The sequence below is a fragment of the Synechococcus sp. JA-3-3Ab genome (assembly GCF_000013205.1).
Lineage (GTDB): Bacteria > Cyanobacteriota > Cyanobacteriia > Thermostichales > Thermostichaceae > Thermostichus.
In genome coordinates, this window is record NC_007775.1 from 2,427,430 (window position 1) to 2,483,315 (window position 55,886).

Genomic DNA, 55,886 nt, shown 5'->3' on the forward strand with positions numbered 1-55,886 from the left:
GTTGCTTGTTTGCAGTTGCACGTTGCCCGACAACGCAAAGCGTTCCACTACCAAGTGGCGCACTGGCTGGTGGGGCAATACGACCTGTTGGTGGTGGAGGATCTCAACGTCCGAGGGCTGGCACGGACTCGGTTGGCTAAATCGATTTTGGATGCGGCTTGGGGACGATTTCTTGACATTCTGACAGCAGTGGCGGTCAAACGCGGCAAACAGGTGTTGAGAGTAGAACCCCGTGGTACGTCCCAAAATTGTTGTGTTTGTGAGGAGCGTGTTCCCAAGACCTTGTCGGAACGGGTGCATGATTGCCCTCGTTGCGGGTCGTGGGACAGAGACTTGAACGCTGCTATCGAGATTTTGAAGCGTGGACTCAGGTCCCCCCGTATACGGGGGGATATAGGGGGGCGGTGGGACTGCCGCTCTCTGGCTGTGGAGGATCCTGGTTTACCAGTCCGTTGAAGCAGCAACTCCGGGAAGTGATTCTCGGAAGCTCCCGTCTACAGCCCGTCAGGGCTTAGCGGGAGAGGATGTCACTCAAGCGAGCAACTGTAAGTGGGGAGGGGGAGTTTTCAGCCAGTCTTGGCAGCTCAGCAGCCCCTCGCGAAAGCGGGTGGCCGCCTGCGATTGATAGCGCTCCGGGTTAAACGCCAGCCAAAGGGTGCGCCGTATCTGCAGCCCTTCCACCGCCAGCTTTTTCAGCCGCCCTTGCTCCAAGTCGGAGCCCACCGCCACCATCGACAAAAAAGCCACCCCCAAGCCAGCCTGGACGGCATTCTTGATTGCCTCAATCGAGCTGAGTTCCAGCCGTACATTTAGCTGGCCCGGGTTGATGCCGTGGCGATTCAGCACCCGGTCGATGGTCTGCCGCGTGGAAGACTGGGGATCCAGGGTAATGAAGGGCAAAGTCAACAGATCCACAAGGGCGGGAGCATCGAGGGCACAGCTGGGGGCGCCGACCAACACGTATTCGTCTTCCGCCAGAGCAATCACCTTCAAATGCCGCTGTAAGTCAAAGGGGATCTCCCCGCCGACAATGGCCAGATCCAGCCGACCCTCCACCAGCTTCTGGGCAATTCGCCGTGTGGATTGCACCAAGAGCTGCACCGAAATCTGGGGATAGCTGCGGTGATACTGCGCGATCAAAGAGGGCATGACGTAGGTGCCCACCGTTTGGCTGGCCCCCAAAACCAAGTGCCCCCCTCCCATCTCTTGCAAATTGGCCAGAGCTTGAACCGCTTCCCGGCAGAGCTTGAGGATGCGCTCGCTGTAGTGCAGCAACACCTGCCCCGCATCCGTCAGCTCCACCTTGCGCCCGCCGCGGTCAAACAACACCACTCCCAACTGTCGCTCCAGGTTCTGCACCTGCAAGCTGACCGCTGGCTGGGAGACAAACAGGCTCTCCGCAGCCCGCCGAAAACTCCCCTGCTGCGCAATCGCCTGAACGATGAGGAGCTGATCCAGGGTAAACGGCAGTTCATCCGCCATAGGGAACTCCAAATCACCCAGCGGGATCCCTTTCAACCCAGCGAACTCGGCAGCCCAGGATCGAAAGCCCGCCTGAGATCATCATATATAAGCAGGCTAAATACTAAGAAAATACAAAAGGTGAGCAATCTCGAGAGAACGGCTCGCTCCCGCCTTTTGGACGGGATCTGGGGTGGAGCGCCTCTCCCGAAGAGCCGTTGAAACTGTTTGTTGAAGTTGAGAGCCATCCCCAAGGGCCAGGCGGCTCTGGACCTGTCTTTGGCTTCCCTCTAGCGAGGGCCATAGGGCGTCCAATAGCCGCGCCCCTGTTGCCTTGCCGCATTGGCTGCCTCTTTGAGAATGACGCCGTACTTGAGGCCATTGGTTTGCGGCGACAGTAGGCCATGCCCCAAAAACAGCATTTCCTGGTTGATGAGGGTATTGGCCCGCCAAACGTAGGCAGGCAGGGTGGGGGTGGGGGCCAGAGCGGGATCCAACTCCAAGAAAACCTCGCGCCCCAGCAAAGCCGTCTGCAGGTATTGACCAGCATTGGAGATGGGCAGAGGGGTTTGCCCGCGCAGCTTCGTCCACGTAGGATTGAGCTCTGCCGGCAGAGGAGCAATCCCGATCAGTTGCACCAGCCGCAAATTCAAGTCCCCTTCGAGCTGGACAACCAGGGTGTTGTAATCGACCACCCGAATGACTTGTGCCCGTTTGAGGCTGCGTAGATCCGGACGGGCCACCAAGGTCAAGGCCCAAGCGGGCCATGCCGAGACCAGCAAGGGCAAGGCCAGCAGGCTGCTCAGCTTAATTAAACTCCGTCCCTGAGATATCAACAGAGACTTGGGACGGTGAGAGATGGGAACAGACCGCAGCGATTTCTGCATCATGGACTTCACCCGTTGCATGGCGGACTTGACGACAGGGATGGTTTGCATGCTTAACCTTTGAATTTGACGCTGCCTTTACACCGCCACCCGGCGGGCCCAATGCCGGAGCCGGCTCACTGCCGTCACTCTACAAAAAACTTGGGCAGATGGGTCAGTTCTGCAAGCTGTCTCTCGATTTCAACTTGCGGATGCGCCACCCCCTGACAACCTATAGAGTCATTTCAAAAATGAAACGGCTCGTTACGTTATTTCCTAGCTCCCCTCTCCCTCTGGGAGAGGGGACGGGGGTGAGGTTGTCCAAAGAATCTCTCAAACGCGGGGATCCAGGATGGCCGCAGGGCTCTTCTCCAGAGTCTTGGGCAGGAGGGAGTTGACCAATACGGTAACCAAGCCCAGCCGATTGCCCGCCAGGATATCCGTCCACAGGCGATCGCCCACGATGGCCACCGCCTCCACCGGCAGGTTCATTTGCGCCACAGCCCGCCGCAGAGCGCGCCGCGAGGGTTTGCCGGCGCCGTGAATGGAAGGCAGGTTCAAGCTCTCGCCGATTTGGCGAATGCGGTTGCGGTTGAGGTTGTTGCTCACCAGCCAAATCTGAAAGTGGGGGCGCAATTGCTCCAGCCAGGCGGCCACAGCCGGATCCACCTCAGCCTGGCGGATCGGCACCAGCGTGTCGTCCACGTCGAAGATGACGCCCCTCACCTGCCAGGCCAACAGATCTTCTGCCCGCAGCCGCAAGACAGTGCCGGCCACCACCACATCCGGTTGCAGGAGCTTGAACCAAGGTTTGCGTACCATCGAGAACCTTTTCAGCCACCAACTGCCAATGCTCCTGACCTTCTCATTGCGAAGTGGGCGGGGATCCCTGCCGCTCGCGGAGGATTTGCCGTTGAGCTGCCTCGTGCTCGGCTAGGGTCTTGCTGAAAACATGGGTGCCGTCGTAGCGGGCCACAAAGTAGAGGTAATCGGTCTCCTCAGGCTCCAAAACGGCTTTGAGGCTGGCTAAGCCCGGACTGGCGATGGGGCCAGGGGGCAAGCCGGGGGTGAGGTAGGTGTTGTAGGGGGAGGGGGTACGCACCTCGGCAAGGGTGAGGCGGCGATCTGGCGTCTGCTGGATGTTCAGGGCATATTCCACCGTCGGATCGGCTCCCAAGGGCATTCCCTTTTTGAGCCGGTTCAAAAAGACGCCCGCGATTAAGGCACGCTCCTCCGGCACGGCGGCCTCCCGCTCCACAATGCTGGCCAAGGTAACCCACTCATGCAAGGAGAGGGAAGTAGTGTGCTGGCGAAACAGGGGTAGGGCCACGGCGGCAAACCGCTGCAGCATGGCGTTGATGACAATCTCGGCTTTTTGCTGATCCGGCAGGGATCCCTCCACCTGTTCGACAGGAAAAAGATAGGTGTCGGGGAAGAGATAGCCTTCCAGGGAGTTCAAGCTGGGGGGCAGCCAATCGAGGGGAGGGATCACGCGGGCCGTGGCGATGAAAACATCGGCTGCCAACCAGTTGCGCTCCGCCAAGGCCGCCGCCATCTGCTCGATCCGCCAGCCCTCCGGGATGGTCAGCCGCCGCTGCAGAATCCGGCCCTGCCGCAGTTGTCGGGCTACGGATAGCATGTCTTGGTTGGGATCCAAAGCGTAGGTACCTGCCTGAAACAGCCAGTCGCGTCCAAAGGTGCGGCTCCACAGCTCCCAGGCCAAGGCAGAGCGGATCACCCCCGCTTGGTGCAGTTGTTTCCCGATTAAACGGCTGCTGCTGCCCGGCTGGATCACCACCTGGATTGGCTCTGGGCCACCCAGCGGCTGAAGCCAGGTCTGCCAGCGCCAGTAGCCAAATCCAACGGCCAAGGCCACCAGGAAAGCTAAGCCTTGCACTAGACGGCGACCCCAGCGTTGGCGGCAGCGGGGCGGAGCACTTTGGGCGATCAGGCCTTCGGGCGAGGCGGGATCGCGGTGATCGGTCATCGCCTTCCCCTCCACATCGCGACAGCACATGCTCTGGCCAGGTTAGCGTGGCCAGAAGAGATCTTCAGGCCGTCACCGGTCAGTTAGGGCCACCCCCAGTGTAGCCTCGGCCTATCCCACTTAGGATCCGCTCTCCTGGGCCAGGCGGGCAGGGATCCCATTGCTCTTGGGAGTTGTTTGTCCAATCCAAGTGCCGATGGGCTCCCCTTGCACCACCCGGTAGATGTTGCCGGGAGTGGTCAAGTCGAAAACCACGATGGGTAGTTGATTTTCTTTGCAGAGGGCGATGGCAGTGCTGTCCATCACCCGCAGATCGCGGGTAAGCACATCCTGGTAGCTGAGGACATCGTAGCGGCGGGCCTGAGGATGGGTCTTGGGATCCGCGTCATAAACCCCGTCCACCTTGGTGGCTTTGAAGATCACCTCGGCATCGATCTCCGCCGCCCGCAAGGCCGCAGTCGTGTCGGTGGTGAAGAAGGGATTTCCAGAGCCTGCCCCAAAGATCACCACCCGCCCTTTTTCCAGGTGACGAATGGCGCGGCGACGAATGTAAGGCTCTGCCACCTCCTGCATGGCAATGGCCGTCTGCACCCGCGTCGGGATCCCGGCCCGCTCGATGGCATCTTGCAAGGTTAAGGCGTTGATGACGGTGGCCAACATCCCCACGTAGTCAGCAGAAGCTTGATCCATCCCCTGGGCAGCCGCTTCCTTGCGCCCGCGCCAGATATTGCCCCCTCCCACCACGATCGCCACCTGCACGCCCGCCCGCACCACCGAGGCTACTTCACTGGCAATGGACTGCAAGACCTCGGGGTCAATCCCGTAGGGACGTTCCCCCATCAGGGCTTCACCGCTCAGCTTCAGCAGAATACGTCGGTACTTCATGGCTATCCGCTCCAGCCCACCCCTGCCTACAATAGCAGCTTTGCTGGGCTAGCTCCGGTCAGGGTGTTGGTCAACAGAGCCTCTCGACGAACTTGCCATCACGGCTGCTGTTCTTCGCCAGCGCTGGCCTCCTGATCCCGAGGAACAGAACGGAAGCGGCGGCTATTGCGAGCACGACTTTTCTGAAACTGCTTGGCATACTCGCGGTTGCGCTCGGCTTTTTCCCGCTTCAGGTTGCGTTTTTTGGCCATGCTGGTCTTCCTGACCGGTTGTCCGGCATAAAGTGAGGCACTCAGGTGGAGTGCGAGGCGTCCTTAATCGTAACATGCTTTGCCGGAGCCATCCTGAAGGCCTCTGCTCAGCCAGCTATGGGCAGGGATCCCCAGAGCAGAGATAGGCCGATCAGGAGGAACCCCACGCCTGCCGAGGTTTTGATCCAGCGGGGGGGGATGACTCGCGCTACCCAAGCCCCCGCCCATACCCCAATGAAGCTGGTGCTGATTAGGGCAGCAGCAGCTCCGCAGAAGATCACCCCAAGATTTTGCGAGTGGGCGCTGAGGAGCAGGGTGGCCAACTGGGTTTTATCGCCCATTTCGGCCAGCAAAATTGAGCCGAAGCTGACCAGAGCAGCTCGCGCCGCTGTCTGTTTCAAGAAAGAGAACATCTGACTGCTGTGCTGGCTCAACACGTTTCTCTGTAGCCACGTTGCTGATACATTTACGCTGAACACTGCTGAGCATTACTGCTCAGCGGTGAAGCGATAGCATTCTGTCCGTTTCCGTTGTCACTACGCGATGCTGACGCGACCGCGCTACTCGGACGGAGTCCAAACAGAAAGGCGGTATCCCGCAAAGCTCTGAGCATAACACCCAGAGCGCCTTGCCAATCTCGTGGTAGCCTATGGTTGCACTTTGGGCATCTAAACACCTTTGCGCCACCCAACTTGGTGTGGATGTGCCCGCACTTGGTACAGGTTTTGCTGGTGTACGCTTCCGATACTTCCACGACAACCACGTTTTTCTTCTTGGCTTGAAACTTCAGGAGCTGCTTGAACCGGTAGTGCGCCCAGGTGAGCATCGCCCTTGCTGTCTTGCTACCAAACTTCCTCCCTGCCTTGGCAACCATCTTGGCTGACTCGAAAGTGGGGAGGAATATCAATCGGTAGTTATCCGTTAGGAACGCCGCTACCTTGCGATGGCACTCGTCCACCAAGTTCCTGATTCTCTCCCGCAGACGAAACGCCGCTTGCCGCATTCGCCTACGCTTGGGTCTCGGTGCTTTACTCAGCCTGGACTGCAGATCGTCTAGGTGGTAGCACAGCCGAACGATCCTGCCAAAGTCTCCCTTGGCAATATCTACAAAGCCCGCCCCATCAAACCCTGTAAGGAAGCTTCTTACTCCAGGGTCAAGCGCAACAACCCCCTTTGCTAACGAACACTGCTCGTTCACGGGCTCAGGAAAGATGGCATACCATCTGTCTTTCACCCGCATTAGCTCAGTTCCACGTGCCCATTCTCTGGGCATCTCCTCGGATGCGCGGAACGCCAAGCCTCGGGTGAGTTTCGGATACCACGTCCCATTGCGAAAGTTGCCGGCGTTGAATTGCAGCGTATGCGACCTGTCTCGCACACTGCGAAACCTCGCGTCTTTGCTTCGGCGAAACGCCAACCACGCCTCGACGACCGCGTTCTGCTTGATGTGGCAAGGGACGTCCTTCACCCACTCGGGTAGGTCGGAGCGCAGGATGATGTCCCGCAGCTTTCTGGCCGTTCTTGGAGCACCATGCTGACGCTGATAGGCAATCGCTTGGTTGTAGCAGTACCGGCACGCCGCTTGCCACCGCTTCCAAACTTTAGCCAGCGCTGGCTCCGGATAAATCCGTATCTTTCTCGATTGCAGCCCGGTATTTTCTGAGTCCGTAGAGCCGACTGCTGAAGCAGTGCAGGATGGTGAGGATATCCTCAACCAGTTCCTGTTGGGGAGAAAGGTGATCGTCATCGAGAACCAAGATTTCGCACCCGTATTGACGGCAGTACCACTCAACGAGCTCAAATCCAAACCGGCAGAGTCGATCCCGGTGAGCGACCACAATTGTTCCGATATCTCCTGCACGGACTCGTTCCAATAAGGCAAGGAACTTTGGTCTTTTGAAGTCGAGACCGCCGCCAACCTCTCCGACCACTTCGGCTCCAGGATAGAGGTTAACCAGTCTTGCAATCTGTCTCTCCAAGTCTGACTTTTGCCCTCGACTGCTGACTCGGGCGTACAAAACGACTCGTTTGGCTTTCTTTGGCGTTCTGATGTAGCTGTCGAGGTCATACCTTCTTGCCCTACCAGATGGAGTACGTATTGCTTTGATCCAGCCCTTCTGTTCCCATCGCCTCAAGGTGTGGAGACACACCCCAAAATAATCCGCCGCTTCTCTCGGTTTTACATACCTAGCCATACCAAGCAGCCATACTGAACATATTGTACATTATTTTCAGTATAGTCCAGCATATCATTGACTAGAGTCATGCTCTTACACAAGAGGATAGCTTGGTAGCCCTGTACTTGAGTACGCGGCGGAAAAGCCCTTGAGCCACTTTAGTTGCTTCTTTGTTATTAGTACAGAGCTTCTCCAGGAAAACAACCTACTGCGGTGCAAAACCCGCGTGGCAATAACTAACCTGGCGGAACTTAAGTCCGAAGTAAGCAGAACTTTGAGGTTATGCCTCAAAGGACTGTCTAGAGGCGTCTTGACAGCGCCTTCGCGAGTCCACTTTGGGCTGCGTAAGAATCCCCTGGGTGGGAGTGTCAAAGCCACCCTTCCCCTTCACGGGAGATGTGTAAACTACCGGGCTCCGACCGCTCCCCAACCCCCGTATACGGGGGGAGGTAGGGGGGCTGGTTTACAGCAGCCCCCAATAATGCAATCACGTTGGCACCGTTAAAATCTGCATCCCCTTTCCAGCCACAGACCGAGTTCACACAACGAAAATGCTTCCCTTCCCGTTGCCCAATCCACAGGCACGGGTGGCAGGTCTGCGAGCTGTAGGCAGGCGGCACCACCCCAACCTGGATCCCGGCCCGCAGCGCCTTGTACTGCACAAACTGCTTCAGTTGATAGAACGCCCAACTATTCGACCGCCGCCGCTCTATCTTAACTGCGCGGCTGTCGGTTGGTGCGCTCCCTAATGCCACTCAGGTCTTCCAGGGCAATAAAACTGTGGGTGGCCTGCGCCCTCGACACAATCGCTTTGGAGATGCAGGGATTGACCCAGGTTTGCAAGCGTCTCTCCTGACCAGACAGCCGTTGCAAGAGTTGGCGGCATCTGCGCCGACTAGATCTTGTGCCCTGACTGGCTTTGCGTTGAAGTGACGCCCGCAGCCGGGAGGAGTGGTCTCTGACCTGGTTCAACGGCTGTCCATTCCAGTTGTCCTCCTCTGAGGTATGGGCAATATCTCTCCTCCCCAAGTCCACCCCCATCGCCTTGGGGGTGTCTGGCTCGACGCCAATCTGGATGTAGTGAGAACCCTCTTTGCGTTTGACCAACGTGGCCGATTTGGGATTGGTGCCGGCCAGCATCCCTCGTTGATAGTTGCCAATGGCCAACTCAAAGCGTTCCCGACCCTCTACGGTGGTCAGCGACACCGTCCAGTCGTTCTCGCGGAAGGAAAAGATGCGGGCATCGTAGGTCACGAAGCCTGCCTTGAAGGCCTTGACCGGACAGTTCTGTTGCCGGGCAACCTTACGCGACCCTGCCACCCGTCTGCATACCTGTTGTGCCAGGATAGCCCAAAGCAGGTACGAATCTCGCGCTAGCAGAGAGATTGGAGCTTGACGGCGTTGACTATCTTCTCTGGTGTGTTCTCATTCACCCAGTTCAAGGCCTGCACAAAGGCGTCCAGAGTCGCATCCAGCTTGACGGCTTGTGACTCCGATACCTAAGGACTCCGTCCCGCTAGCGCGAACAGTTTGATAGTCAAGACTTGGGGCATGCTGTAACTATACATCAACAGACCGCATTCCTCCCGTCACTGACCGGCCCGGCCCCCGGCCCCCCAGTCCCCCCGTATACGGGGGGATACAGGGGGGCTGGGCGGGGGGATATAGGGGGGTACAGGGGAGCTCCCGCGGTTTCTAGCTGACCCGCATACCCCGAAACGAAACAGAGCGAGGGGTCTGTCTAGATTACTGCCCCTCGCCCTCCTCTACTTGTCTAAACTACACGGGCGCTCCAAGACCGGTATAGGAGCCATAGAAGAAAAGCCCAACCACCGTGACCACACCCAAACCGACAACCACAGCCACTATCCACAGAGGGATCCTTGCCTGACTAGTCATAGCAACTGGCCTCCAGAAGAAAAAGATAGGTCTAAAAAGTTGCACCCGTAGTCTGCAAAGAGAACCAAGGGCTGGCTAAGGTAAGCCTACATTGATCCCTACAGCTTTTTCTCAACTTAAGACCAGAGACAAGTGAAGTCTCAGTTGAGAAAGTAGCTGGAAAACAACAGCCCCACCACAAACACCAGCAGCAAGCCCAAGTATAGGGAGGTGCGGTTTAGCTCTACCGGCTGGGTGTTGGGATTCTTCTCAGGTTGATCAGCCATGGGGTTCACCGTTGAATAAACTGCATTGCGGCAATAGCTCCCAAAAAGAAAACGGTTGGAATCGCCAAAGTATGCACCGCCAACCAACGGACAGTAAAAACGGGGTAGAAAACAGGCTCGTCAGGTTTGTTAACAGATTTGGTCGCCATAGTCCAGATCCTGCATCTTGGAACGCAAAATAGATTTACAAATCGCAACAACTAAAGAGTTGCCAGCCTGGCCCTGCTCTTTCCTAGCGAGTTAACTTTTCCAGTTGCTCAAGAGCGTTGAAGCGGTCGCTGACAATCGGTAACTCCTGCCGCTCTGCGGTGAAATACTCATTGGGGCGCGGGGTGCCAAAGATATCATAAGCCAAGCCGGTGCTGACAAAAAGCCAACCCGCCAAAAACAAAGCGGGAATGGTCAGGGCATGAATAACCCAGTAGCGGACGCTGGTAATAATATCGACAAAAGGTCGCTCTCCAGTGTTGCCAGCCATGAAACTCCTCCCTGCACTAGGGGCAAAAGGGCTCTTTGAGTCTATAACACAATGATAAGGAGTTGCATGCACAGCTACAAGTTACAAGACAATTGCTCAAGCTGTTTGCCGCCAAGCGAGGCCCCATCCTTGCATAGGTAAGATCTCCTAACAGCCTCTGAGTTCAACTCTAGGGCAGCGTGAGCCGGAACGCCTGGGGTAGGGGATCCCACTGCCAAAGGGCGCAATCGCGACTGACATCGAGGGCTTGAGGACACGGCGGAACTTTGAGATAAGCTGACTCTGAGGGGATGTCAACGGAACAGGAGTAACAGCTATGCGGTGCTCGTGGCCCCTAGCCCTGGGCCTATGTTGGACGCTAGGCTGGTCAAGCCTCAGCTTGCCGGCCTGGTCGCAAGGGGTCGAGCAGCAAGCCTCGCTGGCCTGGGCCGATGCCTACGTGGCAGCGCTGGAGCGCCAGACGGACCTGGTGCTCACCCAGGAGCCGCTGTCGGCGACCTTGACTCGTCTGGAATTGGCCCAGTGGCTAACGGAGTTTTTCGGCTACGTCCCCAACCCCAACCAGGTACAAGAGATTCGGGATCTCGAGCCCAATACCCCCGACTATTGGACGGCCCAAGCGGTGCTGCAGGCGGGAGCGATGCGCCTGTACGAGGGCAACGAGTTTCGCCCGCAAGGAGATCTCACCCACCTGGAAGCCCTGGCTATTTTGGTGCGGGCCCTGCAATTGCCTGCTCCCAACCAGGACGATATTGAGCGCTGGATGGCTCTGTACACCGATGCTGCCGAGGTGCCGGAGGTGGGGCGGGCTTTTGTGGCGATGGCAGGGGAAGCAGGGCTATTGGTGAATGTGCCGGATCCGGCCCGGCTGCGGCCCAATCGGGTGCTCAGCCGAGCCGAGGGGGCGGTGCTGTTGCACCAGGCGCTGGTGTATCGCGGTCAGCTTCCGCCTTTGCCAGCTCCGGTGGCGCAGTTGCGTCCCTCTCCTGCTCCGGTGGCCAAGACTGTCCAACCCGAAATCTTGCAAACGCGGATTACCCCTGAGTCGGGAGTGGTGCCGCCAGGGGGAACTCTGACTGTTGAGGCCCAGGCCACTCCCAACGGCAGGGCCACCGTGGATATCGGCAGCTTGGTGCAGGGCTTGCCCATGCAGGAGGTGCAGCCCGGCTATTACCGCGCCGTTTACATCCTTGGCCCTCAGGACAGCGCCCTCAGTCCCGATATTCGTATCCAACTGAGCCTCAACGGACGGGAGACCCGCGTTCAGCGGCGGCTCCCTCAACTGGCCCTGGGCAATGTCGCTCCCCCGCCGGTGGAATCGGTGTTTCCGCCCCCATCCCCTCTGCCACAACCGGCCACCCCTGAGCCTGCTCCTCTGGCTCCAGTCGGCAACCGCTATCCGCGTATTGAGGCGATTCGCTTGGATCCCCAGCGCGACCTGGTGGAAGGGGATATTCTCACCATTGCCATCTGGGGGGACTCGGGGGGGATCGCCCAGTTTGATTTGGGGAATTTGGCCCTGAACCAGCCGATGCGGGAGGTGCGACCCCACCACTACGAGGGCACCTACGTGGTGGCCCCCACCCACCAAGCCAGCAACCCCGTTTTGCGAATTGTGCTCACTAAGGATGGCCTCAGCCAGGAACACCGGGAGATCTTCCCTTTTGCAATCGATGGATCTAAGGGAACCCGCTCCACCATCCAGCCGGTCTCCGCACCTGTCGCTGCTGGGCTGCCCCGGATTTTCAATGTCACCACCAACAGCACCAACCTGCGCATGGGCGAGATCCTCAAAGTTACGATGCGAGGGGATCCGGGGGGGCGGGCAGCTTTTCGCATCGTCGGGGTGACGCCGGAGGTGGAGATGCGGGAGGTGGCGCCCGGCCTCTACGAAACCCAGCAGCAACTGCCCTTCAACATGCAGCCGGTCAACAACGGCCTCGTTGAGGTGATCCTGGAGCGGGGCGGCCAAAGAGCCACCCAAACCAGCCCCTCGCCCATTACCATCGCTCCCTGAGCAAAACTTGCCGTGCAGCCTCGCGAGAACTTTATCCCGCTGGTGCAAACGGTAGCTCAAGGAATACGATCCGCTTGCCCAGCTATTGGCGTTCACCGGCAGCTTGGTAGTTACAGCCATCTCAAATGGCAATGAAACGTTTCTCTGCGTCGTTATTGCTACGCAACGCTGTCGCGGACGCGCCGGCCGTGCGGAGCACTATCCCCAACTCCCCTCTCCCTTTGGGAGAGGGGCCGGGGGTGAGGGTAGAGGGGGTCGGCGGCAAAGTGTCTTCGTCTTGTTTGAAACGACTATACGCCCCTTGGCTAGACGGCTGCCTCAAAGGGATCCGCGCTGCGCTGGATCTGGGTGGATAATTTGGGAATCACCTGCAGCTTGAACTGTTGCTCGAAGACCTTTTTCTTCTCGTTCAAGCTCCACAGCTCCAGGGCACAGTCGTCGTTAGGGTGCTTGGGATCCAAAATCAGCTCCATGCAGCGGGGGCCTTCTCCCAGAAGCTGAAAACGGCAGTGGAGAGCTTGGATGGCCTGCAGGCGGCGGCGATCCAGAGCACAGGCTATGCGCAGCAGGGGGCTGAGCTCGAGGACAACTTGGCGATCCCGCTCGTTGCTGAGGCGTTGAAAGTTCTCGTGCTTCTTCTTGGGGGGCGACTTGCGGTGGTAGCGGGCCAGGTTGGCGATCACCTCTATCTCTTCCTCGTTGAAGCCCAACAGCTCCCCGTGGCGGATCAGGTAGTAGGAGTGCTTGTGGTGGGCGGCATGGCTGATGAAGTGGCCGCAGTTGTGCAGCATGGCCGCCGCCCAGAGGAGAGCTCGCTCGCGGGAGCCCCAGGAGTGCAGGATGCCGCGGGTCTGATCGAAAAGACTGAGGGCAAACTCCGCTACCCGCTCGGCATAGGGGAGCTCCACCTGGTATTTTTCCGCCAGCTTGAGGATGCTGCGCCGCCGCACCGAGCTGTGGTAGCGCAGCCGATCTTCAATGAGCCCCTGGCCGATCATCCAATCCACGATCAGCCCTTCCCGCAGGGCCCGTTCGCAAAACTGGATCCGCTCCACCCCCAGCAGGGTCATCACCTCCTCCAAGATGACGGCCCCAGCCAGGATGATCTCCCCGCGTCTTTCCCCAAAGCCGGGCAGTTTTTGCCGTTCGGCCACGGTGAGGGAGCGCAGCTCTTTGACATAGGCCCGCAGGGCTTCCAGGCTGAACTCATACCCCTGCAGGCGAGTGGGGGCAGCGCCCAGCCGACGGCGGGCATCCAACTGGGCCAAGCACTCGATGGTGCCGGAGGTGCCCACCAAGGTCAGGGATCCCGGCTGTTGGGAGGCTTCGACGATGCGCCGCATCTGCTCAATGGGAGCTTCCAGCATGCCGCGGACATGTTGCCGCAGCGCCTGCAGCTCGGCGGAGGTGGGCGGATCGTGGTGCAAAAAAGCTTGGGTCAGGCGCACCGCCCCCACCTTGATGCTGCGTAGAAACTCCGGCTCTTGGCCGTTGCCCAGAATCAGCTCGGTCGAGCCGCCGCCGATATCCACCACCGCGTGCAGCCGATTGTGGAACTCCATGGCCGAGAGCACCCCCAGGTAGATGCGGCGGGCCTCCTCCTGGCCGGAGATCAGCTCGATGCGCAGGCCCAGCTCCTGCTCGATCCGCTTCAAGAACTCCGGCCCATTGGGGGCCTCGCGCACAGCGCTGGTGGCCACGGCAACGATATCCTGCACCTGAAAGCTCTCGGCAATGCGGCAAAACCGCTCCAGAGCCGTCCGGGCCCGTTCCATGGCAGCAGGGGTAAGGGCGCCCGTCTGGCTGCAGAATTCCCCCAGCCGCACGGTGGCTTTTTCGCGGGAGATGATGGTGAAGCTGGGGATATTGGGGTTAATGCGCACCACCACCATGTGCAGGGAGTTGCTGCCCACATCGATGGCGGCTATGACCGGAGCAACTCCAGACTCAGAAAGGGGGGCCGGTTTCGGTTCAGAGGCGGCGGCAGAGCGTTCGGCAAGGTTGGCGAGCGAAGAGACCATGAATGAATTCAGAGGTTGCGACACTTTGCGACACTTCTAGAATACTGTGTGCTTTCCCCCCTTTTTCTTGGCCGAGCTGTGGGTTTAAAGGCGACGGTCTTTCTTAAACAGAGAGTTGTCCCCGTTGGGGATCCCGGCTGTTCTGGCCTCAGACTAAGATAAAAGCACTGCAGAGTCATTTTTGTCGCCAAGCGGGTTCCGATGTCTCAACCAGCCGCATCCCCTCAACAGGCCAACAGCCCCCTCAAGCTGCTGCGTACCCACGAATCTCCCAAGCTGGAGCGCATCCGCCACACCACCTCTCACGTCCTGGCGATGGCGGTGCAAAGGCTGTTTCCCAAGGCCCAGGTAACCATCGGCCCGACGACCGACTATGGCTTTTACTACGACTTTGACCATCCCGAGCCCTTCACGCCGGAAGATCTGGAGCGCATCAAAAAAGAGATGCAGGCGATCATCAAGAAAGGCTTGCCGGTGATCCGCGAGGAGGTGAGCCGGGAGGAGGCCAGGCGCCGCATCGAGGCCCTCGGCGAACCTTACAAGCTGGAGATTTTAGATAGCATTCCCGAAGGCGAGCCGATCACCATCTACCATCTGGGGGATGAGTGGTGGGATCTCTGTGCCGGCCCCCACGTGGAAAACACGAAGGAGATCAACCCCAAAGCTTTTGACCTGCTCAGCGTGGCCGGCGCCTATTGGCGGGGGGACGAGACCAAGCCGCAGCTCCAGCGCATCTACGGCACCGCCTGGGAGACGCCGGAGGAGCTCAAGGAATACAAGCGGCGGCTGGAAGAGGCCAAGCGGCGGGATCACCGTAAGCTGGGCAAGGAGCTGGGCCTATTTATATTTGCCGATGAAGTGGGGCCGGGCCTGCCCCTTTGGACCCCCAAAGGAACTACTCTGCGCTGGGTGCTAGAGGATTTTCTCAAGCAGGAGCAGCTCAAGCGGGGCTATCTGCCGGTGGTGACGCCCCACATTGCCCGCGTGGATCTGTTCAAGATCTCCGGCCACTGGCAAAAGTACCGGGAAGACATGTTTCCCATGATGGCCGAGAGCGAGGAGGCGCGCGCCGCTGAACAGGGCTTTGTCATGAAGCCGATGAACTGTCCTTTTCACATCCAAATCTATAAATCAGAGCTGAGATCCTACCGCGATTTGCCGCTGCGCTATGCCGAGTTCGGCACCGTCTATCGCTACGAACAATCGGGGGAATTGGGGGGCTTGACCCGCGTTCGCGGCTTTACGGTGGACGATGCCCACCTGTTTGTCCGGCCCGATCAGCTGGAGGAGGAGTTTCTTAAGGTTGTCGATCTCATTTTGGTGGTCTTCGACAAGCTCAAACTCAAAGATTTTCGCGCCCGCCTCAGCTTCCGCGATCCCAAATCCGATAAATATCTGGGATCCCCGGAAGAGTGGGATATGGCCGAGAATGCCATTCGCCGCGCGGTGGAGAAGCTTTCAATGCCGCATTTTGAAGGGATCGGAGAGGCGGCTTTCTACGGGCCGAAGCTGGACTTTATCTTCCGCGACGCGCTGGATCGGGAGTGGCAGTTGGGCACGGTGCAGGTAGACTACCAAAACCCGCAGCGCTTTGACTTGTACTATGTGGCCGAGGACGGATCCCGGCAGCGGCCGGTAATGATCCACCGCGCTCCCTTTGGTTCGCTGGAGCGGCTCATCGGCATCCTCATCGAGGAATACGCGGGGGATTTTCCCTTCTGGCTGGCGCCGGAACAGGTGCGCATCTTGCCCGTTTCCGACCAATACCTGGGCTATGCCACCCAGGTGCGGGATCAGTTGCGAGAACAGGGGATCCGCGTCCACATCGATGCCGACAGCGACCGCCTGCCCAAAAAGATCCGCAACGCCGAGAAGGCCAAGGTTCCCTTCATGCTGATTGTGGGGGAAAAAGAGCAGGCAACTGGCACAGTGAGCGTGCGGCAGCGCCACGGAAAAGACCTGGGATCCCTGACGGTGGCAGACTTCCTGGATCAGGTGCAGGCGCTCAACTAGCCGGTTGCGGCAATGGAGGGCAGTGGAGTTTTCAGAACTTGAGGATCCCAGATGCCGGGGAGCTCAAGAAAGGGCCTGAATGTCCCTTTCTAAAGAAAAGCCAGCCGACGGCCGTGTTGACGGCCCGCCGCTATTCTGGCGGCAATGCCCAGAAGATCGTTGTGGGGCGGGAGCTTTCCTGTGGATCCAAGGTGCTGGTGGCTGCCCAACCGACGCGGGGGGTGGATGTGGGGGCCATCGAGGCCATTCATCCTAAGCTCCTCATCTCCCGCTCTGCGATTGTAGATAACAGCACTATGAATTGTAGCTCTTACTACAGTATTAGCTTCTCTATTGGAGATAGGCTTTTGTGCATTCAAAGTCTGACCGCAGAGTGATGACTCAAGGATAGGATCCCATGCCCAAAACGCTGTTTAAAGTTGACCTGACTAAGCCAATGGATCAACAGGATCTACCGGGTCACAACCGCTGGCATCCTGATATTCCCGCTGTGGTTTCTGTAAACCCTGGCGAGGTATTCCGAATTGAGTGTAAAGACTGGACGGATGGGCAAATCAAAAACAACGATGATCCTTCCGACATTGAGCAGGTTGACCTAAGCGTTGTCCATGTTTTGAGTGGGCCTATTTGGGTTAACGGCGCCCAGCCTGGAGATATCCTGGTTGTCGATCTGTTAGACATTGGGCCACTGCCGGGAGACGAGTGGGGGTTTACAGGTATTTTTGCCAAAGAAAATGGAGGGGGATTCCTCACCGATCATTTTCCCAACGCGGCCAAAGCCATCTGGGATTTTCAAGGCATTTACACCACTTCCAGACACATTCCCCATGTGCGCTTTGCCGGCATCATTCACCCCGGCCTCATTGGCTGTGCCCCATCTCACGAGTTGCTGGCGGCTTGGAATAAGCGGGAAGCTGAGCTGGTCGCTTCGGCTCCCGATTTGCGCACTTACGGCGCGGGGCTATCCGGCAATCAGCCTGTGCTGGCCGCCTTGCCCAATCCCAAGAACGCAATTTTGGGAACTTTGCCCAAGTCAGAGTATGAGCGGGTTGCTGCTGAAGCGGCTCGGACGGTGCCCCCGCGAGAGCACGGTGGTAATTGCGATATTAAAAACCTGTCTAAAGGAACACGGATCTACTTCCCGGTTTACGTGGAGGGTGCCAAGCTGTCGATGGGAGATATTCACTTCTCGCAAGGGGATGGGGAGATCTCTTTTTGTGGCGCTATTGAGATGTCGGGCTACATCGATCTCCACGTCGATCTAATCAAGGGTGGTGTTGAGAAGTACGGATTGGTTAACCCCATTTTTAAGCCCGGCCCTGTTGAGCCACGTTACTCGGAATACCTTGTGTTTGAGGGCATTTCTGTGGACGAGCTTACAGGTAAGCAGTATTATATGGATGTTCACATTGCCTATCGACGCGCCTGCTTAAATGCCATCGAATATCTGAAAAAATTCGGCTTTACGGGAGAACAAGCTTATCTGCTGCTCAGTGCTGCACCGGTGGAGGGCAGAGTGAGTGGGATCGTCGATATTCCCAATGCTTGCTGTACGGTGGCTATTCCTACGCAAATCTTCGACATAGATATTCTCCCTAGGTGAATGTTATCCGATGCCTCGTTCAAGGGGGTGGAATAGGAAGATGCCGCTGTATGAGTTTAAGTGTCAAACCTGTGGGGAGTTTGAGGTATGGCGGCCCTTATCTCAATATCGAGATCCGGCCTATTGTCCTTCTTGCAATCAGGAAGGGAAACGTCTCATTTCAGTTCCCATGGTTCAGCTTTCCAGCTCTTTGCCTATTTCAAAGGGGGGAAGAGAACCCAAACTGATCAAGCGTGAACAGCACTCAAATTCTGATCCAAACTCGCCAAAATATCGCTCCCAATCCTGTGGGCGACCTTGGATGTTGCACCATTAGTTATTAGACATAGTTGTTTCAGGCTAGGGTAAGACGCCTGGGCTATTGAAAAAAGCCTTCTGGCCCCGTGCATTATTGCTCCGCAGCGCTATTGCTATGCCTACGGCACCCTGACGGGAACCGCAACGCTGACGCGACGATGCGACGACGTAACGACGTGACCAACGTTTTAGGTGTGGGTGCAGTGTCCCAGTTTGAATCGAAATGACCATAGTGCTTAGAAAAAGAGAGACTCTCACAATACCCCCAGAAATGCTTTCCTCTGGCATGGCAGTTCACAACCTATGCTGGAAGAGGCGTTCAAGAAGCACCTCATGAGTGGGCCTGATCCTTCCTTGGCAGAGGGATCCCATCGCAGCGATATTGCCCTTCGCTTGCAGGGGATCACCAAGCGTTATCCTCTGGTGCTGGCCAACGACCACATCGATCTGGAGGTGCGTTGGGGAGAGATTCTGGCGCTGATGGGGGAGAACGGGGCGGGCAAGTCTACCCTGATGAAGATCGTCTATGGGTTGGTCAGCCCGGACGAGGGATCCATTCAAGTGGATGGGCAACCGGCCAAAATTCACAGTCCCGCCGATGCCATTCGGTTGGGAATTGGGATGGTGCATCAACACTTTATGTTGGTGGATCCCTTGACGGTTACGGAAAACGTGGTTCTTGGGGCCGAACCCGGCCATCTTTTTCAGGTCGATTTCCGTCGGGCCAGGGCTGAGGTGGCTCAGTTGATTGCCGAGATGGGCTTCCATCTGGATCCCGACGCCAGAGTGGAGGATCTGCCGGTAGGCCTACAGCAGCGGGTGGAGATCTTGAAAATGCTCTACCGCAAGGCCCGCATCTTGATTTTGGATGAGCCGACGGCAGTGTTGACTCCGCAGGAGGCAGGCGAGCTGTTTGCGTTTTTGCGCCGCTTTGCCCGGCGGGGGGGAGCTGTCATTTTCATCAGCCACAAGCTGAAGGAGGTAATGCAACTGGCCGACCGCGTCACCGTCATTCGGGATGGCAAGGTGGTGGCGACGTTGCCCACTGCCCAAACCGATGCCCAGGAACTGGCGCGGCTGATGGTGGGGCGGGAAGTCAGTCTGACCGTTGAAAAAAAGGCCGCTACCCCTGGGGAGGTGTTGCTGGATGTGCGAGATCTGTGGGTGGATATACCGGGGCGGAAGCCGGCGGTGGCGGGGGCGAGCTTCCAGGTACGTGCCGGCGAGATTGTGGGCCTTGCCGGTGTGGAGGGAAACGGCCAAACGGAATTGGTGGAGGCGATCACCGGCTTGAGAAGCTACCGCGGCCAAATTCGCTATGGAGCCGGATCCCTGTCTGCTTCGGCCCGACAGGTGCGTTGCTGGGGTCTGAGTCATATCCCCGAAGATCGCAATGTGAGAGGTTTGGTGCTGGATTTCCCCACCCGCGACAACCTGATCCTGGGGGATCACCATCAAAAGCCGTATACCGGCTGGTTGGGATTTTTTCAGGAAGAGGCCATTGACCAACATGCCCGCCAGGTGGTGGAGAGCTTCGACGTTCGCCCCCGCAGCATTTCCCTGACGGCCCGCCGCTATTCTGGCGGCAATGCCCAGAAGATCGTTGTGGGGCGGGAGCTTTCCTGTGGATCCAAGGTGCTGGTGGCTGCCCAACCGACGCGGGGGGTGGATGTGGGGGCCATCGAGGCCATTCATCGGCGCATCCTGCAGGCGCGGGATCAGGGCATGGGGGTGCTGCTGGTGTCGGCGGATTTGAATGAGGTGATCAGCTTGTCGGATCGCATTTTGGTGATCCATGAGGGCCACCTGGTGGGAGAACTCACGCCTGAAGAGGCCACCGAAGATCAGCTAGGGCTGCTGATGGGCGGGATCCAGCATTAGACGAGGCCGGGGGCAGCTTGAGAAGATCCTGCCGCTCGTTCTTGGGCCAGGGCTGCCCGCCGTTGCTCCAACTCTTGCGGAGAGATGCGCCCGTAGGTGACGCTCAGCTCCGCCAGCCGCTGGGCCAGCTCCGGCCGCAGCATCTCCTCGCGGTAGCGCCAGGCCCAGTTGTTCTCGGCCCTGCCGGGGAAGTTCATGCGCGCCTCTGCCCCCAGGCCCATCACATCTTGCAGGGGAATGATGGCCAGGTCGGCCACGGAAGCCAGGGCCAGGCGAATCAGATCCCAGTGGATGCCGTCGGATCCCTGGCAGCCCAGGTAGCGCAACAGGTTTTGCTTTTCCCACTCCGGGCGTTCTGGGTCATGAAACCAGCCCACCACGGTGTTGTTGTCGTGGGTGCCGGTGTAGACGACGAAGTTGCGCTCGTAGCTGTGAGGCAGATAGGGGTTATCGGGCCCCGAGCCAAAGGCAAAGAGCAGCACCTTCATGCCGGGCAGGCCAAATTGATCCCGCAGTTGCAACACCTCCGGCGTAATGTCTCCCAGATCTTCGGCGATCACCGGGATTTTCCCCAGCTTGTCGGCCAGCGCCTGAAAGAAGTCGGCCCCCGGCCCTTTTTGCCACTCGCCTTCTACCGCTGTTTCCGCAGCGCCGGGGATGGCCCAGTAGCTCTCGAAGCCGCGGAAGTGGTCGATGCGGACGCAATCCACCTGCTTGAGAATGGCCTGGATGCGCCGGATCCACCAGTCGTAGCCGCGGGCCTTGAGCACCTCCCAGTTGTAGAGGGGGTTGCCCCAGCGCTGCCCGGTGGGGCTGAAATAGTCGGGGGGCACGCCGGCTACCTGCAAGGGCCGTCCTTGTTCATCCAGGTGAAACAGCTCCCGGTTGGCCCACACATCGGCGCTGTTGGGGGCGACATAGATGGGTATGTCCCCGATGAGCTGCACTTGATGCCGGTGGGCGTACTCTCTTAGGGATCCCCACTGTTGGGCAAATAGATACTGCCAAAACATCTGCCGGGTGATGGCATCGGCATGGCGGTCACGGGCCTCTTGCAAAGCCAGGGGATCCCGTTGTGCCAAGGCTGGATCCCATTGGGTCCATTCCTGGTCGCCATACACCTCTTTGAGGGCCATGAACAGGGCGTAGTCCGGCAGCCAATCGGCCTCGGCAGCACAGTAGGCTTGGAAAGCTTCCCAGTCGGCGGCGGACGCTTTTTCTTTGAAGGTAGCCCAGGCGCGGTGCAGCAGGCCCAGCTTGAAGGGGATCACGGTTTCGTAGTCCACCCGCTCAGCATTCCCCGCCTGGATGGCTGGCCATTGGGGCAGATCCTGCCAGCCGTTGGGTTCCAGCCAGCCGGCTTTCACCAGCAGCTCCGGGCTAATCAGCAGTGGGTTGCCGGCAATGGCAGAAAAGCTCATGTAGGGGGAGTTGCCCCAGCCGGTGGGGCCAAGGGGCAGCACCTGCCAGAGGCGCTGGCCGCTTTCCACCAGAAAATCCACAAACCGGTAGGCAGCCGGCCCCAGATCGCCGATGCCAAATGGCCCCGGTAGCGAGGTGGGGTGCAAGAGGATGCCACTGAGTCTGCCCATGCGCATGGCTAAACCCTTTTCGCCCTATTTCACCGCCTATCCTGTCACTTCTACAGCCCAATGACAGCTACCAATCGACAAAACCAAGACCAAAGGTCAAAAGCGCCAACGGCCTTTTTGGCTTGGCCAGCTCTTGCAGCGGAGGAGAGATGGGGAGCCTCTCAAGAGCAGGCTTGGGAACCCCCCTCACCTCCCAAAACCGGCCAGCCCACCAAGCCCTGGCGGAGACTCTGATGGCAGGCACGCACCTCTTCAAGGGTAAACAGGCGGCGAAAGGGGATCCCCATTTCGCGGTAACGGGCCTCTGCCCCTTCCAGTCGATCCACCAAAGCCAGGATCCCTTCTGCCCGATAGCCCGCTGCCCGCACCCGCTCGACAGCCTTGAGAGCCGAGCCGCCGGTGGTCACCACATCCTCCAAGATCCAAACCCGGCTGCCCGCCGGCAACTCCGGCCCCTCGATCCAGGCCTGGGTGCCATGTCCCTTAGGCTCTTTGCGGACAATCAGGGCCGCCAGGTTGGCCGGCTCAGCCTGCAGAGAGGCCAAACTCACCGCTGTGACCAAGGGATCCGCCCCCAAGGTCATGCCGGCAACTGCCTCGGTCTCAGGGGGCAGTAGCCGATGCAGCAGGGATCCCACCAGGTAGGCTCCCTGGGGGTGGAGGGTAACCGGCTTGCAGTTGATGTAGTAAGTGCTTTGCTGCCCAGACGTGAGGGTAAAGGATCCCTCGCGGTAGGCCAGTTGGGCCAGCAAATACAGCAATTTCTCCCGCGCCTCAGCCGAGGAAAGACCTAAGGGAGAACAGTCTAGGAGCAACACAGCAGGGATCCCCATCAGCTCAACCGTCAACCCATAGATGCGGCAATAACTAACCTGGAGGAACTTCAGTCCGAAGTAAGCAGAACTTTGAGGTTATGCCTCAAAGGACTGTCTAGGGGCGTCTTGACAGCGCCTTTACGAGTCCATTTTGGGCTGCGTAAGAATCCCCTGGGTGGGAGCATGACTCTAGTCAATGATACGCTGGACTATACTGAAAATAATGTACAGTATGTTCAGTATGGCTGCCTGGCATGGCTAGGTATGTAAAACCGAGAGAAGCAGCAGCTTATTTTGGGGTGTGTCTCCACACCCTCAGACGGTGGGAACAGAAAGGCTGGATTAAGGCAATACGCACACCATCTGGTAGAGCGAGAAGGTATGACCTCGACAGTTACGTCAGAACACCCAGAAAGGATAAACGAGTTGTTTTGTACGCCCGAGTCAGCAGTCGAGGGCAGAAACCAGACTTGGAGAGACAGATTGCAAGACTGGTTAACCTCTATCCTGGAGCCGAAGTGGTCGGAGAGGTTGGCGGCGGTCTCGACTTCAAAAGACCAAAGTTCCTTGCCTTATTGGAACGAGTCCGTGCAGGAGATATCGGAACAATTGTGGTCGCTCACCGGGATCGACTCTGCCGGTTTGGATTTGAGTTCGTTGAGTGGTACTGCCGTCAATACGGGTGCGAAGTCTTGGTTCTCGATGACGATCACCTTTCTCCCCAACAGGAACTGGTTGAGGATATCCTCACCATCCTGCACTGCTTCAGTAGTCGGCTCTACGGACTCAGGAAATATCGGGCTGCAATCGAGAAAGATACGGATTTATCCGGAGCCAGCGCTGGCTAAGGTTTGGAAGCAGTGGCAAGCGGCGTGCCGGTACTGCTACAATCAAGCGATTGCCTATCAGCGTCAGCATGGTGCCCCAAAAACGGCCAGAAAGCTGCGGGACATCATCCTGCGCTCCGACCTGCCCGGGTGGGTGAAGGACGCCCCCTGCCACATCAAGCAGAACGCGGTCGTCGAGGCGTGGTTGGCGTTTCGCCGAAGCAAAGACGCGAGGTTTCGCAGTGTGCGGGACAGGTCGCATACGCTGCAATTCAACGCCGGCAACTTTCGCAATGGGACGTGGTATCCGAAACTCACCCGAGGTTTGGCGTTCCGTGCATCCGAGGAGATGCCCAGAGAATGGGCACGTGGAACTGAGCTAATGCGGGTGAAAGACAGATGGTATGCCATCTTTCCTGAGCCCGTGAACGAGCAGTGTTCGTTAGCAAAGGGGGTGATCGCACTTGATCCTGGAGTAAGAAGCTTCCTTACAGGGTTTGATGGGGCGGGCTTTGTAGATATCGCCAAGGGGGACTTTGGCAGGATCGTTCGGCTGTGCTACCACCTAGACGATCTGCAATCTAGGCTGAGTAAAGCACCGCGACCCAAGCGTAGGCGAATGCGGCAAGCGGCGTTTCGTCTGCGGGAGAGAATCAGGAACTTGGTGGACGAGTGCCATCGCAAGGTAGCGGCGTTCCTAACGGATAACTACCGATTGATATTCCTCCCCACTTTCGAGTCAGCCAAGATGGTTGCCAAGGCAGGGAGGAAGTTTGGTAGCAAGACAGCAAGGGCGATGCTCACCTGGGCGCACTACCGGTTCAAGCAGCTCCTGAAGTTTCAAGCCAAGAAGAAAAACGTGGTTGTCGTGGAAGTATCGGAAGCGTACACCAGCAAAACCTGTACCAAGTGCGGGCACATCCACACCAAGTTGGGTGGCGCAAAGGTGTTTAGATGCCCAAAGTGCAACCACAGACTACCACGAGATTGGCAAGGCGCCCTGGGTGTTATGCTCAGGGCTTTGCGGGATACCGCCTTTCTGTTTGGACTCCGTCCGAGTAGCGCGGTCGCGTCAGCATCGCGTAGTGACAACGGAAACGGACAGAATGCTATCGCTTCACCGCTGAGCAGTAATGCTCAGCAGTGTTCAGCGTAAATGTATCAGTGTCAATAGGACAAGCGATGGTGCGGCTCTGCCACCACCGCGGCCTCCGACTCCTCCGACAAGTGGGCAATCAGCCGATCCACCAGCTGCGACAGGGTTGCCCGTTCTTCTAAGCTGAGACAGCCGTAGGTCTGCTCCCGCAACTCCCAAATGAGAGGGGGCAAAATTTCTTTCAACTTCTCTCCGGCAGGGGTGAGGTAAACCCGCCAGATCCGCCGATCCTTGGGATCCCGCTGCCGCCGGATCAGCTCCCGTTTCTCCATGCCGTCCAAGACACCGGTCATGGTACCCCCCAACTGCTGCAGGCGCTCGCAGATAGTGGAGGTGGGGATCCCGTCTTCTTCCCAGAGGCAGCAAAGCACCACCCAGTGGGAAGCGGTCAGGCCGAAGGGCTCCAGGTAGGCCTGAAATTTCCGCCGCACCAATTGCGACAACAGCCGAAGGCGATAGCCTAGGGAATAAGGGGCCAGAATCTCGCGCCATCGCTCCAGGAAGGCTTGTTTCTCCAACTGAGCCATCGCTGAGGGTTCCCCATGGGTGGCTGAGAATGCTTAGAGCTTAAATTTTTCCATTCTAACCTTCTATAAAGAGCGGCCAAAAGCAGCTCATCATCCGTTACAAAAGCGTTACAGGCTTTACAACAAAAGTTACAGTGGAGGGTTGGGCGAGGGGCGAATCTCCCGCCAATTAGCATCAGCTAGGAACCAAATTAAGCTTGGCGTGACAGGGATCCCGCTCTTCTGTGTGAAGGAAGAAAATGCCGATTTGCCCATCTGGGGTCGCCTCGGCAAAAGAGGGGCAGTGGGCAAGGGGAAAATTTGCCAGAGCCATTGAGATGGCACTAGAGTAGCTTCAAGTTTTGCCAGCTCGTTCTCTTTGCCAATGTCTTTTGGGAGGTGAGCATGTTGTCTATCCTACAGGGGTTGAGCTCCCAGCGCCGTTTCCTCTGGGCAGGGATCCCGTTGGTTTGTTCTCTGGCCCTGGGGGCCTGCTGGAACAACCGCAGCAGTGCCGAAACCCCCTCTCAGGGTGTCCAGGCTGAGGTTACAGCAGCGGCGCAAAACCCCTTCCCCCCCATCCCCACCCCGCCGCCGCCGCTGCCTTCCCCCAGTGGCACGCCCGGCCTTCCCCCCTGGTGGCCCCGTGGGCAATCGTCGCAGTGGCAGGATTCCCCCTACGCCGTGGCCTTGTCCGGTTTTTTGCAGGGATTGGCGGCCCAAGGGGGAGCGCTCTCTCAACAGGGGATCCTGCTTTGGACAGCCGAAGGCGAGCTCTTGGCGGAGCACCTGCTGGATCGGCCTTTGCCGGTGGGGGCTTTGGATCAATTGGCCCTCAGCCTGATGGCGCTGGAAAAGTGGGGCTATGAGTATCGCTTCCAAACTCGCTTCTACACCACCAGCCACCGCTCCGGCCAGCGCTTGACGGGAGACTTGGTCGTGGTGGGCGGCGGGGATCCCTATTTCCGGGAGGCCAATGTGGCCGAGCTGGCCCGCCACCTGCACAACCTCGGCATTCGCCAGATCGACGGCGAGGTGAAGGTGGTGCCCCCCTTCCGCTTGCTGGGTCAGCCTGACTCTCTGGCCAGCGCCCGCCGGCTTGCCGAGCTCCTCCGAGATCCCCAGGGGCCCTATCCTGTGACCCTCGGCGGCTCCGGGTCAACGTTAAGGGAGCTGCCGGAGGAGATCCATTGCCTGGCCGGCTACACCTCGCTGCGCCTGGGATCCCTGCTACAAATCCTCAACGGCGGCAACGATCGGGCCATGGCAGAAGCCCTGTTGGCGGAGCTGGCAGGCAGAACAGCCCTGCTGGAGTACCTGCAGCAGCGGTTGGTAGCTCAGCCGGTTGCCCATCTGGATCCCAAACTGGCCCCTGCCCAGTTGGAAATTCGCCTTGGCCCAGGCGGGCAAGAGCTGTACCTCTCCCCCCGCGCCCTGGCCCATCTGTGGGAACATCTGCTTGAGGCCACAGACGGGGATCCCAGGCGTGTCCTGCCAGTGGCCGGGGTCGGCCACAGCCCTTTGCAGCTCCGCGCTCTGCCCCCGGGCACGATCGCCCAGGTGGGCTCTGCCGCCAACCGACTGATGATGGTGGGGCAGCTTCCGGATGGCACCCGTTTCGTCTTACTCAACCACGGCCCGGATCTGGGCGTCTTGCGCCAGCACCAGGATCAGTTCCTGCAGCAGGTGCTGGCCGTTGGGGAGCCTCTCCGCCGCTGAAGAATAGAGCCCTCTCCCTTCTCTTTTCTTCGAGGCCCTCTTGGTCGGGGAGCCACGGTGCAAGCGGCTCCCCAACATCTAGTTGGCCGATCCCTGACTTTCCCCTCTCCCTTGTGGGAGAGGGGCTGGGGGTGAGGGCAGCTTTTACGATTGGAAGAAGGCGGGAATTAAAGAGGAGGGCAAAGCTGCCTAGGGCTGGCCAAGCCAAGGATCGGTCTCGCCTCGCAACTGGCAGGATCTCCTGCTGCATCACCATCTCAAGCAGCTCATCCACCTGATCCAGCAGGCGCTGCCCCTGAGACCTAAGGCAAACAAGAAAGCCCGCAGGGTCTCCTCTAGGGATGGGGGCGGATCAGCCCGTAGCCGCCGTGCTTGCGGACATAGATGACGTTGATCTCGCCGTTTTCGATGTTGCGGAACACGTAAAAATCATGATCCACCAGCTCCAACTGGTGCAGCGCCTCCTGAACTGTCATGGGAGGCATGGCGAAATACTTGGTGCGCACCACCTCAGGGGGCAGCTCTGCTTGCCGTTCTGTATTCAGAGGATCGGTGAGGGGCTGCTGGGCCACTGCCACCGAGGTTTTGGGAGAATGGCGGATGCGGTGAACGCCGTTGCGTTCTTTATATTTGCGCAGCTTGCGGGCCAGCTTGTCGGCAACGCGGTCAATGCTGGCGTAGAGGTTCTCGCTGCTTTCCTCCGCCCGGATGACGGTGCCGTTGGCGTAGACGGTAACTTCGGCAGATTGGTTGGCACTGATGCGGGGGTTACGGGCTACCGATAGATTGACATCCACTTCACTGGTGATCTGGGCAAAATGTTTGACAGCCCGCTCGATTTTTTCTTGAACGTAGCTGCGGATGGCGTCGGTAATCTCGACGTTTTTCCCTTGGATCACAAGCTTAGTCATGGGTACTCTCCCGGTTGTGTCAGTTTACACCTAAAGTTAGCGCCTCACCCTCGCAAAGGATCCCTAGGAAACAGCCCCCACCTCAGGCATGATCGCGGCCCGGCAACTTGCAGAAAGGGCTACGCCAGAAGATGAAGATCGGCTTTGGCATCGGCACTAACCTCTTGGGTTAAGTCTAAGTTAACATCTCCCCCAGGGATCTGGTTCAGGGGTTAAGAATAAATTTAGGCCGTCTTCATTTTTAAGGGATTGGGAGCCAGCACCACTTCTCAGGCAAGGAGAGGTTCCCTGAATTCGGAACTCCAAATTCAAGTGGAGAAGGTCTCCAGACTGCTCGAAAAGGGCAAACTTAGTGGCAGAACTTACACAGATAGGTTCTGCCGAAAATGCTTTTACTAAACTTAAATTCAACAGAGAGAATCAGCACTTGCTGAATCGACCTCTGCTCTCAGGGCGAGCATCTCCTTATTGTTTATTGCTATCTTTTCTCTTTTCTCCTTACAGAACTTGTGGCCATTATACAACCTGGTGAGCCAGGGTGCTTTTTCCAGCTCAGACAGAGACTGAAAGGGAGAATGAAGAGATGTTGACTGAAGTTAAGCTTTTTATAAGATAGGGATCCCGTAGAAATATCGTTACCAAGAGCAGGTCTGAAAAGCCGTTTTTGGCCTCTGTGGCCGACCTGCTAGCCGGAAGGCCGGTTTGCTTAGAAGAAGTGGGGTGGACCCGGTGGTCAGAGAGATCTCTTGGAAAGCGAAGGAGCTTTTGGACAAAGCAGAAGCAGCTTTGCAGGATCAGTTTCAGGCGATAGATAGGGTCCTTAGGGAGAACCTGGCGCGGGTGCTGCAGGCCTTCCGCGACCAGCAGGTGGGATCCCATCACTTTGCCGGCGTATCGGGCTATGGTCACGACGACCGGGGACGAGAGGTTTTGGATCGGGTGTTTGCCCAGATCATGGGCTGTGAGGCGGCGCTGGTGCGGCTGCAAATGGTGTCTGGCACCCATGCCATTGCCTGTGCCCTGTTTGGCGTGCTGCGGCCGGGGGATGAGCTGTTGGCCATCACCGGCCCCCCCTACGACACTCTGGAGGAGGTGATCGGCCTGCGGGGATCGGGGCGGGGATCCCTGCGGGAGTTCGGCGTTACCTATCGTCAGTTGGATCTGCGGGAAGGAGATGTCGATTGGCAGGCCCTGAAAACGGCCCTCAAACCGCAAACCCGCCTGGTTCACATCCAGCGCTCCTGTGGCTATGACTGGCGTCCCAGCTTTTCCATCGCCCAGATTGCCGAGATGATCCAGATCGTCAAGGCACAAAACCCGGAGGTGGTGGTCTTGGTCGATAACTGCTATGGCGAGTTTGTGGAAACCCAAGAGCCCACCCACGTGGGCGCAGATTTGATTGCTGGATCCCTAATCAAAAATCCAGGCGGCACCCTGGCCCCGGCGGGGGGCTATGTGGCGGGGCGGGCCGAGCTGGTGGAGCAGGCTGCCTGCCGGCTGACAGCGCCAGGGATCGGCTCGGAAGGGGGAGCAACTTTCGATCTCAATCGCCTGCTGTTCCAGGGGCTGTTTTTGGCTCCACAGATGGTGGCCGAAGCGGTCAAGATCGCCCATCTGGCCGCCCAGGTGTTCCACGATCTGGGCTATCCTGTTTCCCCGTCACCCCAGGTGTCCCGCACCGACATCATCCAGGCCATTCAACTGGGATCCCCGCAGAAGTTGCAGGCCTTTTGCCGCGCTATCCAAAGCAGCTCGCCAGTGGATTCCTACCTCACCCCGATCCCAGAAGTGATGCCCGGCTATGCCGACCCGGTGGTGATGGCGGCGGGCACTTTTGTTGCCGGCAGCAGCGCCGAGCTCTCCGCCGATGGGCCAATGCGCGAGCCCTACATCGTCTACTTACAGGGGGGGACCCATCTCAGCCACGGGCGGTTGGCCCTAGAGGCCGTCTTGCAAGCTTGGGATGCTCTGTAAATTGCCGTCCCTGGCCGGGCTCCGCCCAAGGAGTAGAATTGAGTCTGTGGTCTCCATTCCCTCTAGACGGATCCTCGTCGATTGGATGTCGAGCTTATGTTCTAGTTCTGGGTTTTTCCTCGGTTGGGGATCCCCTTTGGCCCTTGCTTGGGTGGCTTTGGGGTTGGCCAGCGGCTGTCGGCTGTTGAACCCCGTGGGAGAGGGGAGCACACAAGTGGGAGCCGCCTTGACTCCCTCTCCCCTGTGGAGAGGCAGCCAAACCCTGACAGGAACTCTTGAAGGGGGGGACGAGGTCAGCCCCCAGTACGGCAGCTACTGGGATGGGATCCCTGTGGCCGCCGAGGCGGGCCAGATCCTGATCGCCGCCCTGGAGAGCGAAGACTTTGACCCTTACCTGGAGCTGGTGGACGGCCAAGGGCGGGTAATCGGCTTTGACGACGACTCCGGCCCAGATGTTAATGCCCTCTTGGCGGTGCGGCTGCTGCAGGAAGGCACCTACACCTTGCGGGCCACAAGCTTCAAGCCGGCATCCACTGGCACCTACCGGCTGACCTACCGGCTGGCCCAGGTCGATTGGCAGCAAACGGTGTCGGGCCGTCTGCAGAAGGGATCCGCCCAACACCCTGAAGACGGCAGTTGGATGGAAGAACACCCCATCGCTGCCCGGGTCGGCCAGATCCTACTCGCTTCGATGGCCAGCTCTGATTTCGATGCCTTTTTGCAACTGTTGGACCCGGAGGGAGAGGTGATGGCTTGGGATGACGACCAAGGCGGCGGCAGCGATGCCCTGATAATTGCCTTTTTGCCTCGCAGCGGCGCCTACACCCTCCGGGCCAACACCCACAAACCAGGAGAAGAAGGAGCCTATGGGTTGCAGTACGCCCTGCACTAGCGTCCAGGCCTGCCAAGCTTCTGCGCCTTCCCTGAGAAGTTTTGGCCGGTCTGCCTGTAAGCCTTTTGATGCCGATGTCGAGATTGGGCAAGAGTCATTATTGCTTTAGTCATTATTGCTTTATTTTATTAGCGCTGGAAGCTTCTGGTTCAGAGCCTTCTGAAGCAGGGTTGGTTGGGGTTTGCTGAGGTTTATGGGAAAGCATGACATCTTATCCTAAGTTGTGACGGAGCTGAAATGTTGCCTTCATGGACAGGGCGTTTTCCCTAGAATGGGATCGATGGCCTAGACCCCTCTTTCTCTTGCACTTTCGCAGTTCAGCCCTTACCCTACACAATGGATGCCATGACCCCTGAAATGGTACGCCAGTTCTGGTCTTTGGTCAGCGAGATCGGCAGGCCAGATTGGCTCAATCAGCGCGACGATGACTTGGTGAATCTGCTTCTGAGTGCTTGCCAAAAAAAACATGCCCTCAGCAACGTCGATGCCTCAATTCTCAACCGCTACATCAGCATCCGCCTGCCCTTGATTCGTGAAATTGTTGTCGACTAGACCGAGCTAGGGGGGTTTTTCCCAGCCATGATGGCCGCACAGATGACTTTGCTCGTCTATGGAGCGCTGCTTTTGCTAGGCGGGGTCGTCGGCTATGTGAAAGGCAGAAGCTCCAAGTCGTTAATTAGCGGCCTGGTGGGGGCCGCCCTCAGCGGCGTCAGCTACGGGCTACTGGGAACAGATCCCCGCTGGGGGCTGGGTCTGGGCTTGGGGACGGCGGTGCTGGGATCCCTTCTCTTTGCCCTGCGCTACCGCAAAACCGGCCAATTTCTGCCTGCTGGTCTAATGCTGGTGGTGAGCTTGGCGGCTGTTCTTCTCCTAGGCCTCAGCTTCGGCTCGGTCTAGGCCGGCAGCGGCAAGACAAGCCTGCTTGGCTGTCGGTTCCAGACTCTGGGATTAGGGCGGGTCTGGGATCTCCATTGCCGGGGTCACCACGGTGCAACCCGATAGAAGCGAGTGGTGGTCACCCACTCGGTGGCAGGGATCTCCTCGACGACGATGGCGCGGGCGATGGCATCGCCCAGTTGGGATCCCCGTACCCGTACATTGGCAAAGGAGCCACCCTGCTTAAAAGAGGCAATCTCCTGGAAGTTGAGGGGACGGAGGGAGGCCACCGCCAATACTTGGGCTTGGCCAAAGGGCGGGGCGATGGTCAGGCGGTAGCGGGCACCAGGGGGCGGGAAGGTGCGCGCTTCGCCGGCCCGCAAAAACTCGTTTCCACCCGAGAAGCGGTTGGGCAAAATCAAATGGGTGCGGCCATCGGCTTGGATGCTGAAGAGGTAGACGTAAGCGTCGCGATTGGTGCTCACGGTAATGGCAATCGGCTCGCCGGGCCGGTAGATGGGGTTAGAGCCGCGCCGATCCAGCTCCAGGTTGACCTGCAAGTTGGAAGGCACTGGGTTGACGATGATGGAGCGGGTGCCGGTTTCCAGCCGATTGTCGGCCAGTTTTAGCCTTTGCAGCGGGGGGTAGAGGCCCAGGGTCTGCGGGAAAACGGCGGTGGCCGGAGCCATCGACAGCCCCAAAGCCAGCGGCAGGAAGACCAGTTTGGCGTTCATAGTTCACACCTGACAATCAGTGGCTATGTTCATCCTAGGAAGGGGCAGAGTTCGACCGGAGCAGGCTTCGCGCAGTCTCAGATCTCCTGCTGATGCAGTTTCCCCTGCCGCAGATGGCAGGCCCAGGGGGGAAAAGGCGCTGAGAAAACTGGGAGATCCTGTCTGGAAAGGGCTAAGCTGCAGATTGGGGATCCCTTGACTCGAGCCCAACCTTGCCTATGGCCGGCGACAGTTACCAAGAAGGCATTGCGGCGGTTCAGGCAGGCGATTTTCCGGCTGCCATCCAGGCCTTTCGCCGGGCAGTTGCCGAGGATCCCGCGCACACCGAAGCTCGCTACAAGCTGGCCTGGGTGCTGGGCATGAGTGGCTATCTGGATCCGGCACTGGCCGAGCTGGAGGCCGTGTTGGCGGCAGATCCCACCCATGTTGCAGCCCACTACAACCGGGGAGCCTTGCTGTTGCAAAAGGCTCAACTGGAAGCAGAGGTGGATGGACAACTCGATCTCGAGGTCCTGCGGCAGGCCGAAGCGGCTTTTCAAACCGTGATGCGCTTGGATCCCAACGATCAACGGGCCTATGCCTTTCTCACTTTGGTCAGGCGAGCCATCCGCAACTATCAGTCGCCCGCGCAGCCTTCTAGCCGCAGTGACGAGTAAACCCCTGCACCAGGACTTCCAGGGGGGGAACGCCGGGATCCCCCAGCTCGGCTGCCACTTCTTGAGAAACCTGTCTCACCACTTCCGCAGGCAGTTGCAGCTTGTCCACCAACTGCCAAAAGTCCTCTAGCTCTTCCCAATTCAGCCAAGGCTCCTCTACGGGCGCTGGCGGCAATTACCAGGTAGCCCACCTGAGAAGGAGACGCCTCTCGGCTTCGTCGCCAACTTGAGCCAGCACCCCATTTATCCAGGGGTACTACCAGGTGGCACAACCACGACCAGCGGCGCTAAAAGCCCATCAGGCGGGCTACAGCAGCCAAATCGGGGGCTACTCCTGTGTGGATGGCGGCGGATCCCTGTTGGGCGGCCGTGTCGGGATCCTTAAGGCCGTTGCCGGTGAGCACGCACACCACCTGGGCGCCGGCAGGCACCTGATCCCGCCATTTCAGCAATCCAGCCACTGCAGCGGCACTGGCCGGCTCGCAGAAGATCCCTTCCTCCGCCGCCAGCAGACGATAGGCGGCCAGGATCTCCTCGTCGGTTACACTATCCACCCGGCCACCGCTGGCCTGGACGGCCGCCTTGGCCTTCACCCAACTGGCAGGGTTGCCGATGCGGATGGCCGTAGCCACCGTTTCCGGGTGTTCCACCACCCGGCCCAGAACGATGGGAGCGGCGCCGGCAGCCTCAAAGCCGTAGAGACGCGGGCGGCGGCTAGCCTTGCCCTGCTGATGGTACTGACAAAACCCCATCCAGTAGGCGGTGATGTTGCCGGCATTGCCCACGGGGATACAGAGCCAGTCGGGGGCATCCCCCAAGGCATCCACCACCTCGAAGGCGGCGGTCTTCTGCCCCTCCAGCCGAAAGCGGTTGACAGAATTGACCAGGGCCACTGGGTAAGCTTCCGCCAGTTGCCGCACCATAGCCAGCGCCTGGTCGAAGTTGCCCTGGATGGCGATGATCTCGGCCCCGTACATCAGGGTCTGGGCCAGCTTGCCCTTGGCCACGTAGCCATCTGGGATCAGCACGTAGGCCCGCAGGCCCCCTTTGGCCGCATAGGCAGCGGCTGCTGCCGACGTGTTGCCGGTGCTGGCGCAGATGACCGCTTCCGCCCCCGCCTCTTTGGCTTTGGACACTGCCATGGTCATGCCCCGATCCTTGAAGCTGCCGGTGGGGTTGAGGCCCTCCAGCTTCAGGTAAACCTGGCAGTCTCGCCCCAGCCGTTGGCTCAGCGCGGGAGAGGGGATCAAAGGAGTATTGCCCTCATGCAGCGTCACTACGGGGGTGCTGGAGCTGACGGGGAGCCAGTCCCGGTAGTGCTGGATCAGGCCGGGCCAGAGCCCCACTTGCGCGCGGGATCCGGCCGTACGAGAGGAATGGGTGGGATTCAGGGTCACCATGCTGCCGAGCAGTCGAGGCCAACGGAAGGGCCAGCTTCTTAACTGTAACCGTTTGCGAAGCAGTTGGAGCAGCTCTCTCCCCTGCTGGATCGAGAGGATCTAGTCGGGCAAGGGCTGCAAGGCCAGCGCCTGGGCCAGAGAATGCAACTTGAGGCGGATCTCGGCCAGCTCCTGGGCGGGGTTGGAATCGGCCACGATGCCGGCGCCGGCATACAGGCGGGCCCGCTTCCCCGCGATCAAAGCCGAGCGGATCCCAACCACCAACTCGCCATTGCCCTGCAAGTCCACCCAGCCCAGCGGGGCGGCATAGCTCGAGCGGTCAAAGGGCTCCCACTGCTCCAGCCACTGCAGCGCCGCCTGCTGCGGATAGCCTCCCACCGCTGCGGTGGGGTGGAGCTGGGCCAACAGGTCGAACAGATGCACCTCCGTAGGGAGTTCGGCCTCGATCACCGTTTGCAGATGCTGGATGTTGGCCAAACGGCGCAGCCGTGGCTGAGGGGAGATCCGGGGCTCCATCCCCAGCCGGCCCAGAGCCTCTTGGATCGAGCGCACCACCCACTGGTGTTCGCGGCGGTCTTTGGGGCTGCGGAGCAGTTGCTCGGCCAACATGCGATCCTGGTGGCCGTTGGCGCCGCGGGCGACGGAGCCGGCCAGCGCATCGATCTGCACCCGGCCCTGCCACACCGACAGTAGCCGTTCTGGGCTGGCTCCCAAGAAGATCTGGGGAGGAAAATCCCTCTGGCTTTCCAGGGCAAAGGCGAAGACGCTGCAATCGGGGTGATGGGCCTCCAGATAGGCCAGCAGCGAAGGGATCGGGGGAGGGGAGGGCAACGCCAGATCCACAGCCTCTGCCAGCACCACTTTTTCCAGGGATCCCGCCTGAATCGCTTGCAGGGCTTTTTGAATGCGAGCCAAGAGAGGTGTTTCCGCTACCGCTACCGGTAGAGGGGGCTGCAGCTCCCAACCGGGCAAGGGAGCCTGGGAAAGACGCTGCATGCGGGCAAAAAAAGCGGCAATCTGACCAGCCAAGGCCGCCGGGTCGCTTTCGGGGCCGACTTCTAGGTTAAGCCGCGCCACCGTCAGCTCCCCCCCCACCTGCAACAGTTGCCAGCGCGGCAGGACCAGTGCTGCCCCCCCGCCGCTCCTGGGGGCAAAGCCAAAACGGCAGAAGCACAAAGGGCGCTCCTGACGGCTGCTTGGGGACTCTAGGTTGCCAGGAGCGGTGTGGACATGGGGCTGTAGGGCTTGCACAAAGGCCCGTGCCGCCTGAAATCTCCCCTCTCCTGAAAGGTCGAGCTGCCGCAGGGATCCCCACCCCAGCACCCGCACCCTTTCCCCTTGCGCCTGGTGGGAGAGATAGCAATAGCTAGAGGAGCGGTTGGGGGGGAGCGAGCCCAACTGCCGGGTCAGCACTGCCAGCGGATCTAGCCCTGAGATGGGCTGCGATAGGCTGAGAATCTGGGGGATCCCCCGCGCTCGCGCCATCTCTTGGCAGGTCGCTAGCAGGGGATCCCAGGCGTGTTCCACCTCTGCTGGCCCAGCAGAGGCGTGAATGGGCGGCCAGGCTCTGGGCCATTTCGTGCGTCCGGACCCACCCTTCCAGGGGAAAAGAGAAGAAGTCATGCGCAAGCAAAAGAGAACGATCCTACCTTGGCCGAAAACAGGACAACCGTCATCTCAACCGGCAAGGGAAGCTGCAGAAAGGCGTTTCAGGATATGAGATTAGGGGGGCAGCCGGCAGCTCAGGCTCGCCAGCGCCGGATCCCAGGCGTTTCTTTACGGATTGCAAGGTTTCTTAGCATCCTTGGGGATGGGAACAGAAGCCCCCTAACCTAACAAATACAGAGCAAACACAGAACCCAGAGAGAGCTAGATCCAACATGCTCGCACAGCCGGAACCGTCAAAGAGAACGCGCAGGAGTCCAAAGGCCAGCCCAGTACAGCTTGCGGAAAAGGGCACTTGGGAGGGCCGCTCTCGGCGACAGTTGTGGATGGCCGCCCTTAAGCCCCCCATGTACAGCGTGGCGATCATGCCCATCTGGGTGGGATCCGCCATCGCCTACGCCCAGTCAGGGGCGATGGATGTGGGGGTTTTGGCGGTGTTTCTGGGGGCCGCCATCTGTCTTTTGGCTTGGGTCAACATCAGCAACGACGTGTTTGATGCCCAGACGGGGGTGGACAAAAACAAGCTCCACTCGCTGGTCAGCTTGACGGGCAGGCCGGTTCAGGTGTTTTGGGTGGGCAACGCCTTTTTGGCTTTGGGGCTGGCGGGGATCCTGTGGCTGAGCTGGCGGCAATCGGATCCGACGGTGCTGCTATTGGTGCTGCTGGCCTGCGGGCTGGGCTACGCCTACCAGGGGCCGCCCCTGCGCCTGGGCTACTACGGCCTGGGGGAGCTCCTCTGTTTTTTGAGCTTCGGGCCGCTGGCGGTTTTGGCCGCCCACTACAGCCAAAGCCAAAGCTGGTCGCTGCCAGCCCTGGCGGCCTCACTGGTGGTGGGGATGGTCACCAGCTTAATTTTGTTTTGCTCCCATTTCCATCAGGTGGAGGACGATCTGGCTGCCGGCAAGCGCTCGCCGGTGGCCCGCCTGGGCACTCGGCGCTCCGCCCGTCTCATCCCCTGGATCTGCGGCAGCATTTTTGGCCTGCTGCTGCTGTTTGTCGGGCTGGGGGCTTTTCCGGCTTGGACGTTGCTGGGTTTTGCCGGGATCCCCTTTGCGGTGCGGCTATCCCGCCTGCTGGGGGCCTATCACGACCAGCCGCAGCGGATCAGCCATTCTAAGTTCATCGCCGTCGGCCTCCACTTTTGGCTGGGGCTGTTTCTGGGGCTGGGCTTTATCCTCAGCCGTCTGGGATAAGCCAGAACCCTAGAGGTGATCGGGATCCCGCCGAGGCGGCCCGCAAATTGCGATAAGCTACAGCCTAGTGTGCCGGCTTGGGTGTTGGCCCCGCTGGGGCTCATGGGTTAGGGATCAACGTAAGGCAGCGGCGAGAACAGGATGCGGCGATTTTTCAATTCCAACCTGGGGGTGGCGCTCTTGGGAACCGGCCTCTTGGCTGCTCTGGTTGCCTGGGCCTTGTCCATCGACATCGAAGAGGTAAAGGTGGAGCCCCTTCCCCCGGATCAGCCCCTTTCCGTCAGCCGCAGGGTAGATATCTTGGGTCGTCGAGGGGGCCAGCGGCGTTGGCGTCTCATCGCAGACCAGGTGGAGCTAAGAGCTGGGCAACAGGTGTTTGAGCAGGGGGCGCACGGCTACTTCTACGGAGATGGCGCCGACCGCCAAGAAGAGGTGCCGGATCCCTTTTTTGCCAGCAGCGAGCGGATGATTTGGCAGGCCAAGCGTGCCCGCTACAACGCCACCGCCGACGCGTTGTATCTGGATGAGGGGGTGGAGGTGAGAAGCGAGGATGGCAGCCTGCTTCTGACCCGTGCTCTGCGAATCACCCCCGAAGAGCGCATCGAGGTGCCGGAGGCCTTCACCCTCAAAGGGCAAGAAATGATCCTAGAGGGCCGCTCCGGCTCGTTTAACTTCCAATTTGCCCTCCTCAGCGCCCAGCAGGGCAAGCTAACGGTGTTGCCCTTGGATTCGGAGTCCTCACGCCCAGCAGCCGCGCCCATGAGCGACCCGACCAGCGCTGGGGCGGATCCCACTTCTACCATCATCACCGCTGACCAGCTCACCTACGACCGGGCCAACCAGGTGGCCGAAGGGAAAGGGAACCTGCGCATTCGCGAAGGCGGCCTCGAGATTCGCGCCCCTCAGGGCACCTACCTGCGCCGACAGGCCCAGAGCATTCTCTCCGGCGGCGTGGTGTTGCAGGAGGTGGCCGATGTCGGCAGCCGGGATCCCCTCTTGGCGGATCTGCGCTTGGCCCAGGCTGATCCCCAGGCGACCCCAGCCCAGCAGGATCAGGAGGTCACCATCGTCGCCGACCGCCTCACCTACGACCGCAACACGCAAATTGCTCGCGGGGAAGGCAACCTGGAAATCCGCCAGGGGGAAACCATCATCCAGTCGGCCCAGGGCACCTACCGCCGCCGCGAATCCCAAAGCCTGCTGACGGGGGGGGTTACCCTGCGCGAGCCTGGGCGGGTGCTCACCTCCGCCCGCTTGGAGGGCAACCACCGCGACAAGATCTTCTTTTTTGAAGAAAACGTCCTCTACCGGCAGATGGCCACCTCTACCCCAGCTCCTGGCGGCGGATCCCTGACGGAGGAGCTGCGCCAAGCCGAAACGGAAGTGCGGGCCGCCCGCCTGGTTTACAACTCTCGTACCGGCACCTCGGAGTTTAGCGAGGCCGTCGAGTTCATCCAGCGGGGGCGCAAGGCCAAGGCCAACCAGGCCACCATTACCCCTGAGAAGGTGGAGCTGCGGGGAGAGGTGGTGATCGAGCAGATCGAGGGGGACTGGCTGGCGCGGCGTCTGCAAAACCCCCAGACCCAGGCCGATGTGGACCAGCCGACGGTGATCTACGCCGACCGGGTGGAGATCGATCAGGCCAGCGGCGATGCCCGCTTCTTCGGCAATGTGGTTATCGTGCAGGCCAACCGCGCCATCGAAGGGGATCGCGCCGAGTACTCCGACCAAGGGCAGATTTTCAGGATCACCGCCGACCAGGCTCCCGTCCTCCTCTGCGATCGCGGCGAGCTCAATCCGATTCCCCGCGAGAGCACTGCACCGCTGCCCGGTCGCGATGCTCTGGATCAGATGTGCCGGGGCGCCAACCGCCTCAGCGGCAGGCTGGTCACCCTGAACTTGGAGCGGGATGAGTACACCGTGGAAGGGGACGAGCAGCAGCAGGGGATGTTTCAATTCCGCATCACCGACGCCCTCTGACGGGATCCCAGCGGAGCTGGGGGTCGTCTGGATCTCTAGAGCTGGCTGAGCTTGTGCACCTGAGGTAACAGAGCCACATGACCATCCCACTGGCCAAGGGTCAACGGCGCCGAACTTCTGCCCAGACGGGGAGCTTTTGGGGATCCCTGAAGTTGGGGGGCTTTTTTTTGGAGTTTTATCTCTGCAAAGAGATGATCCGCCCCTTCTTTTTGGGGGTGGCGGGGGGCACGGTGATGATGCTGGGCAACCAGCTTTTTATCTACGCCGATTTGCTGGTGAAAAAAGGCGCCCCTCCCCTGACAATTTTGCACATTCTCCTCCTCAACTTGCCCGCCATTTTGGTGGTCACCTTCCCCATTGCCGGCCTCTTTGCCACCCTACTTACTCTGGGCAGGATGGGAGCTGACAGCGAGATCACCGCCCTGCGGGCCGCCGGGATCCCCTACCGCAAGGTGTTGATTCCGGTGCTCTGCATCGGCCTGCTGGTCAGCGGCCTGGCGCTGTTGACCAACGAGGTGATCGTGCCAGAGACCAACCAAAAGGTGAAAACCCTGAACACCAACCTCATCCTGGCCCAGGATGCCCTTCCGTTTGACTCGGAGGAAATTGTGCGGGTGGACGACGACCTCTGGTTTCATGTGGGATCCATCGACCCGAAGACCGGCTGGATGCGCGATCTGCTGATTTTGGATCGCAAGGCCGAGACCGGCCACCTGCGCTACCCACAGGTGATCTCGGCCCAAACGGCGCACCAGGTGGGCCAAGCCTGGCACCTGCAAGACGTGGTGATCCGTCGCTACGACGAGCGGGGGCGCACCTACTACGAGGGCCAGGTGGCGGAGATGGAGCTGAACATCGTCAACAAGTTGGTGGGCCTGGTGTACGCCGAGAAGGTGCCCCAGGAGCAACGGGCGGCAGAGCTGTGGGAGCAGTGCCAGCGATATCGAGCGGAGCAACGTCCTTCTGCTGATGTGGCCCGCTGCCTGACGGAGTACCACCTCAAGTTCGCCATTCCCTTGGCCAGCTTTTTTGCCATTTTGGTGGCTGCGCCCTTGGGCCTGCAGACGGTGCGCCAGACCGGCCGCTACGGCAGTGTGGCGCTGGCGATTGTCCTGGTGTTTATTTACTATGTACTGATGAGCCTGGGACGCGCCATGGGCCGAGTTGAGCATATCGATCCCTGGCTGGCCGCCTGGTTGCCGAATATGATTTTCGGTGGGGTGGGCTTCTCTCTACTGTGGCGGTTTTTACGGTGAGATCCGGCAACTTCCCGCAGGGCTTCAGCCCTTGGGCAAAATGGTTGGCCCTGTGCTGGGGCAGCTCCTTGTGGTTGGGGATGGGGGAGGCCGTCTTTGCCCAGTTGGATCCCCTGCCCACCAATCTGGAGGGCTATCAGCGCTTTTGGGCGGCCCAGCGGAGCCGCGATCCTGGCTCAGAGCCGGTTGCTCCCACCGGCGCCAGCCTGTTGGGGGATCCCATCACCTTGGCCGAGGCCCAATCCTCCTCGCGCCTGGCAGCAACAGCGGCTCCCTCCGTTCCCCCTCTTCCCGCCTCGGCCCCTGTTGAAGGATCCCCTCCCGAAAAAGCGCTCACACCGGAAGAGCTAAACCGGCAGCGGCTGCAGCCGCTCTTGGCCGAAGGGGCGGCGGCCCATGCACGGCGGCAGGCGCAGCAGGCCCAAGCTCAGGCAACACCGTCCTCCCGGTCTGCTTCATCGACAACGCCCACGGCAGCTGTTCCTACTCTGGACTCCCTTCGCTCCTCCCAGCCTGCAACTTCCCAAGCTGCTGACTTGCAGGTAGAAGAGCAACCTGGGCAGCACCCCAACGAAGCGAGGCGCTTGCCTGTTCCCCCCCCAGGGTCCACCGTCGAGAGCCTGGCCGCTGCTCAAGGGCAAGAGAGGCCTGGTTCGGAAGCGGTGGCGCAGCAAGTCCCGACCTGGATCCCGCAAGCCGGCGGGAACTGGAATTGGGGCGGCGCCCCTTCTTCCACCGGCACTCAGAGGGCAGCTCAAACCGGAACTGAGGCATTCACCCCCACTGCCGGATCCCTCCTTGCTCCTCAGTTGTTGGAGCGGTTCCCCCTGTTGCGAGATCTGGGCGATCCCGCCACCGGCCCAGAAGCCGCTCCGCCTGCCAGCCAGGGATCCCAGATTCGCCAGCAGCTGGCGGCCACCGCCACCGCCCAGATCCCCCTCGACCCGGCTCAGATCAACGTCAGTGGGGATGTGCTCAGCTACCTTGCCGAGCAAGACCTGGGCATTGCCGAGGGGAACGCCCAGATCCAGTTGGCCGACGGCACCCGCATCAGCGGCGAGCGGCTGTTGTTTTACCGACGGGAACGGCGCCTGCGCAGCGACGGCCCCTTCCGGATGGAACAGCCCCCTGGACCCCAGGGGCGCGGCATCCGGCAAATTGAGGGGCGCAACCTGGATCTGGACATCCCCGGTCGCAGCGCTCAATTTGAAAGCTCGCTGGTGATCTTGCCGGGGGAGGAGCCGGGCACCAAGGTTTTTGTGCGCAGCCAAGAGACCACCGCCCTGTTGGGGGATCAGATCTTTTTCGAGAGGGCCACCGTCACCACCTCGCCGGAGCCGCCCATTACCCACTACGTACAAGGGGATCGGGTGGAGGTGTTTCCCGATGACCGGGTGATCGTCTACGACGCCCGCGTGTTTGCCGGCGGCGAACTCACAGAAGCAGGGGATCTGCGGGCGGGCCTTCAGATCGCCTATTTCCCCCTGTTCATCTACAGCCTGCGAGATCACCAATGGGTGCTGCCGGGGCGCAGCGAGACAGAGGGGGTGTTTGTCAAATCCAGTTGGGCCTACCGCTTCGACGAATACAACTTCGGCGGCCTGCGGCTGGATGCCATCCAGAAAAAAGGGGTGGGCATTGGTTTCTTGCATGACTACATCCTGCCCATCCCGGACAGTGTCAACTACGGGCGAGCCCAGTTTTACTTGGTTACCGAAGCCGACCAACAGCGCTTCTCCAGCCGTTTCCGCATCGACCACAACTTCGACTTTTACGCTGCCAACCTCTTTGGGCAGGAAGGCCAACTGCGGGGACAGCTCAACCTCAACCTGGACAACACCTACCGTCTTGCCGGCGGGCGCAACGACAACGCCGATCTCCGTCTCAACGCCACCTTTCAGGGGGATCTCTCCACCACCACCCTCAACATCAGCCGCACCGGATCCCAGGAGAACGGCACCTATAGCTTTCCCCTCACCCTCAGCCACCTCCAGCGCTATGGGGGCATGCCTTGGCTGCAATCGGATCTGCGGCTGGACTACAACCAGCGGGTGAGCGTCAAGGATGGGCCAGACTTTGCCGACGCGCGGCTGACGCTGGGTGCCCAACTCACCCCACCCGGCTGGGGCGGCACCTATCGCCTGGCCTACCGCGCCTACAGCAGCTCCAACGGCGACACCGAGCCGCGCCGCAACTTCGAGCTGGCCTTCAATCCCGATCTCCTCCGCATCACTCCCGATATCTCCCTCAGCAGCGCCCTCACCCTGACCCAAGAGCAACAGCCGGATCGAGAAGTGGGATCCGGCCTTAACTTTTTCAATCGTTACGAGCTGCGCTCCAGCCTTCAATTCAACGACATTCAACCGGCTCCCTGGATCACCTTCATGCCCGGCTCGATCGACTACACCCAAGTCCTGTACTCAACCCCCGACCAGGAATCCACCGTCAGCCTCAACCCCCGCCTCAGCCTCAAGCCTGCCGACTGGAACACCATCGACCTGCGCTACAGCCGCACCTTCTACGGCAACAACTCTGTGCCCTTTCAAACCCTTTCCGCCAGCCCCAAGGATGTGGATCGCCTCAACGCCAGCATCAGCTTCTTTACGCCGCGCGACTTCCTGCCCAACGTGCCTCCCGGCTACCTTGCCTTTGAAGATGACCTGCCCGGCGAGCTGCCCATAGCCCTGACTTTTCCCGACGACACGCCGGAGGACTTGGAAGCGATTGCCTCCCGTAACCTGCAGGAGCTGCAGGCAGAGGTGAAAAACCTGGTGCGCCTGGACACCAGCCTTGGCTACGACTTCATCACCCAGAAGTGGGATACCCTCAACGCCAACTTCACCTGGAGCACCACCCCTGATCTGTTCAACATTCAGTTGCAGACGGCCTACGACCTGAACCAGGGACAGCTCCAACCCGTTCGTCTGGAGTATCGGGGACGCAGCAGCACCACATTTAACCGGGATCAACGCTCCGGCCTGGAGGTGTATGAGCCGGGGATCAGCTATGCGCTGCAGGCGGTTTACGATCCCCGGTTGGGCCAGATCTCTACCTATGGTCTGGAGCTGGATGCCACCCTCGGCACGCAGTGGCAAAACCACTGGCGGCTCCGCCTGGGCCTGACGGAGGCAGGGATCCGCCGCATTGAGGTGCGCCGCGACCTGCGGGATTTCGAGCTGCGCCTGGCCTACGATCCGCTGGCAGAGTCCCTGCGCCTGGAAGGGATCCTGGTGGCCTTTCCCAGCCGCCCGGTGGGCCTGACCCAAGAGCGGGGAGAGTTTCACCTAACCTCGCCGGTGGGCGCCTTCAGCCTGGATAGCCTGGGGCGCTAGGGCTGGCTCTGCCCTGCAGTCGGGAGGGCGGGTTGGGGCCGGCTTCGGCTACACTAAAGGGCCGACGCTCCTTTTTGCTCAGCAGCGCTGAACTCCTATGGCCAGGATCAACGACCACTTCCTCAAGCTGAAGGCTGGCTATCTCTTTCCCGAGATTGCCCGGCGGGTGCAGGCCTTTGCCGCCGCCCATCCCGAAGCTCAGATCATCAAGATGGGCATTGGCGATGTCACCGAGCCGCTGCCGGAAGCCTGCCGAACAGCCATGATCCGGGCCGTGGAGGAGATGGGGGAGCGGGCCACCTTCCGCGGCTATGGGCCGGAACAGGGCTACGAGTGGCTGCGCCAGGCCATTGCCCGCCACGATTTCCAGGCCCGCGGCTGCGACATCGACGCCTCTGAGATCTTCATCTCCGACGGCTCCAAGTGCGACTGCGGCAACATCCTGGATATTCTCGGCCACGACAACACCATTGCCATCACGGATCCCGTCTACCCGGTTTATGTAGACACCAATGTGATGGCCGGCCATACGGGGCCGGCCAACGAGCGGGGCGAATACGAGGGCCTGGTCTATCTGCCGCTGACGGCAGAAAACCACTTCACCGCCAGCTTGCCCCAGCAAAAGGTGGATGTCATCTACCTCTGCTTTCCCAACAACCCCACCGGCGCAGTGGCCACGCGGGAGCATTTGCAGGCCTGGGTGGACTATGCCCGCGCCCACAACTCGCTCATCCTCTTCGATGCCGCCTACGAGGCCTACATTACCGAGCCTGGGATCCCCCACTCCATCTACGAGATCCCAGGGGCAAGGGAATGCGCCATCGAGTTCCGCTCCTTTTCCAAAACGGCTGGCTTTACCGGCACCCGCTGCGCCTTTACCGTGGTGCCCAAGTCGCTGCGGGGCCAGGCTGCCGACGGCTCCTGGGTGGATCTGTGGAGCCTGTGGTATCGCCGCCAGTCCACCAAGTTCAATGGCGTGGCCTACATTGTGCAGCGGGGAGCAGAAGCCGTCTATTCCGAGGCGGGGCAGGTCCAGGTGCGGGCTCTGGTGCAGTTTTACCTGGAGAATGCCCGCATCATCCGCGAGCAGCTCGCCACAGCGGGGATCCAAGCCTACGGCGGCGTCAACGCTCCCTATGTTTGGGTAAAAGCCCCGGAAGGACTGAGCAGTTGGGAGTTTTTCGACAAGCTGCTGCACACCTGCCATGTGGTGGGAACTCCCGGATCGGGCTTTGGCAGCGCCGGCGAGGGCTATCTGCGCCTGTCGGCTTTCAACAGCCGCGCCAACGTGGAGGAGGCGATGCGCCGCATTGTCAGCGTGTTTGGAAGCTAAGGGGCTAGAGCTTTGGCGGGGGAGCAGGGATCTTCCCGGACAAGCTGGAGAGGGAAAGATCCCTGGTGTGGGGCTCCATGGGATGCTACAGACAGAACAGGCTACGAGAGGAGACAGACCTTGCGGGTGGGGATCATCGGCACTGGCTACGCAGCTCGCTCACGGGCAGAAGCCTTGCGCAAAGATGGGCAGGTGCAGATTGTGGCAGTTGCTGGCCGAACCCCTGAGCGAAGTGCTGCTTTTGCCGCCGAGTTTGGGGCGGCGGCCTATTCCGACTGGTCTTCCCTGTTCTGCGAGCAGCCGCTGGATTTGGTGTTTGTTAGCACCATCAATCGGGATCATGCGGCCATCGCCCGTGCCGCCCTGGAGGCCGGGATCCACACCGTTGTGGAATATCCCCTGGCCCTGAGCGTTGCCGAAGCTCGCTCCCTGGTGCAATTGGCAGCGGAACGGCAGTTGCTGTTGCACGTAGAGCACATAGAGCTCCTCAGCGGCGTTCACCAGTTGCTGAGACGGGAGCTGGCAGGGCTGGGCAAGTTGTTTGCCGTTCGCTACATTACCCTCACTGCCACCCACCCTGCCCCCGACCGCTGGACTTATCGGCCCGACCAGTTTGGCTTCCCCCTCACAGGGGCTGTCTCCCGCATCCACCGCCTGGTGGACTTGTTGGGAAAGGTAGAGCGGGTGAGCTGTCAACTGCGCTACGACGGTCCAGACTTGCCCCACCGCTACAGCAGTTGCTACTGCACAGCCCACCTAAGTTTTGCCAGTGGGCTGCTGGCGGTGTTGACCTATGGCAAAGGGGACTCCCTGTGGTGCTCCCAGCGCCTATTGGAGTTCCATGGCCAGCGGGGGGGCCTGCTGATCAACGGCGAAGAGGCGACCCTGTTGCGCCCTGGCAGCGCCCATCCCCTGGAGACCGGATCTCGCCACGGCCTGTTTGAGCAAGATACCCGCATGGTGCTGGCTCACCTGCGCTGCGGCAGCCCTCTCTACGTGGATCCGGAGAAGATACTCCACGCCCTAGCTGTGGCCGAGGCCGCCGAGCGGTCTGCCCAAACCCAGCAGGTTGTCTGCGTCCAGGATTAGATCCCTTAGCAGCAGGCGACGTTGCCGCTCAAGGAGAAGGAACTGGGTCTGCCAGCGGAAAGTGCCGCTGCAACAAAGCCGGGATCCCTTGCGGAGAAACGCCGCTGTAGCGAGCCTTGTCGGGCAGGAACACCACGTTGGGCCCCCGTTTGCAATCTTTCATGCAGCCCACTCCCTGCACCCGGATGGTCTCCGGGTAGGCCGCCAAGTGGGCCTGCAGAGCCTGCATCACCGCCATCGCCCCCCGCCGACAGCAATCAGACTTCTGACAGACCAAGACAACGCCTTTCCTCCCTTCCTCCGCTCCGGGAGCGGCCTTGGGGGAAGCCTGGACAGGAACCACGCGGCAGAGCACCCATTTCTCTCGCCCCTTGAATGGATCCACCTCCCGCTCCCCGGCGATCTGAAGCCTATCTCCGGGTTTGAGGCTGCGGTAGAGCTCAGAACGCAGCGGCTTGGGGATCTTGCCGGCAAACACTTCTGCCCCGGCCTGCCAGCGCAAGTACTTGAGCTTGCCATCCTTATCGGGAAGAAATCCCAGGAACTGGCCCTCTGCCTCAAACGGGATCCTTTGCTTAGCCAACTTGCTCATCTTGTCCCCCAGCGTTGAGCTGCCAACATATCTCTAGGCTGTCCAATAACTCCCGCCGCCGCGCCGTGTATTGGCGGATCACGCTGCGCACCTGCACCAGAGCCAAAGGCGTGTCCACCTGCACCTGCAAATGACCCTCTCCCGTACAAACCGCTGGGATCCCCAACTCCACCAGCCGCCGCCCAATGCGCCAGCGCTCCCCCAAGGGGATCTGCAAACAATAGCCGCTCCCAGAAGATACAAAGTTCATGGCCAGAAGCAACGCCTCATCAGTAAGAGTAGACCTGGAAAGCTACTAGGGAGAGTAATTCTCAATAAATGCTTACAAGAAAAACAAAAGCCAGCGCAGAGAGGGTAGCAGGCTCGCCGACCTGACGGGCCTGCCCTGGATCCCGACTAGGCTCTGCCGTCCATCAAGCCAAACACCAGGCTGTCGTTGGCCAGGAAGTGGCTGAGGTGGAAGGCCCGGTCTTCCGTCTTCAGCAAGATCTGCTCGTAGAGGTAGCGGGTGGCGCGATCCCCTAGGCTTTCCGCTTGAGCGGCCTGACGCCGCAGCAGATCAATGATGGCCTGCTCCGCGGCCAGATCGTTCTTCAGCATTTGCCGCGCCTCAAAAGCGCCATCCGGCTCAGGGGTAAAGCAGCAGAGGCGAGCCAAGGTGGCAAAGGTGGCTACCGGCACACCCCCTAGACCTTCAAGGCGTTCTCCCAGGTCGTGAACATGTTCCCTCACCTGCTCGTAGTGATCCTTGAATAACTGGTGCAGCGGGTAGAACTCGGTGCCCTCCACTACGAAGTGATGCTTCTGGTATTGCAAGTACAACCCTTGGAAGCTGGCCAGAAGGGCGTTCATCCCCTCGCAGATCGGCTGGGTCACCTCCAGGCCGAGGGAGACAGGGTTGTTGCGCACGCTGTTGAAGGCCTGGCGCAAGGTTGCGGTTTCGGACATAGGGCAAGGTTCTCCAAGGTAAAGAGGACACAGCTATCTACCCAGTCTACTTGATTGAGTCGATCCAGGAGATCTTGGGGCTGTCCCCACCCCAGCATAGTCCAACTCGGCGCTTCTTGTGAACAGCTCTCAATAAAGTGCTGGTTGTAGCAAAACCGGTGGGCCGGTCAGGGAGGAGTCGCATCCCTTCGCGATTTACACTAGACTGGGAGCGTTAGCCCAGTTGATCCCGTACTTGGGGATGGAGCATGTCTCAAACGGAGCCGGAAAGCCGCTCCTGGATAGAAAAACTGATTCGCCTAACCCATCAAACGGTTGCGCGAGCTCGGGGGCAACAGGGAGATCTAGAAGATTCGGCCGGCCACCTGTTCAAACGCCACCTGTTCAAACAGAGCCTGCTGGAAGCGGAGGCCGAAATGGGCCATTGCAACGTCCTGGTGATCGGCAAAAGCGGGGTGGGCAAGAGCACTTTGGTCAACGCGGTGTTTAAAGATGAGCTGGCCCGCACCGGCGTCGGCAGCCCCGTCACCCGCCACATTCGCCAATATTCCAAGCAAGGTTGCCCGATCACCATCTACGATACGCCTGGCATGGAGTTGGCCGGCGAGCAGAATACTCAGATCCGCCTCGAGGTGGCCCAACTAATCGACGAGCTGCGCCTCAAGGATCCTGAACATCACATTCACATTGTTTGGTATTGCATCCACCACGAGCTGAAGCGGCTGGAGGAAACCGAGCGCAGGTGGCTGAGGGAACTGGAACTCAAAGATGTGCCGGTCATCTTGGTTTTAACTCAATGCCTGGAATACCCCAATCCGGAAGAGAGCGAGTTTTTCCAGTATTTGCAGCGCCAAAATCTCCCTGTTCGCTACATTGTTCCTCTTTTGGCTAAGGACAAGGTCATTAACCGGCAACTCACCATCCCCGCCCACGGGCTGGAGCATCTGATCGGCTGCACCTTGGAGCTGCTGCCGGAAGTGGCTCGCCTTGCCTTTATCCGCCAGCAATTGCTGCGGGTAGATCTCAAAGCCGATGCTGCTTTTAAGTATGTATCGGGCTATGTGGCCAGCGCGGCCTTTATTGGGGCAACCCCCCTTCCTTTTGCCGATGCCCCTCTGTTGGTGGCTGCTCAGATTGGCATGATTGCCAATATCAGCTTTATCTTCGGCTACAAAGCTTCCCCTTCTTTTTATTACTCTTTGATGGCGGCTTTGGCAGGCGTTGGGGGCGCAGTGGTGACCGGGCGGGCCATTGTCTCGAACCTGCTGAAGCTGATCCCCGGCGTGGGATCCCTGGCAGGCGGCATCATCCAATCCACCACAGCCGCTACCCTGACCCTTTCCCTTGGCCTGGCCTATATTGAGCTGATGAAGGCCATCGCCCGCGCCGAAATCCAAGGAATCCAGCTTTCCCAGAAAGAGATGCAGGAGATCTTTGTGCGCGAGTACCAAGAATATGCCGGACGCAGAACCCAGAAAAATGAGGTGGGAATAAGAGCATAAGAGCTTTTCATCCCGGCTTTTGAGTGGGCAGCGAGCCCGAGCTGCAAACAGGATAGGATCCTGGAGAAGGCGAATGTCCTGAGGTCTCGAACCCAAAGGCGCCTTGGACTAGGTACAGTGGCCGGCCTTTCACCTCTTCAAAAACGCGGCCCAGATACTCTCCAATTACGCCCAGGCTGATCAACTGGATCCCGCCCAAAAACAAGGTCATCACCGCCAAAGAGGCGTAGCCGGGCACATCAGAGCCAAACAGCAAAGTGCGGATGATCAGAAAAAGGCCGTACAGCAAAGCCAGCACGGAAATCCCCAAGCCCAGATAGCTCCACACCCGCAACGGCCAAGAGCTAAAAGAGGTAATGCCTTCTATGGCCAGGTTCCACAACCGCCAGTAGTTCCACTGGCTTTTGCCGCGAAAACGGGGGGCGCGGTCGTAAAAAATGGCCACCTGACGATAGCCCACCCAGGCAAAGATCCCTTTCATAAAGCGGGTGCGCTCCCGCAGTTGCCTGATGGCGTCCACCACCTGCCGATCCAATAGCCGAAAGTCCCCGGTATTGCGCGGGATCCGCACCTGGCTGAGCTGGTCGATGACCCAATAAAACCCGTTGGCCGTCAAGCGCTTGAGCCAGCTCTCTCCCCGGCGGCTGCGGCGCACCGCATACACCACCTGATACCCCTGCCGCCACTGCTGCAGCATCTCCGGGATCAACTCCGGGGGATCCTGCAGGTCGGCGTCGATGGGCACAACGGCTCTGCCCGCAGCGTAGTCCAAGCCGGCGGTGAGGGCAATTTCCTTGCCAAAACCGCGGGAGAGGTTCACCACCTTGATGCGGGGATCCTGACGATGGAAAGCGATCAGCTTTTCCAGCGTGTCGTCCTCGCTGCCGTCGTTGACACAGATGATCTCGTAGGGGATCCCCAACGGATCCAAGGTTAGGCGCAGGCGCTCGAACAAATGTTCCAGGTTGTCCGCCTCATTTTTGCAGGGGATGACAACCGAGAGCTCAGGGGCAGCAGGCTCAGAGGACATAGGAGAGCAGGGATCCCGTACCTGGCGATTATTCTGCCATCACGGGGTGCTATGGGTTTGCCGACATCTCCGCCACAATCGAGCGCAGCTCATCCTCTGAGATGCGGTAGACCTCGTTGCAGAACTGGCAAACCGCCTCTGCTCCCTTATCGGTGCGGATCATGTCGATGAGCTCGTCCCGCCCCAACATGCGCAGCGCCCCCTTCACCCGGTCGGAATTGCACTGGCAATAGAAGCGGATGGTGCGCACCTCCGGCGCGATCTTGAGATCCAAGTCGCCCAGGCAAATTTGCAACAGCTCCCGCAAACCGCCGCCGTAGGCCAGCATTGGGCTGAATTCCTCTACTTTGGCCAAACGGGCCTCCATCTCCGGGATCAGACTGGCTGGCGCTCCCGGCATGAGCTGCATCAGCACTCCACCGGCGGCGCGCACCCGCTGGGAATCGAGGTTCACCCCCAAAAGAACTGCCGAAGGGATCTGCTCCGAGGAGGAGAGGTAGTAGCTGATATCATCTCCCACCTCTCCCGAAACCAGTTCCACAGCACTGGTGTAAGGCTGGCCGTAGCCCAAGTCCCGCAGCACATGGAGGTAGCCGTAACGCCCAACGGCCTGACCCACATCCAACTTGCTCTCAGGGGTGAGAGGAAGTTCAATGGCAGGGTTGCTCACATAGCCGCGTACCGTGCCGTCCATGCCGGCATCTACGTAGATGCCGCCCAAGGGGCCATTTCCCTTCAGTTGCAGGTTGATCCGCGCCTGGCGTCGCTTCAGGTTGGCCGCCAGCAACAGGGCTGCACTCATAGCCCGCCCCAGCGCCACTGTCGCCACATAGGAGAGCTTGTGCCGCTCCCGCGCTTCCTGGACTGCCTGGGTGGACACCAAGCCCACCACCCGAATCTTGCCCTCCGCCGCCGTAGCCCGGATCAGGTGATCCGGAAGAGATGAAGGCGGTGTACTCTCAGAAATATCCTTGGTTCGCTTCAATCGTTCTGACCCAGAGGCATCCGTCATCACAACCTCAACTCCTGCCTCGAAAGCAAGCCTGCAGGGATCCCCTGGCGACTTACTTCTTTCCCCGTAGGCTCGCTGCCACTTCGCTATAAGTCGGAGCCAGCCTCTACTATACCATCATAGGCGGCTTATCCCCCTGCCCACTAGCCAGCAGCTTGCTCCGCTAGTTTTTCGGCTCAAAGCCAATCACCTTGCCCATGCTGCCGCTCTGCCCTCCGGTTGGCAAAGCGGTTCTTCATCCCAAGTAAGATAGGGAGCGTTTGCAATTCTTCTGCAATTTTTCCCTCTCCTACCAGAGTGTGCCATCCTGAGGATCTAGGCTGATCCAACGCGACCCCCAGCCTGTTGGCCTTACTCTCTGGGTGACTGCTTCATGTTGGATAACCTCACTGCCTACGTCTCGGAACATGCGGCCAAGCGTCGCTGGCGGGAACGCGCCTACAGCCGCTTTTTGCAGGATTGGCGGCGACAAGTGGTGCTGCTGCGCCGCCAACGGGCCGGTGAATTCGGCCAGCCGCTGGGGGATCCCTCCTGTATTTTCAGCGCCCAGTCGACCTGGTTGCGCTGTGCCGTCAACCCGCGAGGGCCCTGCCAGGGCTGCCCCCACTATTCCCCGCTTGCCTCTCCGCTGCCGGATCCTCACCCTGATGTGCTCGGTTAGTTCGCCGGATCCAAATCTGTTCAGACTCCCACTCATGCCAAAGGAAAACCGGCGGCGAAAGAAGGGATCCCATCCCCAGTCAACCTTCGACACTCCCCCTGCCGACCGGCTGGTTAAACGCCAAGGCAACGGCATAGCTGTTTCCCCGGAGCGCTGGGGACTCTGCGCAGTTCCCCAGCTCATCAGCCCAGAGCTCTGCCCGCACCAAAGTACGGGGCTACCAAGCTATCCCTCTGTGTCAAAATGAAAGAACGGTAACTCCATCGGCAAAGGTGAGATTCATGGCCCTTCACCTCTCGGCAGAGCACCTCCGCGCCATCCGCCAGCATGGCGAGCAAGCCTTTCCCTACGAGGGCTGCGGCATTTTGATCGGCGAGCTCAAGGGAGCGGACAAAATCGTCCATGAACTCTGGGCGGTGGCCAACACCTGGGATCAAGCCGAAAACCCCTTGGCAGACGGCGAATCCAGCCGCCGCCGCTTCTTGATCGACCCGGCGGATTTCAAGCGGGCCAACGACCATGCCGTGCGCAAAGGCCTGGGGATCCTGGGCACCTACCATTCCCACCCCAACCACGCGGCTGTTCCCTCCGAGTTCGATCGCCAGCACGCTTTTCCCTGGGGCTTTTCCTGTGTGATCGTCAGCGTGCGCGAGGGCAAAGCAGAGGAGGTGGCCAGTTGGGTTTTGGATGAGCAGGAGCAGCCCCAACGGGAGCCGATGCAGATTTGGGAAGACAAATCTCTGCCCTCGCTTGTGGCTCGGGCTGGCTAGAGAAGCTGACTGCTGTTTTCCCGCCAACCTTCCTTCCAAAAATGAGGCTTATGGCTGAGAAGCTTTGGGATCCCTGGTGGGCAATGACTGGGGTGAGGGTTGTCGGAAAAAGCGGTACTCTGAACTTGATGAGGTGACACTTGGAATAGTTCAGCTCAGAACCTCAAGGTGTAGATCAACCAGATCGCTAGAACCCTTCCCCGAACTCCCATGGCAACCAAAGTCTTGATTCCCTCCCCCTTGCGTCCCTACACCGACAACCTGGAAGCTGTCGAGATCGAGGGCAGCAATGTCGGCGAAGTGATGAGCAACCTGATCGCCCGCTATGGCGAGCTAAAGCGCCACCTCTACACAGAAGACGGCAAGTTGCGCAATTTCGTCAACGTTTACCTCAATGACGAGGACGTGCGCACGTTGGCCCAAGGCGACAACACGCCGGTGGGAGAACAAGCCGTCATCAGCATCGTTCCTGCTATTGCCGGAGGGCGTTGACCATGTTGAACCTGGACACCAGCCAAGTCAGCCTCTCCCGCGAGGAGATGGAGCGCTTTTCTCGCCACCTTATCCTGCCAGAGGTGGGCCTGGAAGGGCAGAAGCGGCTGAAAGCGGGCAAGGTGCTGTGCATTGGCACCGGCGGGCTGGGCTCGCCCCTGTTGCTGTATTTGGCGGCAGCCGGTGTGGGGCGGATCGGCATCGTCGATTTCGATGTGGTGGATGTGTCGAACCTGCAGCGGCAGGTGATCCACGGCACCTCCTGGGTGGGCAAGCCCAAGGTGGAATCGGCCAAAAACCGCATCCTGGAGATCAACCCCTATTGCCAGGTGGACGTTTACAACACCGCTCTGAAGGCCCACAATGCCCTGGAGCTGTTTGCCAACTACGACGTGATCGTGGATGGCACCGACAACTTCCCCACCCGCTACCTGGTCAACGATGCCTGTGTGCTGACGGGCAAGCCCAATGTCTACGGCTCGATCTTCCGCTTCGAGGGGCAGGCGACGGTTTTCAACTACGAGGATGGGCCCAACTACCGCGATCTCTACCCCGAGCCACCGCCACCGGGGCTGGTTCCCTCCTGTGCCGAGGGGGGCGTGCTGGGGATCCTGCCCGGCATCATCGGCCTGATCCAGGCCACCGAGACGGTGAAAATCCTGCTGGGCATCGGCACGACCCTGAGCGGGCGGCTGCTGCTTTACGATGCTCTAAAAATGAGCTTCCGCGAGCTGAAGCTGCGCAAAAACCCCGCCACTCCCCCCATCACCCAGCTCATCGACTACGAGCAGTTCTGTGGGATCCCGCAAGCCACAGAACAAGCCAGCCAAGCGGAGATCCCCGAGATCAGCGTGGCTGAGCTGAAGGCGCGGATGGATGCTGGCCAAGACTTTGTGTTGGTCGATGTGCGCAACCCCAACGAGTGGGAGATCGGCCGGATCCCTGGCGCTCACCTGATCCCGTTGCCGCAAATCGAAAACGGCGATGGGGTGGAGCAGGTGCGAAAACTCCTCAACGGCTCGGAGCTAATCGTCCACTGCAAGAGCGGGGTGCGCTCGGCCAAGGCCTTGAAGATTCTGCAAGCAGCCGGGATCCAAGGGAAAAACCTGCGCGGGGGGATCCTGGCCTGGGCTGAGGCTTACGATCCCTCCATTCCCAAGTACTAGTTCAAAGCTCTGGCTGTCCCTTGCCCTGCAGTTGAAGGCACAAGCGGCCTGCCGCTGCGCGGAAGCCAGCCCAGTAGCAGTGCGGTCAAGGGCGGCTGTCTGTTTCGGCTTCTCTCCTGCCCTTTGTCCTGCTCTAGCATAGATCTTCGAGGGTTCCTCTCCCTTTTTCGCCTCCCCTTTTCCATGAGTGCCACTTTGCCGGCAGAGACAGAAACCATCTTTCACTCCATCCCCGAAGCCCTGGAGGACCTCAAGTGTGGTCGCATGGTCATCGTGGTCGATGACGAAAACCGGGAAAATGAAGGGGATCTGATCTGTGCTGCCCAGTTTGCCACGCCAGAGGTGATCAACTTCATGGCCACCTATGGGCGGGGCCTTATCTGTCTAGCCATGCAGGGATCCCGCCTCGACGAGCTGAAGATCCCGCTGATGGTGGGGCAAAACACCGACAGCAACCAGACAGCTTTTACCGTCAGCATTGATGCCGGGCCAGAGTTAGGGGTTTCTACAGGCATTTCCGCTGCCGACCGCGCTCGCACCATCCAGGCGGCCATCCATCCCCATACCCGACCGGAAGATCTGCGCCGCCCTGGGCATGTCTTTCCGCTGCGGGCGCGGGAGGGCGGGGTGCTCAAACGGGCCGGCCACACGGAAGCGGCAGTGGATCTGGCCATGTTGGCCGGGCTGTACCCGGCAGGGGTGATCTGCGAGATCCAAAACCCGGATGGCTCGATGGCCCGCCTGCCCCAGTTGATCGAATTTGCCCGTCAGCACAATTTGAAAATTATCACCATCGCCCATCTGATCGAGTACCGCCTGCGCACCGAACGGCTGGTGCACCGGGGGGCTATCGCCACTTTGCCGACGGAGTTTGGCCAGTTTCAGGTCTACGGCTACCGCGACACCCTTAACCAGGTAGAACACCTGGCGCTGGTGAAGGGGGATCCGACCCAATTTGCCGCCAAGCCCGTCCTGGTGCGGGTGCATGTGGAATGCCCCCTGGGGGATGCGCTGGGATCCCTGCGCTGCGACTGTCGCCGCCAATTGACCGCCGCCCTGAAGATGATCGACCACCAGGGCCAGGGGGTGCTGGTGTACCTGCGCCGGCAAGAGCTCAGCCTTATCGAGCAAATCAAGTCCTATGCTCGCCAAGATCTGGGGCTAGCTGAAACTGCGCCGCCAGCAGCGATGGATCTGCGGGATTACGGCATTGGCGCCCAGATCCTACGCGATGTGGGGGTGCGGAAGATGCGCCTGATCAGCAATACCTCTCGCCACATCAGCGGCCTGAAGGGATTTGGCCTGGAAGTGGCCGAGCGGGTGCCCCTACTGCTGGAAGAGGAGGACGTGAATTTGCACTTGAAGCCCTCCTGCCCCCTCAGCGGGAAATCCGAGCCGCAACTCTACTCCAGCTTAGGCCTGTAGAGCGTTGTAAGGCCGAGCGCCCCGGTAGAAGAGGGATCGCGCTGAAGGCAGCTCGGCATCGACCCTAGAGACCTCAGCAGCTCGCTCCCAGAAGCGCCAGAAGACTCGCCTGCGGGGGGAGGGAGACGGTGCCGCTGGCTGAGAAGAACCCCCCTGCAACAGTTGCTTCGGCAAAACCGGCACTTCCGATCCCACCCGCGACCACACCTCAAACCTAGGAGGGCGCACCACCACAATGCTGATCAAGGAGCCGCGATCCATCTCGCGGCGGCAACTGGCG

Annotated in this window: 55 protein-coding genes and 2 pseudogenes (2 of these 57 only partly in view); 27 read left to right on the top strand and 30 right to left on the bottom strand. The window is 59.8% G+C overall.

Features of this window, described 5'->3' with window-relative positions; translation table 11 throughout:
• Window positions 1-456 carry the 3' end of an RNA-guided endonuclease InsQ/TnpB family protein gene (locus tag CYA_RS11355; RefSeq protein WP_228375315.1) on the top strand. The gene continues 786 nt to the left of window position 1, outside the view, so only the last 456 of its 1,242 coding nucleotides appear in the window; its start codon lies off the left edge, out of view; the stop codon is at window positions 454-456.
• 75 nt (window positions 457-531) lie between these two features.
• On the opposite strand, the gene CYA_RS11360 is transcribed toward CYA_RS11355, so the two are convergent.
• The 14 genes and pseudogenes from CYA_RS11360 to psbE form a co-directional block, all read right to left on the bottom strand.
• The gene (locus tag CYA_RS11360; protein WP_011431213.1) at window positions 532-1,482 is read right to left on the bottom strand and encodes a LysR substrate-binding domain-containing protein; all 951 of its coding nucleotides are present in this window, start codon (window positions 1,480-1,482) and stop codon (window positions 532-534) included.
• A gap of 269 nt (window positions 1,483-1,751) precedes the next feature.
• The gene (locus tag CYA_RS11365; protein WP_011431214.1) at window positions 1,752-2,399 is read right to left on the bottom strand and encodes a thermonuclease family protein; all 648 of its coding nucleotides are present in this window, start codon (window positions 2,397-2,399) and stop codon (window positions 1,752-1,754) included.
• A 261-nt stretch (window positions 2,400-2,660) separates the two neighbouring features.
• Window positions 2,661-3,149: a YqeG family HAD IIIA-type phosphatase gene (locus CYA_RS11370; RefSeq protein WP_011431215.1), complete on the bottom strand. Its 489-nt coding sequence runs from the start codon at window positions 3,147-3,149 to the stop codon at window positions 2,661-2,663.
• A 43-nt stretch (window positions 3,150-3,192) separates the two neighbouring features.
• Window positions 3,193-4,314 carry an endolytic transglycosylase MltG gene (mltG, locus tag CYA_RS11375; protein WP_011431216.1) on the bottom strand — a complete coding sequence of 374 codons (1,122 nt, stop codon included), beginning with the start codon at window positions 4,312-4,314 and terminating at the stop codon, window positions 3,193-3,195.
• A 120-nt stretch (window positions 4,315-4,434) separates the two neighbouring features.
• Entirely contained in the window at window positions 4,435-5,199 is a 765-nt protein-coding gene (gene pyrH / locus CYA_RS11380; RefSeq protein ID WP_011431217.1) for a UMP kinase, read from the bottom strand.
• A 98-nt stretch (window positions 5,200-5,297) separates the two neighbouring features.
• Window positions 5,298-5,450 carry a hypothetical protein gene (locus tag CYA_RS15105; RefSeq protein ID WP_011431218.1) on the bottom strand — a complete coding sequence of 51 codons (153 nt, stop codon included), beginning with the start codon at window positions 5,448-5,450 and terminating at the stop codon, window positions 5,298-5,300.
• Window positions 5,451-5,557: 107 nt separating this feature from the next.
• Entirely contained in the window at window positions 5,558-5,863 is a 306-nt protein-coding gene (locus CYA_RS11385; protein WP_099812838.1) for a TMEM165/GDT1 family protein, read from the bottom strand.
• A 53-nt stretch (window positions 5,864-5,916) separates the two neighbouring features.
• Complete coding sequence (locus CYA_RS11390; protein ID WP_148203210.1) at window positions 5,917-7,164, bottom strand: RNA-guided endonuclease InsQ/TnpB family protein; 1,248 nt, start codon at window positions 7,162-7,164, stop codon at window positions 5,917-5,919.
• Window positions 7,052-7,645 carry an IS607 family transposase gene (locus tag CYA_RS14205; RefSeq protein WP_011431221.1) on the bottom strand — a complete coding sequence of 198 codons (594 nt, stop codon included), beginning with the start codon at window positions 7,643-7,645 and terminating at the stop codon, window positions 7,052-7,054. Before CYA_RS14205 ends, CYA_RS11390 begins: the two co-directional genes overlap by 113 nt.
• Before the next feature lie 350 nt (window positions 7,646-7,995).
• Window positions 7,996-9,102, bottom strand: a pseudogene (locus tag CYA_RS11395) (RNA-guided endonuclease InsQ/TnpB family protein).
• Between the two features lie 304 nt (window positions 9,103-9,406).
• A complete protein-coding gene (locus CYA_RS14210) occupies window positions 9,407-9,526 on the bottom strand; it encodes a photosystem II reaction center protein J (protein WP_011431222.1) in 120 nt (39 codons plus the stop codon).
• Window positions 9,527-9,666: 140 nt separating this feature from the next.
• On the bottom strand, window positions 9,667-9,792 hold the full coding sequence (locus CYA_RS11400; RefSeq protein ID WP_011431223.1) for a photosystem II reaction center protein L: 126 nt from the start codon (window positions 9,790-9,792) through the stop codon (window positions 9,667-9,669).
• 5 nt (window positions 9,793-9,797) lie between these two features.
• Window positions 9,798-9,941 (bottom strand): cytochrome b559 subunit beta, encoded by a 144-nt coding sequence (gene psbF, locus CYA_RS11405; RefSeq protein WP_011431224.1) that lies wholly within the window; start codon window positions 9,939-9,941, stop codon window positions 9,798-9,800.
• An 83-nt stretch (window positions 9,942-10,024) separates the two neighbouring features.
• Window positions 10,025-10,270 (bottom strand): cytochrome b559 subunit alpha, encoded by a 246-nt coding sequence (gene psbE, locus CYA_RS11410; protein ID WP_011431225.1) that lies wholly within the window; start codon window positions 10,268-10,270, stop codon window positions 10,025-10,027.
• Between the two features lie 316 nt (window positions 10,271-10,586).
• On the opposite strand from psbE, the gene CYA_RS11415 reads away from it, so the two are divergent.
• Window positions 10,587-12,287 carry an S-layer homology domain-containing protein gene (locus CYA_RS11415; protein WP_011431226.1) on the top strand — a complete coding sequence of 567 codons (1,701 nt, stop codon included), beginning with the start codon at window positions 10,587-10,589 and terminating at the stop codon, window positions 12,285-12,287.
• A gap of 305 nt (window positions 12,288-12,592) precedes the next feature.
• Here CYA_RS11415 and CYA_RS11420 read toward each other — a convergent pair whose 3' ends face one another.
• Complete coding sequence (locus CYA_RS11420) at window positions 12,593-14,308, bottom strand: Ppx/GppA phosphatase family protein (protein ID WP_041438558.1); 1,716 nt, start codon at window positions 14,306-14,308, stop codon at window positions 12,593-12,595.
• 201 nt (window positions 14,309-14,509) lie between these two features.
• Between CYA_RS11420 and thrS the strand changes: the two genes are divergently transcribed.
• From thrS to CYA_RS11445, 5 genes are all read left to right on the top strand, one after another.
• Entirely contained in the window at window positions 14,510-16,321 is a 1,812-nt protein-coding gene (thrS, locus tag CYA_RS11425) for a threonine--tRNA ligase (protein WP_011431228.1), read from the top strand.
• Between the two features lie 113 nt (window positions 16,322-16,434).
• Window positions 16,435-16,698 (top strand): hypothetical protein, encoded by a 264-nt coding sequence (locus CYA_RS15405; RefSeq protein WP_228375316.1) that lies wholly within the window; start codon window positions 16,435-16,437, stop codon window positions 16,696-16,698.
• A gap of 20 nt (window positions 16,699-16,718) precedes the next feature.
• A complete protein-coding gene (fmdA, locus tag CYA_RS11435; RefSeq protein ID WP_011431230.1) occupies window positions 16,719-17,924 on the top strand; it encodes a formamidase in 1,206 nt (401 codons plus the stop codon).
• A gap of 40 nt (window positions 17,925-17,964) precedes the next feature.
• A complete protein-coding gene (locus CYA_RS15755) occupies window positions 17,965-18,240 on the top strand; it encodes an FmdB family zinc ribbon protein (RefSeq protein ID WP_041438561.1) in 276 nt (91 codons plus the stop codon).
• A 314-nt stretch (window positions 18,241-18,554) separates the two neighbouring features.
• Window positions 18,555-20,102: an ABC transporter ATP-binding protein gene (locus tag CYA_RS11445; RefSeq protein WP_011431231.1), complete on the top strand. Its 1,548-nt coding sequence runs from the start codon at window positions 18,555-18,557 to the stop codon at window positions 20,100-20,102.
• Here the strand turns inward: CYA_RS11445 and malQ are convergent.
• Together malQ and pyrE are read right to left on the bottom strand one after the other, a co-directional pair.
• Window positions 20,099-21,700: a 4-alpha-glucanotransferase gene (malQ, locus tag CYA_RS11450; RefSeq protein WP_011431232.1), complete on the bottom strand. Its 1,602-nt coding sequence runs from the start codon at window positions 21,698-21,700 to the stop codon at window positions 20,099-20,101. The genes CYA_RS11445 and malQ overlap by 4 nt on opposite strands.
• A 155-nt stretch (window positions 21,701-21,855) precedes the next feature.
• Window positions 21,856-22,512, bottom strand: a complete 657-nt coding sequence (gene pyrE, locus CYA_RS11455; RefSeq protein WP_011431233.1) for an orotate phosphoribosyltransferase — start codon at window positions 22,510-22,512, stop codon at window positions 21,856-21,858.
• Between the two features lie 251 nt (window positions 22,513-22,763).
• Between pyrE and CYA_RS14220 the strand changes: the two genes are divergently transcribed.
• The gene (locus CYA_RS14220) at window positions 22,764-23,357 is read left to right on the top strand and encodes an IS607 family transposase (protein WP_011431234.1); all 594 of its coding nucleotides are present in this window, start codon (window positions 22,764-22,766) and stop codon (window positions 23,355-23,357) included.
• Complete coding sequence (locus CYA_RS11465; RefSeq protein WP_148203211.1) at window positions 23,245-24,492, top strand: RNA-guided endonuclease InsQ/TnpB family protein; 1,248 nt, start codon at window positions 23,245-23,247, stop codon at window positions 24,490-24,492. The genes CYA_RS14220 and CYA_RS11465 overlap by 113 nt, the downstream gene beginning before the upstream one ends.
• 11 nt (window positions 24,493-24,503) lie before the next feature.
• On the opposite strand, the gene CYA_RS11470 is transcribed toward CYA_RS11465, so the two are convergent.
• The gene (locus CYA_RS11470; RefSeq protein ID WP_011431236.1) at window positions 24,504-25,019 is read right to left on the bottom strand and encodes a MarR family winged helix-turn-helix transcriptional regulator; all 516 of its coding nucleotides are present in this window, start codon (window positions 25,017-25,019) and stop codon (window positions 24,504-24,506) included.
• 175 nt (window positions 25,020-25,194) lie between these two features.
• The gene (locus CYA_RS15110) at window positions 25,195-25,332 is read right to left on the bottom strand and encodes a hypothetical protein (protein ID WP_011431237.1); all 138 of its coding nucleotides are present in this window, start codon (window positions 25,330-25,332) and stop codon (window positions 25,195-25,197) included.
• A 71-nt stretch (window positions 25,333-25,403) separates the two neighbouring features.
• Here CYA_RS15110 and CYA_RS11475 point away from each other — a divergent pair, with 71 nt between their 5' ends.
• Window positions 25,404-26,717: a D-alanyl-D-alanine carboxypeptidase gene (locus CYA_RS11475; RefSeq protein WP_011431238.1), complete on the top strand. Its 1,314-nt coding sequence runs from the start codon at window positions 25,404-25,406 to the stop codon at window positions 26,715-26,717.
• Window positions 26,718-27,052: 335 nt separating this feature from the next.
• On the opposite strand, the gene hpf is transcribed toward CYA_RS11475, so the two are convergent.
• Entirely contained in the window at window positions 27,053-27,628 is a 576-nt protein-coding gene (gene hpf, locus CYA_RS11480; protein WP_011431240.1) for a ribosome hibernation-promoting factor, HPF/YfiA family, read from the bottom strand.
• Between the two features lie 729 nt (window positions 27,629-28,357).
• On the opposite strand from hpf, the gene CYA_RS11485 reads away from it, so the two are divergent.
• The 4 genes from CYA_RS11485 to CYA_RS11500 all read left to right on the top strand — a co-directional run bounded on the left by CYA_RS11485 (window position 28,358) and on the right by CYA_RS11500 (window position 31,391).
• The gene (locus tag CYA_RS11485; protein WP_011431241.1) at window positions 28,358-29,602 is read left to right on the top strand and encodes an aminotransferase class I/II-fold pyridoxal phosphate-dependent enzyme; all 1,245 of its coding nucleotides are present in this window, start codon (window positions 28,358-28,360) and stop codon (window positions 29,600-29,602) included.
• Between the two features lie 136 nt (window positions 29,603-29,738).
• Entirely contained in the window at window positions 29,739-30,494 is a 756-nt protein-coding gene (locus tag CYA_RS11490) for a hypothetical protein (protein WP_041438565.1), read from the top strand.
• Window positions 30,495-30,839: 345 nt separating this feature from the next.
• Window positions 30,840-31,046, top strand: a complete 207-nt coding sequence (locus CYA_RS11495) for a hypothetical protein (protein WP_071813530.1) — start codon at window positions 30,840-30,842, stop codon at window positions 31,044-31,046.
• Window positions 31,047-31,073: 27 nt separating this feature from the next.
• On the top strand, window positions 31,074-31,391 hold the full coding sequence (locus tag CYA_RS11500) for a TMEM14 family protein (RefSeq protein ID WP_041438567.1): 318 nt from the start codon (window positions 31,074-31,076) through the stop codon (window positions 31,389-31,391).
• Between the two features lie 83 nt (window positions 31,392-31,474).
• Here CYA_RS11500 and CYA_RS11505 read toward each other — a convergent pair whose 3' ends face one another.
• Window positions 31,475-32,104 carry a DUF4384 domain-containing protein gene (locus tag CYA_RS11505; RefSeq protein WP_041438569.1) on the bottom strand — a complete coding sequence of 210 codons (630 nt, stop codon included), beginning with the start codon at window positions 32,102-32,104 and terminating at the stop codon, window positions 31,475-31,477.
• Window positions 32,105-32,322: 218 nt separating this feature from the next.
• Between CYA_RS11505 and CYA_RS11510 the strand changes: the two genes are divergently transcribed.
• A complete protein-coding gene (locus tag CYA_RS11510; protein WP_011431247.1) occupies window positions 32,323-32,760 on the top strand; it encodes a tetratricopeptide repeat protein in 438 nt (145 codons plus the stop codon).
• Here CYA_RS11510 and CYA_RS11515 read toward each other — a convergent pair.
• From CYA_RS11515 to CYA_RS11525, 3 genes are all read right to left on the bottom strand, one after another.
• Complete coding sequence (locus tag CYA_RS11515; protein ID WP_011431248.1) at window positions 32,741-32,935, bottom strand: hypothetical protein; 195 nt, start codon at window positions 32,933-32,935, stop codon at window positions 32,741-32,743. The genes CYA_RS11510 and CYA_RS11515 overlap by 20 nt on opposite strands.
• A 112-nt stretch (window positions 32,936-33,047) precedes the next feature.
• Entirely contained in the window at window positions 33,048-34,106 is a 1,059-nt protein-coding gene (gene thrC, locus CYA_RS11520; RefSeq protein WP_011431249.1) for a threonine synthase, read from the bottom strand.
• A gap of 153 nt (window positions 34,107-34,259) precedes the next feature.
• Complete coding sequence (locus CYA_RS11525; protein ID WP_041438572.1) at window positions 34,260-35,783, bottom strand: isochorismate synthase; 1,524 nt, start codon at window positions 35,781-35,783, stop codon at window positions 34,260-34,262.
• A 368-nt stretch (window positions 35,784-36,151) separates the two neighbouring features.
• Between CYA_RS11525 and menA the strand changes: the two genes are divergently transcribed.
• The 6 genes from menA (at window position 36,152) to CYA_RS11555 (ending at window position 46,008) form a co-directional block, all read left to right on the top strand.
• Window positions 36,152-37,018: a 2-carboxy-1,4-naphthoquinone phytyltransferase gene (gene menA / locus CYA_RS11530; RefSeq protein WP_041438574.1), complete on the top strand. Its 867-nt coding sequence runs from the start codon at window positions 36,152-36,154 to the stop codon at window positions 37,016-37,018.
• A gap of 141 nt (window positions 37,019-37,159) precedes the next feature.
• On the top strand, window positions 37,160-38,998 hold the full coding sequence (locus CYA_RS11535) for an LptA/OstA family protein (RefSeq protein ID WP_011431252.1): 1,839 nt from the start codon (window positions 37,160-37,162) through the stop codon (window positions 38,996-38,998).
• 77 nt (window positions 38,999-39,075) lie between these two features.
• Window positions 39,076-40,254 carry an LptF/LptG family permease gene (locus tag CYA_RS11540; protein ID WP_011431253.1) on the top strand — a complete coding sequence of 393 codons (1,179 nt, stop codon included), beginning with the start codon at window positions 39,076-39,078 and terminating at the stop codon, window positions 40,252-40,254.
• A gap of 80 nt (window positions 40,255-40,334) precedes the next feature.
• A complete protein-coding gene (locus CYA_RS11545; RefSeq protein WP_228375317.1) occupies window positions 40,335-43,586 on the top strand; it encodes a hypothetical protein in 3,252 nt (1,083 codons plus the stop codon).
• 97 nt (window positions 43,587-43,683) lie between these two features.
• A complete protein-coding gene (locus CYA_RS11550; protein ID WP_011431255.1) occupies window positions 43,684-44,919 on the top strand; it encodes an LL-diaminopimelate aminotransferase in 1,236 nt (411 codons plus the stop codon).
• A gap of 126 nt (window positions 44,920-45,045) precedes the next feature.
• On the top strand, window positions 45,046-46,008 hold the full coding sequence (locus CYA_RS11555; protein ID WP_228375523.1) for a Gfo/Idh/MocA family protein: 963 nt from the start codon (window positions 45,046-45,048) through the stop codon (window positions 46,006-46,008).
• A 28-nt stretch (window positions 46,009-46,036) separates the two neighbouring features.
• Here the strand turns inward: CYA_RS11555 and CYA_RS11560 are convergent, their stop codons facing one another.
• From CYA_RS11560 to CYA_RS11570, 3 genes are all read right to left on the bottom strand, one after another.
• On the bottom strand, window positions 46,037-46,600 hold the full coding sequence (locus CYA_RS11560) for a (2Fe-2S) ferredoxin domain-containing protein (protein ID WP_041438576.1): 564 nt from the start codon (window positions 46,598-46,600) through the stop codon (window positions 46,037-46,039).
• Window positions 46,584-46,850: an Asr1405/Asl0597 family protein gene (locus CYA_RS11565; RefSeq protein ID WP_041438578.1), complete on the bottom strand. Its 267-nt coding sequence runs from the start codon at window positions 46,848-46,850 to the stop codon at window positions 46,584-46,586. The genes CYA_RS11560 and CYA_RS11565 overlap by 17 nt, the downstream gene beginning before the upstream one ends.
• A gap of 146 nt (window positions 46,851-46,996) precedes the next feature.
• The gene (locus tag CYA_RS11570) at window positions 46,997-47,548 is read right to left on the bottom strand and encodes a Dps family protein (protein ID WP_011431259.1); all 552 of its coding nucleotides are present in this window, start codon (window positions 47,546-47,548) and stop codon (window positions 46,997-46,999) included.
• A 248-nt stretch (window positions 47,549-47,796) separates the two neighbouring features.
• Between CYA_RS11570 and CYA_RS11575 the strand changes: the two genes are divergently transcribed.
• A complete protein-coding gene (locus CYA_RS11575) occupies window positions 47,797-49,050 on the top strand; it encodes a YcjF family protein (protein WP_011431260.1) in 1,254 nt (417 codons plus the stop codon).
• Window positions 49,051-49,057: 7 nt separating this feature from the next.
• Here CYA_RS11575 and CYA_RS11580 read toward each other — a convergent pair whose 3' ends face one another.
• Together CYA_RS11580 and hslO are read right to left on the bottom strand one after the other, a co-directional pair.
• The gene (locus CYA_RS11580) at window positions 49,058-50,080 is read right to left on the bottom strand and encodes a glycosyltransferase family 2 protein (RefSeq protein WP_011431261.1); all 1,023 of its coding nucleotides are present in this window, start codon (window positions 50,078-50,080) and stop codon (window positions 49,058-49,060) included.
• 49 nt (window positions 50,081-50,129) lie between these two features.
• The gene (gene hslO / locus CYA_RS11585; RefSeq protein WP_011431262.1) at window positions 50,130-51,092 is read right to left on the bottom strand and encodes an Hsp33 family molecular chaperone HslO; all 963 of its coding nucleotides are present in this window, start codon (window positions 51,090-51,092) and stop codon (window positions 50,130-50,132) included.
• 373 nt (window positions 51,093-51,465) lie between these two features.
• On the opposite strand from hslO, the gene CYA_RS11590 reads away from it, so the two are divergent.
• The 5 genes and pseudogenes from CYA_RS11590 to ribB form a co-directional block, all read left to right on the top strand.
• Entirely contained in the window at window positions 51,466-51,753 is a 288-nt protein-coding gene (locus CYA_RS11590; RefSeq protein ID WP_011431263.1) for a DUF6464 family protein, read from the top strand.
• Window positions 51,754-52,034: 281 nt separating this feature from the next.
• A complete protein-coding gene (locus CYA_RS11595) occupies window positions 52,035-52,523 on the top strand; it encodes a M67 family metallopeptidase (RefSeq protein WP_011431264.1) in 489 nt (162 codons plus the stop codon).
• A 210-nt stretch (window positions 52,524-52,733) separates the two neighbouring features.
• Window positions 52,734-53,015, top strand: a complete 282-nt coding sequence (locus CYA_RS11600) for a MoaD/ThiS family protein (protein WP_011431265.1) — start codon at window positions 52,734-52,736, stop codon at window positions 53,013-53,015.
• A 2-nt stretch (window positions 53,016-53,017) separates the two neighbouring features.
• Complete coding sequence (moeB, locus tag CYA_RS11605) at window positions 53,018-54,181, top strand: molybdopterin-synthase adenylyltransferase MoeB (protein ID WP_011431266.1); 1,164 nt, start codon at window positions 53,018-53,020, stop codon at window positions 54,179-54,181.
• 216 nt (window positions 54,182-54,397) lie between these two features.
• Window positions 54,398-55,540 (top strand): annotated as a pseudogene (gene ribB, locus CYA_RS11610) (3,4-dihydroxy-2-butanone-4-phosphate synthase); the annotation flags it as partial.
• A 54-nt stretch (window positions 55,541-55,594) separates the two neighbouring features.
• Here ribB and CYA_RS11615 read toward each other — a convergent pair.
• A protein-coding gene (locus tag CYA_RS11615) for a hypothetical protein (RefSeq protein ID WP_011431268.1) crosses the window boundary here: on the bottom strand, window positions 55,595-55,886 show its 3' portion. Its footprint extends 134 nt past the window's final position; the window shows 292 of its 426 coding nt (coding positions 135-426); its start codon lies beyond the right edge, outside the window; the stop codon is at window positions 55,595-55,597.

Coding starts and splice junctions, on each gene's coding strand:
- CYA_RS11575 (WP_011431260.1), top strand. CDS start 47,797: ATGTCTCAAACGGAGCCGGAAAGCCGCTCCTGGATAGAAAAACTGATT.
- CYA_RS11565 (WP_041438578.1), bottom strand. CDS start 46,850: ATGAACTTTGTATCTTCTGGGAGCGGCTATTGTTTGCAGATCCCCTTG.
- CYA_RS11600 (WP_011431265.1), top strand. CDS start 52,734: ATGGCAACCAAAGTCTTGATTCCCTCCCCCTTGCGTCCCTACACCGAC.
- CYA_RS11580 (WP_011431261.1), bottom strand. CDS start 50,080: ATGTCCTCTGAGCCTGCTGCCCCTGAGCTCTCGGTTGTCATCCCCTGC.
- malQ (WP_011431232.1), bottom strand. CDS start 21,700: ATGCGCATGGGCAGACTCAGTGGCATCCTCTTGCACCCCACCTCGCTA.
- CYA_RS11550 (WP_011431255.1), top strand. CDS start 43,684: ATGGCCAGGATCAACGACCACTTCCTCAAGCTGAAGGCTGGCTATCTC.
- CYA_RS11400 (WP_011431223.1), bottom strand. CDS start 9,792: ATGGCTGATCAACCTGAGAAGAATCCCAACACCCAGCCGGTAGAGCTA.
- menA (WP_041438574.1), top strand. CDS start 36,152: ATGGCCGCCCTTAAGCCCCCCATGTACAGCGTGGCGATCATGCCCATC.
- CYA_RS14205 (WP_011431221.1), bottom strand. CDS start 7,645: ATGGCTAGGTATGTAAAACCGAGAGAAGCGGCGGATTATTTTGGGGTG.
- CYA_RS11360 (WP_011431213.1), bottom strand. CDS start 1,482: ATGGCGGATGAACTGCCGTTTACCCTGGATCAGCTCCTCATCGTTCAG.
- psbF (WP_011431224.1), bottom strand. CDS start 9,941: ATGGCGACCAAATCTGTTAACAAACCTGACGAGCCTGTTTTCTACCCC.
- CYA_RS11470 (WP_011431236.1), bottom strand. CDS start 25,019: ATGGCTCAGTTGGAGAAACAAGCCTTCCTGGAGCGATGGCGCGAGATT.
- hslO (WP_011431262.1), bottom strand. CDS start 51,092: ATGACGGATGCCTCTGGGTCAGAACGATTGAAGCGAACCAAGGATATT.
- CYA_RS15755 (WP_041438561.1), top strand. CDS start 17,965: ATGCCGCTGTATGAGTTTAAGTGTCAAACCTGTGGGGAGTTTGAGGTA.
- hpf (WP_011431240.1), bottom strand. CDS start 27,628: ATGACTAAGCTTGTGATCCAAGGGAAAAACGTCGAGATTACCGACGCC.
- CYA_RS11545 (WP_228375317.1), top strand. CDS start 40,335: ATGGGGGAGGCCGTCTTTGCCCAGTTGGATCCCCTGCCCACCAATCTG.
- CYA_RS11500 (WP_041438567.1), top strand. CDS start 31,074: ATGATGGCCGCACAGATGACTTTGCTCGTCTATGGAGCGCTGCTTTTG.
- CYA_RS11445 (WP_011431231.1), top strand. CDS start 18,555: ATGAGTGGGCCTGATCCTTCCTTGGCAGAGGGATCCCATCGCAGCGAT.
- CYA_RS11590 (WP_011431263.1), top strand. CDS start 51,466: ATGTTGGATAACCTCACTGCCTACGTCTCGGAACATGCGGCCAAGCGT.
- CYA_RS11420 (WP_041438558.1), bottom strand. CDS start 14,308: ATGGTCTCTTCGCTCGCCAACCTTGCCGAACGCTCTGCCGCCGCCTCT.
- CYA_RS11540 (WP_011431253.1), top strand. CDS start 39,076: ATGACCATCCCACTGGCCAAGGGTCAACGGCGCCGAACTTCTGCCCAG.
- CYA_RS11510 (WP_011431247.1), top strand. CDS start 32,323: ATGGCCGGCGACAGTTACCAAGAAGGCATTGCGGCGGTTCAGGCAGGC.
- thrS (WP_011431228.1), top strand. CDS start 14,510: ATGTCTCAACCAGCCGCATCCCCTCAACAGGCCAACAGCCCCCTCAAG.
- CYA_RS11535 (WP_011431252.1), top strand. CDS start 37,160: ATGCGGCGATTTTTCAATTCCAACCTGGGGGTGGCGCTCTTGGGAACC.
- CYA_RS11415 (WP_011431226.1), top strand. CDS start 10,587: ATGCGGTGCTCGTGGCCCCTAGCCCTGGGCCTATGTTGGACGCTAGGC.
- CYA_RS11475 (WP_011431238.1), top strand. CDS start 25,404: ATGTTGTCTATCCTACAGGGGTTGAGCTCCCAGCGCCGTTTCCTCTGG.
- CYA_RS11370 (WP_011431215.1), bottom strand. CDS start 3,149: ATGGTACGCAAACCTTGGTTCAAGCTCCTGCAACCGGATGTGGTGGTG.
- CYA_RS11495 (WP_071813530.1), top strand. CDS start 30,840: ATGACCCCTGAAATGGTACGCCAGTTCTGGTCTTTGGTCAGCGAGATC.
- CYA_RS11365 (WP_011431214.1), bottom strand. CDS start 2,399: ATGCAAACCATCCCTGTCGTCAAGTCCGCCATGCAACGGGTGAAGTCC.
- mltG (WP_011431216.1), bottom strand. CDS start 4,314: ATGACCGATCACCGCGATCCCGCCTCGCCCGAAGGCCTGATCGCCCAA.
- CYA_RS14220 (WP_011431234.1), top strand. CDS start 22,764: ATGGCTAGGTATGTAAAACCGAGAGAAGCAGCAGCTTATTTTGGGGTG.
- CYA_RS11505 (WP_041438569.1), bottom strand. CDS start 32,104: ATGAACGCCAAACTGGTCTTCCTGCCGCTGGCTTTGGGGCTGTCGATG.
- CYA_RS11525 (WP_041438572.1), bottom strand. CDS start 35,783: ATGACTTCTTCTCTTTTCCCCTGGAAGGGTGGGTCCGGACGCACGAAA.
- moeB (WP_011431266.1), top strand. CDS start 53,018: ATGTTGAACCTGGACACCAGCCAAGTCAGCCTCTCCCGCGAGGAGATG.
- CYA_RS15105 (WP_011431218.1), bottom strand. CDS start 5,450: ATGGCCAAAAAACGCAACCTGAAGCGGGAAAAAGCCGAGCGCAACCGC.
- CYA_RS11560 (WP_041438576.1), bottom strand. CDS start 46,600: ATGAGCAAGTTGGCTAAGCAAAGGATCCCGTTTGAGGCAGAGGGCCAG.
- CYA_RS15110 (WP_011431237.1), bottom strand. CDS start 25,332: ATGGCTCTGGCAAATTTTCCCCTTGCCCACTGCCCCTCTTTTGCCGAG.
- CYA_RS11385 (WP_099812838.1), bottom strand. CDS start 5,863: ATGTTCTCTTTCTTGAAACAGACAGCGGCGCGAGCTGCTCTGGTCAGC.
- fmdA (WP_011431230.1), top strand. CDS start 16,719: ATGCCCAAAACGCTGTTTAAAGTTGACCTGACTAAGCCAATGGATCAA.
- CYA_RS14210 (WP_011431222.1), bottom strand. CDS start 9,526: ATGACTAGTCAGGCAAGGATCCCTCTGTGGATAGTGGCTGTGGTTGTC.
- pyrH (WP_011431217.1), bottom strand. CDS start 5,199: ATGAAGTACCGACGTATTCTGCTGAAGCTGAGCGGTGAAGCCCTGATG.
- CYA_RS11570 (WP_011431259.1), bottom strand. CDS start 47,548: ATGTCCGAAACCGCAACCTTGCGCCAGGCCTTCAACAGCGTGCGCAAC.
- CYA_RS11595 (WP_011431264.1), top strand. CDS start 52,035: ATGGCCCTTCACCTCTCGGCAGAGCACCTCCGCGCCATCCGCCAGCAT.
- psbE (WP_011431225.1), bottom strand. CDS start 10,270: ATGGCTGGCAACACTGGAGAGCGACCTTTTGTCGATATTATTACCAGC.